At 44.8% G+C, this 55484-nt stretch carries 66 protein-coding genes, 1 tRNA gene, 1 pseudogene and 1 riboswitch (1 of these 69 running past the window's edge); of the genes and pseudogenes, 27 read left to right on the plus strand and 41 right to left on the minus strand.

Features of this window, described 5'->3' with window-relative positions; translation table 11 throughout:
- From BLT91_RS04595 to BLT91_RS04610, 4 genes are all read right to left on the minus strand, one after another.
- The coding region (locus BLT91_RS04595; protein WP_141224930.1) for a helix-turn-helix domain-containing protein at window positions 1-441 on the minus strand (441 nt) is incomplete at its 3' end.
- A 187-nt stretch (window positions 442-628) separates the two neighbouring features.
- Window positions 629-1369: a YebC/PmpR family DNA-binding transcriptional regulator gene (locus tag BLT91_RS04600; protein WP_090817333.1), complete on the minus strand. Its 741-nt coding sequence runs from the start codon at window positions 1367-1369 to the stop codon at window positions 629-631.
- A 163-nt stretch (window positions 1370-1532) separates the two neighbouring features.
- Window positions 1533-1730: a cold shock domain-containing protein gene (locus BLT91_RS04605; protein ID WP_028556542.1), complete on the minus strand. Its 198-nt coding sequence runs from the start codon at window positions 1728-1730 to the stop codon at window positions 1533-1535.
- Between the two features lie 127 nt (window positions 1731-1857).
- Window positions 1858-2574, minus strand: a complete 717-nt coding sequence (locus tag BLT91_RS04610) for a class I SAM-dependent methyltransferase (protein WP_090817336.1) — start codon at window positions 2572-2574, stop codon at window positions 1858-1860.
- Window positions 2575-2828: 254 nt separating this feature from the next.
- Between BLT91_RS04610 and BLT91_RS04615 the strand changes: the two genes are divergently transcribed.
- The 5 genes from BLT91_RS04615 to BLT91_RS04635 all read left to right on the plus strand — a co-directional run bounded on the left by BLT91_RS04615 (window position 2829) and on the right by BLT91_RS04635 (window position 6824).
- The gene (locus tag BLT91_RS04615) at window positions 2829-3020 is read left to right on the plus strand and encodes a hypothetical protein (protein WP_090819676.1); all 192 of its coding nucleotides are present in this window, start codon (window positions 2829-2831) and stop codon (window positions 3018-3020) included.
- 274 nt (window positions 3021-3294) lie between these two features.
- Window positions 3295-4131, plus strand: coding sequence for a TerC family protein (locus BLT91_RS04620; RefSeq protein ID WP_090817339.1), 837 nt, complete (start codon window positions 3295-3297; stop codon window positions 4129-4131).
- Window positions 4132-4219: 88 nt separating this feature from the next.
- Window positions 4220-4402 carry a hypothetical protein gene (locus tag BLT91_RS04625; protein ID WP_090817342.1) on the plus strand — a complete coding sequence of 61 codons (183 nt, stop codon included), beginning with the start codon at window positions 4220-4222 and terminating at the stop codon, window positions 4400-4402.
- Between the two features lie 248 nt (window positions 4403-4650).
- Window positions 4651-6441: an oligoendopeptidase F gene (gene pepF, locus BLT91_RS04630; RefSeq protein WP_254776838.1), complete on the plus strand. Its 1791-nt coding sequence runs from the start codon at window positions 4651-4653 to the stop codon at window positions 6439-6441.
- Between the two features lie 65 nt (window positions 6442-6506).
- Complete coding sequence (locus tag BLT91_RS04635; RefSeq protein WP_090817345.1) at window positions 6507-6824, plus strand: LapA family protein; 318 nt, start codon at window positions 6507-6509, stop codon at window positions 6822-6824.
- A gap of 47 nt (window positions 6825-6871) precedes the next feature.
- Here BLT91_RS04635 and BLT91_RS04640 read toward each other — a convergent pair whose 3' ends face one another.
- From BLT91_RS04640 to BLT91_RS04650, 3 genes are all read right to left on the minus strand, one after another.
- Window positions 6872-7681: a DUF92 domain-containing protein gene (locus BLT91_RS04640; RefSeq protein WP_090817348.1), complete on the minus strand. Its 810-nt coding sequence runs from the start codon at window positions 7679-7681 to the stop codon at window positions 6872-6874.
- Window positions 7682-7950: 269 nt separating this feature from the next.
- Window positions 7951-8577 carry a fumarylacetoacetate hydrolase family protein gene (locus BLT91_RS04645; protein WP_090817352.1) on the minus strand — a complete coding sequence of 209 codons (627 nt, stop codon included), beginning with the start codon at window positions 8575-8577 and terminating at the stop codon, window positions 7951-7953.
- A 17-nt stretch (window positions 8578-8594) separates the two neighbouring features.
- A complete protein-coding gene (locus BLT91_RS04650; RefSeq protein ID WP_254776794.1) occupies window positions 8595-9860 on the minus strand; it encodes a CapA family protein in 1266 nt (421 codons plus the stop codon).
- A gap of 153 nt (window positions 9861-10013) precedes the next feature.
- On the opposite strand from BLT91_RS04650, the gene BLT91_RS04655 reads away from it, so the two are divergent.
- Both BLT91_RS04655 and BLT91_RS04660 read left to right on the plus strand, forming a co-directional pair.
- On the plus strand, window positions 10014-10787 hold the full coding sequence (locus BLT91_RS04655) for a metallophosphoesterase family protein (RefSeq protein ID WP_090819685.1): 774 nt from the start codon (window positions 10014-10016) through the stop codon (window positions 10785-10787).
- Window positions 10788-10872: 85 nt separating this feature from the next.
- Window positions 10873-11091, plus strand: a complete 219-nt coding sequence (locus BLT91_RS04660; RefSeq protein WP_090817355.1) for a hypothetical protein — start codon at window positions 10873-10875, stop codon at window positions 11089-11091.
- A 122-nt stretch (window positions 11092-11213) separates the two neighbouring features.
- Here BLT91_RS04660 and BLT91_RS04665 read toward each other — a convergent pair whose 3' ends face one another.
- Window positions 11214-11849, minus strand: a complete 636-nt coding sequence (locus BLT91_RS04665; protein ID WP_090817358.1) for an O-methyltransferase — start codon at window positions 11847-11849, stop codon at window positions 11214-11216.
- Between the two features lie 175 nt (window positions 11850-12024).
- On the opposite strand from BLT91_RS04665, the gene BLT91_RS04670 reads away from it, so the two are divergent.
- Entirely contained in the window at window positions 12025-13179 is a 1155-nt protein-coding gene (locus BLT91_RS04670) for a THUMP domain-containing class I SAM-dependent RNA methyltransferase (protein ID WP_090817361.1), read from the plus strand.
- A 199-nt stretch (window positions 13180-13378) separates the two neighbouring features.
- On the opposite strand, the gene BLT91_RS04675 is transcribed toward BLT91_RS04670, so the two are convergent.
- From BLT91_RS04675 to BLT91_RS04690, 5 genes are all read right to left on the minus strand, one after another.
- Window positions 13379-13738, minus strand: a complete 360-nt coding sequence (locus BLT91_RS04675; protein WP_090817364.1) for an SMU1112c/YaeR family gloxylase I-like metalloprotein — start codon at window positions 13736-13738, stop codon at window positions 13379-13381.
- 22 nt (window positions 13739-13760) lie between these two features.
- Window positions 13761-13892 (minus strand): hypothetical protein, encoded by a 132-nt coding sequence (locus BLT91_RS33440; protein WP_302847456.1) that lies wholly within the window; start codon window positions 13890-13892, stop codon window positions 13761-13763.
- Window positions 13893-13925: 33 nt separating this feature from the next.
- Complete coding sequence (locus BLT91_RS04680; RefSeq protein ID WP_090817366.1) at window positions 13926-14225, minus strand: hypothetical protein; 300 nt, start codon at window positions 14223-14225, stop codon at window positions 13926-13928.
- Window positions 14226-14332: 107 nt separating this feature from the next.
- Window positions 14333-14425, minus strand: a riboswitch (cyclic di-GMP riboswitch).
- Between the two features lie 110 nt (window positions 14426-14535).
- On the minus strand, window positions 14536-15759 hold the full coding sequence (locus BLT91_RS04685; protein WP_090817369.1) for an MDR family MFS transporter: 1224 nt from the start codon (window positions 15757-15759) through the stop codon (window positions 14536-14538).
- A 597-nt stretch (window positions 15760-16356) separates the two neighbouring features.
- Window positions 16357-17349 carry a glycine-rich domain-containing protein gene (locus BLT91_RS04690; RefSeq protein ID WP_090817372.1) on the minus strand — a complete coding sequence of 331 codons (993 nt, stop codon included), beginning with the start codon at window positions 17347-17349 and terminating at the stop codon, window positions 16357-16359.
- Window positions 17350-17457: 108 nt separating this feature from the next.
- Here BLT91_RS04690 and BLT91_RS04695 point away from each other — a divergent pair, with 108 nt between their 5' ends.
- Window positions 17458-18342: a TIGR01777 family oxidoreductase gene (locus tag BLT91_RS04695; protein WP_368086775.1), complete on the plus strand. Its 885-nt coding sequence runs from the start codon at window positions 17458-17460 to the stop codon at window positions 18340-18342.
- 239 nt (window positions 18343-18581) lie between these two features.
- Window positions 18582-19076, plus strand: coding sequence for a glutathione peroxidase (locus BLT91_RS04700; RefSeq protein ID WP_090817374.1), 495 nt, complete (start codon window positions 18582-18584; stop codon window positions 19074-19076).
- 54 nt (window positions 19077-19130) lie between these two features.
- On the opposite strand, the gene BLT91_RS04705 is transcribed toward BLT91_RS04700, so the two are convergent.
- Window positions 19131-19352, minus strand: a complete 222-nt coding sequence (locus tag BLT91_RS04705) for a YuzB family protein (protein WP_090817377.1) — start codon at window positions 19350-19352, stop codon at window positions 19131-19133.
- On the minus strand, window positions 19352-19654 hold the full coding sequence (locus BLT91_RS04710; RefSeq protein WP_090817379.1) for a heme biosynthesis protein HemY: 303 nt from the start codon (window positions 19652-19654) through the stop codon (window positions 19352-19354). Before BLT91_RS04710 ends, BLT91_RS04705 begins: the two co-directional genes overlap by 1 nt.
- A 249-nt stretch (window positions 19655-19903) precedes the next feature.
- On the opposite strand from BLT91_RS04710, the gene BLT91_RS04715 reads away from it, so the two are divergent.
- From BLT91_RS04715 to BLT91_RS04735, 5 genes are all read left to right on the plus strand, one after another.
- Window positions 19904-20263, plus strand: a complete 360-nt coding sequence (locus BLT91_RS04715; protein WP_090817382.1) for a winged helix-turn-helix transcriptional regulator — start codon at window positions 19904-19906, stop codon at window positions 20261-20263.
- 32 nt (window positions 20264-20295) lie between these two features.
- On the plus strand, window positions 20296-21042 hold the full coding sequence (gene map / locus BLT91_RS04720; RefSeq protein ID WP_090817385.1) for a type I methionyl aminopeptidase: 747 nt from the start codon (window positions 20296-20298) through the stop codon (window positions 21040-21042).
- 19 nt (window positions 21043-21061) lie between these two features.
- A complete protein-coding gene (gene ytvI, locus BLT91_RS04725; RefSeq protein WP_090817388.1) occupies window positions 21062-22174 on the plus strand; it encodes a sporulation integral membrane protein YtvI in 1113 nt (370 codons plus the stop codon).
- Between the two features lie 314 nt (window positions 22175-22488).
- The gene (locus tag BLT91_RS04730) at window positions 22489-22668 is read left to right on the plus strand and encodes a hypothetical protein (protein ID WP_090817391.1); all 180 of its coding nucleotides are present in this window, start codon (window positions 22489-22491) and stop codon (window positions 22666-22668) included.
- Window positions 22669-22928: 260 nt separating this feature from the next.
- The gene (locus BLT91_RS04735) at window positions 22929-23105 is read left to right on the plus strand and encodes a DUF2524 domain-containing protein (RefSeq protein ID WP_090817394.1); all 177 of its coding nucleotides are present in this window, start codon (window positions 22929-22931) and stop codon (window positions 23103-23105) included.
- 46 nt (window positions 23106-23151) lie between these two features.
- Here BLT91_RS04735 and BLT91_RS04740 read toward each other — a convergent pair whose 3' ends face one another.
- From BLT91_RS04740 to BLT91_RS04770, 7 genes are all read right to left on the minus strand, one after another.
- On the minus strand, window positions 23152-23361 hold the full coding sequence (locus BLT91_RS04740; protein WP_090817397.1) for a hypothetical protein: 210 nt from the start codon (window positions 23359-23361) through the stop codon (window positions 23152-23154).
- A gap of 90 nt (window positions 23362-23451) precedes the next feature.
- On the minus strand, window positions 23452-24342 hold the full coding sequence (locus BLT91_RS04745; RefSeq protein WP_090817405.1) for a M14 family metallopeptidase: 891 nt from the start codon (window positions 24340-24342) through the stop codon (window positions 23452-23454).
- Between the two features lie 131 nt (window positions 24343-24473).
- Window positions 24474-25283, minus strand: a complete 810-nt coding sequence (racE, locus tag BLT91_RS04750) for a glutamate racemase (RefSeq protein ID WP_090817408.1) — start codon at window positions 25281-25283, stop codon at window positions 24474-24476.
- A 110-nt stretch (window positions 25284-25393) separates the two neighbouring features.
- On the minus strand, window positions 25394-26434 hold the full coding sequence (locus tag BLT91_RS33445) for a polysaccharide deacetylase family protein (RefSeq protein WP_302847457.1): 1041 nt from the start codon (window positions 26432-26434) through the stop codon (window positions 25394-25396).
- 29 nt (window positions 26435-26463) lie between these two features.
- On the minus strand, window positions 26464-26883 hold the full coding sequence (locus BLT91_RS04760) for a disulfide oxidoreductase (RefSeq protein WP_090817414.1): 420 nt from the start codon (window positions 26881-26883) through the stop codon (window positions 26464-26466).
- 239 nt (window positions 26884-27122) lie between these two features.
- Entirely contained in the window at window positions 27123-28283 is a 1161-nt protein-coding gene (locus BLT91_RS04765) for a glucose 1-dehydrogenase (protein WP_090817417.1), read from the minus strand.
- An 18-nt stretch (window positions 28284-28301) separates the two neighbouring features.
- A complete protein-coding gene (locus BLT91_RS04770) occupies window positions 28302-30338 on the minus strand; it encodes a glycoside hydrolase family 15 protein (RefSeq protein ID WP_090817420.1) in 2037 nt (678 codons plus the stop codon).
- Between the two features lie 171 nt (window positions 30339-30509).
- Here BLT91_RS04770 and BLT91_RS04775 point away from each other — a divergent pair, with 171 nt between their 5' ends.
- Window positions 30510-31169 (plus strand): helix-turn-helix domain-containing protein, encoded by a 660-nt coding sequence (locus BLT91_RS04775; protein ID WP_090817422.1) that lies wholly within the window; start codon window positions 30510-30512, stop codon window positions 31167-31169.
- Between the two features lie 121 nt (window positions 31170-31290).
- A complete protein-coding gene (locus BLT91_RS04780) occupies window positions 31291-32403 on the plus strand; it encodes a phosphodiester glycosidase family protein (RefSeq protein ID WP_254776795.1) in 1113 nt (370 codons plus the stop codon).
- 46 nt (window positions 32404-32449) lie between these two features.
- On the opposite strand, the gene BLT91_RS04785 is transcribed toward BLT91_RS04780, so the two are convergent.
- Window positions 32450-32818: a YtxH domain-containing protein gene (locus BLT91_RS04785; protein ID WP_090817424.1), complete on the minus strand. Its 369-nt coding sequence runs from the start codon at window positions 32816-32818 to the stop codon at window positions 32450-32452.
- A gap of 14 nt (window positions 32819-32832) precedes the next feature.
- A complete protein-coding gene (locus tag BLT91_RS04790; RefSeq protein ID WP_090817426.1) occupies window positions 32833-33279 on the minus strand; it encodes a DUF948 domain-containing protein in 447 nt (148 codons plus the stop codon).
- 175 nt (window positions 33280-33454) lie between these two features.
- Here BLT91_RS04790 and BLT91_RS04795 point away from each other — a divergent pair, with 175 nt between their 5' ends.
- Window positions 33455-34087, plus strand: coding sequence for a bifunctional 4-hydroxy-2-oxoglutarate aldolase/2-dehydro-3-deoxy-phosphogluconate aldolase (locus BLT91_RS04795; protein ID WP_090817429.1), 633 nt, complete (start codon window positions 33455-33457; stop codon window positions 34085-34087).
- A 44-nt stretch (window positions 34088-34131) separates the two neighbouring features.
- On the opposite strand, the gene BLT91_RS04800 is transcribed toward BLT91_RS04795, so the two are convergent.
- Both BLT91_RS04800 and BLT91_RS04805 read right to left on the minus strand, forming a co-directional pair.
- On the minus strand, window positions 34132-34764 hold the full coding sequence (locus BLT91_RS04800) for a helix-turn-helix transcriptional regulator (protein WP_090817432.1): 633 nt from the start codon (window positions 34762-34764) through the stop codon (window positions 34132-34134).
- A gap of 84 nt (window positions 34765-34848) precedes the next feature.
- Window positions 34849-35280: a DUF86 domain-containing protein gene (locus tag BLT91_RS04805; protein ID WP_090817434.1), complete on the minus strand. Its 432-nt coding sequence runs from the start codon at window positions 35278-35280 to the stop codon at window positions 34849-34851.
- A 280-nt stretch (window positions 35281-35560) separates the two neighbouring features.
- Here BLT91_RS04805 and BLT91_RS04810 point away from each other — a divergent pair, with 280 nt between their 5' ends.
- Window positions 35561-36613, plus strand: a complete 1053-nt coding sequence (locus BLT91_RS04810) for an acyltransferase (protein ID WP_090817438.1) — start codon at window positions 35561-35563, stop codon at window positions 36611-36613.
- Window positions 36614-36627: 14 nt separating this feature from the next.
- Here the strand turns inward: BLT91_RS04810 and BLT91_RS04815 are convergent, their stop codons facing one another.
- Complete coding sequence (locus BLT91_RS04815; RefSeq protein WP_090817441.1) at window positions 36628-37293, minus strand: tetratricopeptide repeat protein; 666 nt, start codon at window positions 37291-37293, stop codon at window positions 36628-36630.
- 178 nt (window positions 37294-37471) lie between these two features.
- On the opposite strand from BLT91_RS04815, the gene BLT91_RS04820 reads away from it, so the two are divergent.
- On the plus strand, window positions 37472-37732 hold the full coding sequence (locus tag BLT91_RS04820; protein WP_090817448.1) for a hypothetical protein: 261 nt from the start codon (window positions 37472-37474) through the stop codon (window positions 37730-37732).
- A 17-nt stretch (window positions 37733-37749) separates the two neighbouring features.
- Here BLT91_RS04820 and BLT91_RS04825 read toward each other — a convergent pair whose 3' ends face one another.
- Both BLT91_RS04825 and BLT91_RS04830 read right to left on the minus strand, forming a co-directional pair.
- Complete coding sequence (locus BLT91_RS04825) at window positions 37750-38151, minus strand: hypothetical protein (protein ID WP_175532088.1); 402 nt, start codon at window positions 38149-38151, stop codon at window positions 37750-37752.
- A 60-nt stretch (window positions 38152-38211) separates the two neighbouring features.
- Entirely contained in the window at window positions 38212-40038 is a 1827-nt protein-coding gene (locus BLT91_RS04830; RefSeq protein WP_175532089.1) for an ABC transporter substrate-binding protein, read from the minus strand.
- A gap of 117 nt (window positions 40039-40155) precedes the next feature.
- Here BLT91_RS04830 and BLT91_RS31275 point away from each other — a divergent pair, with 117 nt between their 5' ends.
- Window positions 40156-40305: a hypothetical protein gene (locus BLT91_RS31275; RefSeq protein ID WP_217635180.1), complete on the plus strand. Its 150-nt coding sequence runs from the start codon at window positions 40156-40158 to the stop codon at window positions 40303-40305.
- Here BLT91_RS31275 and BLT91_RS04835 read toward each other — a convergent pair.
- Together BLT91_RS04835 and BLT91_RS04840 are read right to left on the minus strand one after the other, a co-directional pair.
- Window positions 40283-40798, minus strand: coding sequence for a VanZ family protein (locus tag BLT91_RS04835; protein ID WP_090817454.1), 516 nt, complete (start codon window positions 40796-40798; stop codon window positions 40283-40285). The two genes, BLT91_RS31275 and BLT91_RS04835, sit on opposite strands and share 23 nt — an antisense overlap.
- Before the next feature lie 16 nt (window positions 40799-40814).
- Complete coding sequence (locus BLT91_RS04840) at window positions 40815-41102, minus strand: hypothetical protein (protein WP_090817457.1); 288 nt, start codon at window positions 41100-41102, stop codon at window positions 40815-40817.
- A gap of 210 nt (window positions 41103-41312) precedes the next feature.
- Between BLT91_RS04840 and BLT91_RS04845 the strand changes: the two genes are divergently transcribed.
- Both BLT91_RS04845 and BLT91_RS04850 read left to right on the plus strand, forming a co-directional pair.
- A tRNA-Ala gene (locus tag BLT91_RS04845) sits at window positions 41313-41385 on the plus strand.
- Window positions 41386-42038: 653 nt separating this feature from the next.
- Window positions 42039-42215 (plus strand): YjfB family protein, encoded by a 177-nt coding sequence (locus BLT91_RS04850; protein WP_090817460.1) that lies wholly within the window; start codon window positions 42039-42041, stop codon window positions 42213-42215.
- Between the two features lie 89 nt (window positions 42216-42304).
- Here BLT91_RS04850 and BLT91_RS31280 read toward each other — a convergent pair whose 3' ends face one another.
- The gene (locus BLT91_RS31280) at window positions 42305-42451 is read right to left on the minus strand and encodes a hypothetical protein (protein ID WP_175532091.1); all 147 of its coding nucleotides are present in this window, start codon (window positions 42449-42451) and stop codon (window positions 42305-42307) included.
- A 418-nt stretch (window positions 42452-42869) separates the two neighbouring features.
- Complete coding sequence (locus BLT91_RS31285) at window positions 42870-43040, minus strand: hypothetical protein (RefSeq protein ID WP_175532092.1); 171 nt, start codon at window positions 43038-43040, stop codon at window positions 42870-42872.
- Between the two features lie 117 nt (window positions 43041-43157).
- Here BLT91_RS31285 and BLT91_RS04855 point away from each other — a divergent pair, with 117 nt between their 5' ends.
- Window positions 43158-43640: a hypothetical protein gene (locus BLT91_RS04855; protein ID WP_254776796.1), complete on the plus strand. Its 483-nt coding sequence runs from the start codon at window positions 43158-43160 to the stop codon at window positions 43638-43640.
- Between the two features lie 295 nt (window positions 43641-43935).
- Here BLT91_RS04855 and BLT91_RS04860 read toward each other — a convergent pair whose 3' ends face one another.
- Window positions 43936-44454 (minus strand): hypothetical protein, encoded by a 519-nt coding sequence (locus tag BLT91_RS04860; RefSeq protein WP_090817463.1) that lies wholly within the window; start codon window positions 44452-44454, stop codon window positions 43936-43938.
- Window positions 44455-44739: 285 nt separating this feature from the next.
- On the opposite strand from BLT91_RS04860, the gene BLT91_RS04865 reads away from it, so the two are divergent.
- Entirely contained in the window at window positions 44740-45153 is a 414-nt protein-coding gene (locus BLT91_RS04865; RefSeq protein WP_090817466.1) for a VOC family protein, read from the plus strand.
- 75 nt (window positions 45154-45228) lie between these two features.
- Here the strand turns inward: BLT91_RS04865 and BLT91_RS33805 are convergent, their stop codons facing one another.
- The 6 genes from BLT91_RS33805 to BLT91_RS04890 form a co-directional block, all read right to left on the minus strand.
- On the minus strand, window positions 45229-45429 hold the full coding sequence (locus BLT91_RS33805; protein WP_368086784.1) for a CLC_0170 family protein: 201 nt from the start codon (window positions 45427-45429) through the stop codon (window positions 45229-45231).
- A gap of 50 nt (window positions 45430-45479) precedes the next feature.
- Window positions 45480-46697, minus strand: a complete 1218-nt coding sequence (locus BLT91_RS04870; RefSeq protein ID WP_141224931.1) for a Ger(x)C family spore germination protein — start codon at window positions 46695-46697, stop codon at window positions 45480-45482.
- Window positions 46678-47799, minus strand: a complete 1122-nt coding sequence (locus BLT91_RS04875) for a GerAB/ArcD/ProY family transporter (RefSeq protein ID WP_090817474.1) — start codon at window positions 47797-47799, stop codon at window positions 46678-46680. The genes BLT91_RS04870 and BLT91_RS04875 overlap by 20 nt, the downstream gene beginning before the upstream one ends.
- A complete protein-coding gene (locus tag BLT91_RS04880) occupies window positions 47747-49405 on the minus strand; it encodes a spore germination protein (RefSeq protein ID WP_090819697.1) in 1659 nt (552 codons plus the stop codon). The genes BLT91_RS04875 and BLT91_RS04880 overlap by 53 nt, the downstream gene beginning before the upstream one ends.
- A gap of 272 nt (window positions 49406-49677) precedes the next feature.
- Window positions 49678-51399, minus strand: coding sequence for an assimilatory sulfite reductase (NADPH) hemoprotein subunit (gene cysI / locus BLT91_RS04885; RefSeq protein ID WP_090817477.1), 1722 nt, complete (start codon window positions 51397-51399; stop codon window positions 49678-49680).
- A gap of 38 nt (window positions 51400-51437) precedes the next feature.
- Window positions 51438-53261, minus strand: coding sequence for an assimilatory sulfite reductase (NADPH) flavoprotein subunit (locus BLT91_RS04890; protein WP_090819700.1), 1824 nt, complete (start codon window positions 53259-53261; stop codon window positions 51438-51440).
- A 242-nt stretch (window positions 53262-53503) separates the two neighbouring features.
- On the opposite strand from BLT91_RS04890, the gene BLT91_RS04895 reads away from it, so the two are divergent.
- Together BLT91_RS04895 and BLT91_RS04900 are read left to right on the plus strand one after the other, a co-directional pair.
- Complete coding sequence (locus tag BLT91_RS04895) at window positions 53504-53953, plus strand: MarR family winged helix-turn-helix transcriptional regulator (protein ID WP_090817480.1); 450 nt, start codon at window positions 53504-53506, stop codon at window positions 53951-53953.
- Window positions 53923-55143: an MFS transporter gene (locus BLT91_RS04900; RefSeq protein WP_090817484.1), complete on the plus strand. Its 1221-nt coding sequence runs from the start codon at window positions 53923-53925 to the stop codon at window positions 55141-55143. The genes BLT91_RS04895 and BLT91_RS04900 overlap by 31 nt, the downstream gene beginning before the upstream one ends.
- Before the next feature lie 145 nt (window positions 55144-55288).
- Here the strand turns inward: BLT91_RS04900 and BLT91_RS04905 are convergent.
- Window positions 55289-55484 (minus strand): annotated as a pseudogene (locus BLT91_RS04905) (reverse transcriptase domain-containing protein) (its annotated part continues 160 nt past the right edge of the window); the annotation flags it as partial.

A 55484-nucleotide genomic window follows, 5' to 3' on the forward strand; every position in this document is an offset into this window, starting at 1 on the left:
AGCATTCTCCATGCGTAAACGTTCTACTTCTGCCTGTAAAGCCTCGGATGAGCCTTCAACTGGAGTTGGTTTCTTTGTATCTTCTTTCATGGATGGACGCCCCTTTTTCTTTGATATGAGGGCGTCTATTCCACCTGCTTCGAATTGCCTCTTCCACTTAAGTACTGTGTAATCTGAAGACAAATTAAATCGAGCGGCGGTCTCATTGATAGATGCCCCAAATTCGTTCATGTAATTGAGTACATCTATTTTAAATTGAATCTCGTGATTTGTATACGAAGAGGTAATTCCTTCCTCTCCATGTTTTTGATAACGTAATACCCATCTTTTTAGTGGCGCAGTGCTCATATTTCGTTCTTCTGCAATTGTTTTATACGACGCTTTACCTTCTAGATAAGCCAGGACTGCCTCTAATTTCTCCTCGGTTGAATATTTAGCCAAAAAAACTGCACCTCCAATTGTTAGACTGTGTCTAACAATTGGGGTGCAGTTCACATTGCGGCAGCTCCTTTCGCTTATGCACGTTTATTTCAAGATAACGCCGATTCCGCAGATGACACCGTAAAAATAATAAAAGCCTATACACTTCCCCGAGAGGACTTGTATAGGCTTCATTATTTTATAACCATTAACCAATCCGCTGCATTTCTTCTTCACTAATCTCGAAATTAGCAAAAACGTCCTGCACATCGTCATTATCATCAAAAGCATCCATCATTTTAAGCAATTTTTCCGCATTTTCACCTTCCACATTAACCGTATTCTGTGGAAGCCAACGAACAGCTGCGGAGCTGAAACGGAAGCCTTCCTTCTCCAGCGAACCTTTGACGCTTTCGATTTCATGCGGATGTGTAATAATCTCAAAGCTCTCATCCGAAGTAGTCAAATCTTCAGCGCCGGCGTCAAGAACTTGCAGCATCAGCTCGTCCTCTTTCACTTCGAACTCCTCGCGATTCAGTACAAGAACGCCCTTCTCATCAAACATATACGCTACGCAGCCTGATTCACCCATATTTCCGCCGCGTTTATTAAATACAGCACGAACATCCGCAGCAGACCGATTTCGGTTATCTGTCAGACACTTTACCATGATGGCAACCCCGCCCGGACCATATCCCTCATAGAAAATTTCTTCGTATTCCACGTTATCGCCATCGCCTGTAGCTTTCTTGATGGCACGTTCGATATTATCATTTGGCATTTGAACCTGGCGTGCATTCATAATAGCCGTTTTCAATGCATAGTTAGCATCCGGATTTGATCCGCCTTTGCGGGCAGCAACATAAATCTCGCGCCCCAATTTAACAAATTGATTATTTTTGGCCTGATCGGCTTTTCCTTTACGGTCTTTAAACAATTTGAATTTCATTGGTTTAAACGCTCCCCTTATCATTTTGCCACTCTAGTTTACCATCCAGTCCCATTTCGGTCAAAGGAGAATCGCAAAAAAAGACAGCCCCGGTTGAACCCGGGAACTGTCTTTTTTTGTTTGTGCTATGACACTCTATTTATAAGTGGGAAATCCCAATTTCTTATAATTTGGTGACGTTAGCTGCTTGAGGACCACGGTTGCCTTGAGTAATATCAAACTCAACGGATTGGCCTTCTTCTAATGTTTTGAATCCTTCGCCCTGAATTGCGGAGAAGTGAACGAATACATCGTCGCCTCCATCAACAGAAATGAAACCGTAGCCTTTTTCTGCGTTAAACCATTTAACTGTACCTTTCAAATGAACAACCTCCTAAAAATATCGCCATCTGTGACGAATAAGGAAATTATACCATCTTAAGGGGGATAAATCAACGAAAAAAAAGGGACGGATAAGCTAATATTTGTTGATGTACCAACGTTTTCCTCTATGCAGAGGGGTGTTTAATTATGCATAAAAATTCATGAGAATTTGGCAAAAAAGGCAATCTCGCTACCCTTTTTTGAGCCGAAAACCCTTCCATTGCGAGCCCACTTATTAATTCTGAAAGTCTGCTATATTCGACTGTGCCAAAATTCAAAAGCGGATAAATACGCACTTCCCCGCCAGGCTTACAAACTCGAACCAGTTCATGAACCGCTGCTTGGTGAAACGCAAAGTCAAACTGTTCTTCATATAGAAAGAGAAAGTGACTGCATAAGACGAGATCGAAGCTTGCATCCTCAAATGGAAGCGAAGGGAGAAAAGACACATGATACCTCGATGCTGCATCATAACTGGAGTAATCCTTTACAAATCGCCTAAGACTCTCGACACGCCCTTTTCTGTGTTTCTCAATGGAACCATAATAACTCCAGTCATATACATCTTGGAGCTTCTCCATTTTGGCAGCAACAAGGTCGATCTCATGCAAACCATGCGCAGCAATAGCCTCAGCTGATTTCTCATACAGAGGATCAACCGCCTCTGAGAAAATACCTAACTGCCTCGCTTCTGTTGTAAATGAAGACGCGCCACCAGCTACGTCTAAGACGCGTTTTCCGATTAAATCTTCCGACCGCAAAATAAACATCTTCTCGTATTCCGCGTACGATCTTGAGGTCATGGCGACCCCAACCTGCTCATAAACACGCTTTTGCTCCATGCTCATCTCTCCTCTTCTCGGCTCATGTCTTCATTAAAACTGGCTCATCACCCATTCCCTCTGGAAAGGATTAGGAGGATTTTATCATGGGATCACCTAACCAAGCAACAGGAAAATCACGACTGCCTGTTTGGAAATAGCCTCTATTTGTGGTACGATTGCAAATATCTTTGAGTTCAATGTAGAAACGAGGAAAAACTGTGTCAAATCAACCTTTTAAGAAACATACCATCTACAAAAAAGACAAATGGAACATGCTGAATGTCGAGGTACAAGGCACTAAAATCGTACTGACAGAAATCACCGATCAATGGGGCGAAGAGTGTCACACCTTCATTGGACGACCAGCTATGATGCATTGGGCAAACGAGCGTTTTGCTAAGGATAAATTCCAAGGTACTGAAGAAGAATGGCAAGCCATTATGGATGCTTTCAAAGAAGTATAATCCTATGGTCAGAATGCCTTGACTTTCACATCCTGCCTTCTTATAATTAACGTATAAGTTCATAGTTTTTACTCCAAAGGGGAGTAGCTGATACAGTAAAGTCGTCAATTCGGATCCTCATCAGATCCCGGCTTTATTGGCAACGACAAACGTTGTTAGCAAGACCTTTGCCATGTTTATTGGTGAAGGTCTTTTTTGATGAATTAGAGCCTTCACCGGTCATCGGTGCTAGGCTCTATTTTTTTCAAAAATATGCTAAAGGGAGTGTTGGCTTATGGATTGGTTATCAACTGGCTTCTTCATCTCGTTACTCAGCATTATTCTCATTGACTTGGTACTTGCTGGGGATAACGCGATCGTCATCGGTATGGCTGCTCGCAATTTGAAAAAGGATACACAAAAGCAAGTCATTCTCTGGGGTATGCTAGGCGCCATCATCATTCGAGCACTGGCAACATTAGTCGTCGTTACGCTTTTGAAAATTCCTGGCCTTCTTTTAGCAGGGGGTATCCTGCTCCTCTGGATTTCGTATAAGCTTCTTAGTGAAAAGAAAAATCACGAACAGGTTCAGGCCAAAGAGAGCATGTGGGCGGCCATTCGGACGATTGTTATTGCTGATGCGGTTATGGGTCTCGATAATGTTATCGCTGTAGCCGGCGCTGCCCATGGTGATTTCCTACTTGTCATTATTGGCCTGCTGGTAAGTGTACCTATTGTTGTCTGGGGCAGTACGCTGTTCATCAAATGGATTGAGACATATCCGTGGATCATTTACATCGGTGCAGGTGTGCTCGTATTGACCGCAGGAAAAATGATTACCGGTGAGAGGTTCCTTGCCCCTTATTTCGATTCTAACCCGCTTGGCAAATGGTTGTTTATAGGTTTACTTATCGTCGTTGTGCTTGCAGCTGGAAAATGGTCGAAAATGGTTGGCTACCTGGTGGAAGTCGGGGATCGCGGTCAGCTTACACTTCCTAAGGAATTAAGTGACGAAGCACACATAGTTCCTGAAGATCGCTTTACGGTCAAAATGGATTCCCGTGGCAAACTAATTCTAGTCAAGGCTGAGGAGGATGAAAACCCGGGCGAAACTATGCAGCATGCCGGCTGAAAAAGGAGTTTCCCTTTACACAGCGAAAGTTACTATCATGCGTTAATGAGCAAGTGTCATATTCTATAGGGATAAGGATGATTCTACAATGACCGATTCCGGATCTATACTCACATTTATACTTGTATCCTTCTGCCTATCCATCATTTTGATTATGAAAAAAGACAGTCTTCCGGCACAAATGAAACGATACCTAGCCTTGTTGGCGATTGTAATGGTCTCGTTATCCTTTGTACTTATCTTAATCAGCTTCTTTGGAGCCGGAAAGTAAATTTACTTTCTTCCAGCTTTTTCATATAATCATAAATGAATGAGTTAACGGTCATACTAGGTGAAAACCATGTTATGGGATTTTATCAAGCTCTCTCCACATGGGTAAATGCCGGGAGCGTGACCGTAATGCGCTGGATCTATGTGACTGCGGCAATGGGACTTCTTCTGAGCTCGATCCCAGCAGCCGATTTACATGCAAAAGAAAATAGGTTACCCCAATCTCAAAACAAGGACAGGAGGGCTTCGATGACTCAACTATTGGAACGTAAGCAAGTACCGGCCGAGCACCGCTGGAATCTGGAGGATTTATTTCCCGATCAGAAGGCTTGGGAAAAGGAATTTCAGAATGTGAAGAACTCGCTTGGCAAGATTAGCGCCTTCCAAGGAAAACTTAGCGATCCCGCTACGGTTAAGCAATGTTTCCAGTTAGAAGATGAGGTCTCTGTGAAAACAGAAAGACTGTATGTTTATGCCAATATGAAACACCATGAAGATACCGCAGAACCCACCTACCAGGCCTTATCGGATAAAGCAAAAAAAATTAGCGTCGAAGTGGGAGAAGCGCTCTCCTTTGTTTCGCCTGAAATTCTAAGTTTATCGGATGAAAAACTGCAGCAGCTGGTGAATGATCCTTCTTTATCTTTCTATAAAGACACACTCGAAGAAATGATTCGTCAGAAGCCGCATACGCTATCGAAGGATCAGGAAGCTTTGCTTGCCCAAGCTGGTAATATGGCTGGTGCGCCTAGCACGATCTTCGGTATGCTGAATAATGCCGATTTGAAATTTCCGAAGATTAAGAACGAAAAAGGCGAGGAAGTCGAACTCACACACGGAAGTTACATACAATTCCTAGAGAGCCGTGATCCTGAAATACGGAAAAATGCGTTCCATGCTGTCTACGAAACTTACCGCAGTCATAAGAATACAATTGGCGCTACACTCAGCGCGAATATAAATAAAAATATTTTTTATGCCAAGGCTCGTCACTATCCCTCCGTTCTGGAATCCACTCTCTTTGGGGATAACATCAAGAAGGAAGTGTACACGAACTTAATTTCCACTATTCACGACTCTCTGCCGCAGTTGCAGCGTTATTTGAAGCTTCGCAAGAAGCTGCTTAAAGTCGATGAATTACATATGTATGACCTGTTCGCGCCGCTGGTTGAAGAGTTCAAAATGGATATCACCTACCAGCAGGCCAAAGAAGAAATCAAGAAAAGCTTAGCTCCACTGGGCGAAAACTACTTGAAAATTCTTCAAGAAGGCTTCGATAACCACTGGATCGATGTGTACGAGAACAAGAACAAGCGTAACGGCGCGTACAGCTGGGGTGCCTATGGCACGCATCCTTACGTGCTGCTAAATCATAAAGACAACTTGAACAGTATGTTCACATTGACACATGAAATGGGTCATGCCATTCATTCGTATTTGTCCGACGAGAACCAGGAGTACCGCTATGCGCAGTATACGATCTTCCTTGCGGAAGTCGCTTCTACGCTTAATGAGGCACTGCTCATGGACTATTTATTGAAACGTGTAACCGATCCGAAAGAGAAGCTCTATCTGCTTACATACTACGCCGATCAGTTCCGGACCACGGTATTCCGTCAGACAATGTTTGCCGAATTCGAAATGATTACACACGAGAAATCCGAAAAAGGGGACTCCCTGACACCGCAAGAGTTCAGCGAAATCTACTACGGCTTGAATAAGCTGTACCATGGGAATGACATGGTCGTGGATCAGGATATCGAGATGGAATGGGCTCGTATTCCTCACTTCTATAACAGCTTCTATGTGTACAAATATGCGACGGGCTTCTCAGCGGCAACCAGCTTTGCAAAGCAAATCCTAGATGAAGGCCAGCCTGCGGTTGATCGTTACCTGGGCTTCCTGAAGAGCGGCGGCAGCGACTACTCGCTGAACATCCTGAAGAAGGCCGGCGTAGATATGTCCACACCGGAGCCTATCAAGCAAGCAATGAGTGTCTTCAGCTCATTACTTGATCAGATGGAAGAGCTAACAAAGTAATTATTCAGAGGAAGGTTGAAGGCGTAAGCTTTCAACCTTTTTCCTTATGAAAGGATGAATGATGGATGAAAATGCAATGGATTCTTATTTCAGCTTTAGTATTCGCTCTCATAACGGCTGTTTTTGCGGTCGTCAATGTCGAACCGGTCCAAGTCAACTTCATGTTCGGACAGACGTCCACACCGTTGATCCTTGTCATTTTAACATCCACCTTATTAGGCGGCCTGATTGTCGGACTTTTCGGAATGGTCCGTCAGTATAAACTGCAGCGTAAAGTTCGGCAGCTTGAGAAACAGCTGCAGGATGCCTTATTCCCCCCTGCGCCCCCACATGCGGCACAGGACTCAGAACATACCGAACCAAACACTTCAACGGTTCATTAAGCATGCCAAACAACCTTGTTGCACATTTTGGCAGCAGGGTTGTTATTTTACACATAAGCGCTTAATAATAGGCATACAGTTCCTCCGACTAGCGAGGAGACCGCATTTACCACATCATTGGTCATCATTCCCATACCGCGAATTTGAACGGCTCTTTGCTTACAATGGACCTGCTTTTCGATTGTTTTCCCGCAAACCTTGCAGCGAAACATGACCTGCCACGTTGCCCCGAGCCAAGAATCGGCTAAAGAACCTATCAAGCCTGAAACAGCACAAAGTGTGACTAACACTAAAAGTGTCCCCGCCTCATTTCCCGGTTCTCCCATCTGATTAAACCATCCACCAATCAAACCAATGAAGGCTCCTCCCAGCAAGGAGGCCAGCAGCCCTAATCCAGTTACGCCACCTGAAGTACCCGTAGGGACACGCTTTCCGTTTATAATCGAACGCGGTGTAGACAAGCTCATCCCACCGATTTCGGTAGCCCAAGTATCTGCATTAACAGTTGCCATAACCCCAACAAATAACATCCACCAAGCTGGATCTGGCCATACCGCATTCGCTATACATAGCACTAAACCAAGACCGCCATTCGCAGCAACTTGGCCGGCATCTCGTCTTCCACCTTTGGCATATCCGCTTTCCGCTGCGGTTTTACGTTGATGCTTGAGTTTAGATAATAATGTGGAAGAAACGAAAAAAGCGATAAGTGTCCCAAACCAAGCTAAACTGCCCAGTGCAAACATCGCCGTTCCGAGCACTACTGCAGAAACAAATCCAGATAAGGCTAGGGATCTCTTCCAGTATGCTGCGCCCGCGATAAGCAAGCTTCCCGCTAAACCCCAAATCCACGCCATATGCAGTCCTCCTCTTTTTCCATATATTACATAATACATTTCATTGACGCTTCATAAATATTTCAACAATCACTATTATTGTATCATAGTCCTTTTCGAGTCTTCAGGCATATAATCTTCACATTAATTTTCGACAAAATCATTTGCCGGCCATCCTCCGTGTTCGTGATCAATATTCCGATGCTGCATTAGATCCAACCGAAGTTTAACCTAATCAAAAAGGGCACTTCTCTCAGGTCATAATGACTTTAAGAGACTGCCCTTTGTTGTTATACGTGAATTGTAACCGCTCCGAATACTTCTTCTCCCCATAACAGCTCCAAGCGATCACCGTCACGCACAGGACCTACCCCTTCAGGAGTACCTGTGTAAATGATATCGCCAGCGCCTAAACCATAATGTTTTGCAATGTAATCAATGATCGTTTGCAGATCGAAGATCATATTGCTAATGTTGCCGTTCTGAACAACGTTTCCATTCTGGCGCAGCTGGAAGTTGGCTTCTGTAAGTTTTGAAGTTCCTGGAAATGGACGGAATGTACTGATTGGCGCAGACTTCAGAAAGCCTTTGGCAGGCAGCCAAGGCTGACCCTTCTTCTTGATTACGTTCTGAACGTCTCTGAGTGTGAAGTCTATGCCTAGCGCATACTTGTCAACAATCTCATCTACTTGGATGCCTTCTGAATAAGGTTTAGCGATATGTAGGACCAACTCGGTTTCAAAGTGAATCTCACCTTGATCACCGGGAAGAGTTAACTCTCCCCCATTTATTTGGGCAAGCGCATGAGTCGGTTTGGTGAAAATCATCGGTTGATCAGGAACATCATTCCCCAGTTCGGCGGCATGTGCCCGGTAGTTGCGTCCTACGCAGTAAATATTGCGAATAGCTTCTGTCATGTTGTTTACTCCTCATCTTATTTCTTACTAACATTTCCTTGCGTATCCACTTGAGCACCATGGGAGATTTGACTCAATCGCTGAAACAGCTTGGCGCCATCCTCTATACTCATCGGTGTAGGCAGTGCTGATTTGGTCAAAATCGGAACAAGATGGATGCTGCATGACGTGTCCTTCGAGCATGCAGCCTCTAAAATAACCGTCTCCCAAGTCTTAGGGTTATCATTCGTCGTAAAAATGAAGTTGCCTAAACTATATGCAATCCATTTGCCTTTGTATTGCTCAAAACCTTGTAATACATGCGGGTGACCGCCAACGACCAAATCAGCGCCGGCATCGATATAACGATGGGCCAAATCGGTCTGATTCTTATCAGGCTGATCGCTTCTTTCTATGCCCCAGTGGGTAACGACAACGACGAGATCAGCTTCGGCTTTTGCTTTCTGAATCGCTTCGACGGGCAGCTTGTAGTTATAAGTTTCTGCTACGCCGAGATGGCCAGGACCCGCTTTCCAGGAAGCCTCAGGAACAACACGGCTGAAGCCGAAGAAGGCGATCTTCACGCCATCCTTTTCCACGATGACCGGCTTGTATGCTTCTTCCAAATCTTTGCCAGCTCCCATTCGCTTGACACCCTCTTGATCTAGAGCGTCCATCGTATCCAGCAAACCTTCCGGACCATAATCCATCACATGGTTATTTGCTAAATTAACGAGATCAATGCCTGAAGCCTTCAGTGCAGGTAATGCGAGAGGTGAAGAACGATAGACGTAATCCTTATTTTGAACTGTACCTTTAGTCGTTATAGGTGTTTCTAAATTTGCAATGGTATAATCCGGCTTGCTCAGAAAGTCTTTCACATTGGTATAAGGATAATCATAGCCATTTTGTTTCAAAATATCTTCCACTTTGGAAGCCAGCAGCACATCACCCACAAAAGATAACTTCACTTGCCCCCCACTGCCTGCAGGTTTATCCGATGCGGCAGGCGTTGGCGTTGCGATTACGGCGTTAGCCGGAGACTCTGGGCTAGGCTTCGCGCTTGGCTGTGTACTCGGTGAACTCGTCGGTTTGGCCGGTTGAGGCGAATCAATAGGTATAGGTGATGATGCTGACTCTGTCTTTTCAGCTGTTTTGCTGTTCGATGTCCAATAGGAAGCGCCAATGCCGATGGCTAAGCAAGCGGCAGCGGCAAGTGTGAGTCCCCCCATCACTTTGAGCGGAGTCTTGTTCTGAAAACGCTCTTTTTTCGGTTTACGGTGACGATCTTGTCTGGATTCCATTCAAAAAATTCCCCTTTCCCCCTACAAATTATAGCAGAAGAATCACCCATTGGGTAATAGTAAGACACTCTCATTTTCAGATTCAAATCCATGTGGTATAACAGAAGCATTAACATGACCAACCGAGGTTATTAAAGAAAGGGAACGAAAATGTTGGAGAAAATCGCAATCATTTCGGATATTCACGGGAATTTACCTGCACTGGAAGCCGTCCTAGTAGATATCAAACGCCGTGGCATTGAGCGCATCATTTGTTTGGGCGACCTTGTCGGCAAAGGTCCTGATTCAGCTGCTGTCGTTGACCGTGTTAAAGTAGTATGTGAATCCGTTGTTCAGGGAAACTGGGACTTGGGTATTACCCTTCCGCAGGATCAGTCTGCCGGCTTGTGGCATCAGCAGCAGCTTGGTATCGATAGGCTGGCTTATTTGGAACAGCTGCCTTTTTCCGTTGATTTGTATCTAAGCGGCAAATTGTTCCGACTTTTCCACGCTTCTGCGCAAAGCGTCTATCATCGATTGAAACGTAAAGCCTCCAAGGAGGAGCGTCTCGCGATGTTTCAAAATACGGAGATGACAGGTAAGGCAGCTAATGGAAAGCAGCCCGATATTGTTGGTTACGGGGACATTCATATTCCTTATCTAATAACGATCAAGAACCCATCGGAGAAGAGCTCTCAGAATCACGTAAGCAGCGGTCTGATGCTTTTTAATGTAGGAAGCGTGGGAACACCTTATGACGGCATTCCTCAAGCCTGTTACTGCATTCTGGAGGGGGAAACTGCAGGCATTGAACAAGCTGGTTTTGCGATTCAATTCGTACGTGTACCATATGACATTGAACGCGCTGTTGGCTTGGCTTACGCCGCTCAAATGCCGGAAAGCCAGAGGTATGAACATGAGATTACGACGGGGTTGGTTTATAAATAAAATGATTTTCGCCAGAAGTAAACATGGGAAATACTTCCACTATATGATAATATAGGTGTATTGCTTAAAAGTGAGGATGCCATCCATGAAGTTGAACTGGCGCAAAATTGTGATGATCGTCGTATGTGCAGAGTTATTGTTTATCTATTGGAACAGCATCAGCGCTCTTCCTTTCAAAAAGCAACAAACCACTCATCCTATTTCCACACCACAACCTGTGCCGCCTCTAACACAGCTAAAACCAGTCACTCCAGGAAAATTAAGCGAAGTTGACTTACATATCATAGAGCAAAAAGCATCTTAAGCAGGCAAATGAAAAAAGCGCTATAAGCAATCGTTAGCTTACAGCGCTTTTTAGCCTGCATAGAAAAAAAGTCCCAAGTACTGCCATTTTCCAATCAACAACCAAATGGCTTAATAGCTGTGTTACTTCACACGTGCTAATGCTAAGCCATCATAGGCAGGAAGGATCGTGCTTTCCAATCGCGGATCGGCAGCGATTCGTTGGTTGAATGTACGCATCGCTTGGATTGAATCTTTGGTTTGGTTCGCGTCGACGACTTTCCCCCGCATCAGCGTATTATCTCCAGCTATAACGGCGCCTGGGTTTGCAAGCTTGATTGCGAGCTCCAAATAGTTCGGGTAATTAACTTTGTCCGCGTCGATAAAAAAGAAATCAAATCGCTCCCCCTGCTCAAGAAGCTCGTTAAGGTGCACTAGCGCTTCGCCAATTCGATACTCAACCAGCTCGCCGAGTCCCGCATCTGTAACATTTTGCTTAGCCACATCGGCAAAATCTTGTTTTAACTCTAGTGAAATGAGCTTACCGCCCTCTTTCAAGCCTCTTGCCAAACAAATCCCGCTATAGCCGCCTAAAGCACCAATTTCCAACACCTTCGTAGCGCCAGTTATCGTGACCAGCATAGTAAGCAGTCTGCCGTATCCAGGTGCGATAGATATCTCGGGCATATTATGGGTACGTATGACTTCCTTAACTCGCTCTAGAACTGCATCTTCCTCGTATAAACCTTCCAAATAGCTTTCGGCTGTTATCGTTTCCATGTAGTGTTCCTCCTTTGGGTTTTCGTAAGAAAACTAGCATCGTAAGCATACGCAGAAAAGAAATCTAAGCTTGCACTTTGCAGGTCTCGTTTGTAAGTGTAACCTATTTGTCCTATACTTGTTAATTGTATGAGTTTTATGAGCGATGCACAACCCGGATGGAAGGAATCTAAACATGCCACAACAAATTGAATTAATCGCAACTTGCCCGATGGGACTTGAGGCTATCGTTGCTCGCGAAATCCGTGATCTTGGCTACAATGAGGTAACCGTCGAGAATGGACGTGTCCGCTTTCTTGGAGACGAACTGGCCATTTCCCGTACCAACCTCTGGTTGAGGACCGCTGATCGCATCCTGGTTCTCATGGGCCAATTTAAAGCCCTGACTTTCGACGAGCTGTTCGAAGGCACGAAGGCGCTCGACTGGCCAGACTGGATTCCGAACGATGCTGAATTCCCTGTAGAAGGGCGTTCCCATAAGTCACAATTATCCAGCGTTCCTGCTTGCCAAGGAATCGTGAAAAAAGCTGTCGTGGAGAAGTTAAAGCTCCGCTGCGGTACGGAGTGGTTCCCCGAGAACGGAGCACGTTACGTTATCGAAGTCGCGCTCCTGAACGATATTGCGACGCTGACAATCGACACAACCGGCGCCAGTTTACACAAGCGCGGCTATCGCAAGCTCGTGACCGAAGCGCCACTAAAGGAGACCATGGCGGCTGCGATGATCCTACTGAGCCGCTGGAAGGTCGACCGGCCGCTCTACGACCCGTTCTGCGGGTCAGGAACCATCCCAATCGAGGCTGCGATGATCGGATGGAACATCGCTCCAGGCCTGCGGCGCAGCTTCCCAAGCGAGGCGTGGGGCAATATTCCCCGCAAGCTGTGGGACAAGGCTCGCGACGAAGCCTTCGATGCTGTCCGTGACGATGTTCCGCTGAACATCATCGGCAGTGACATTGACCCCTCTGCCATCGAAGTGGCAGAGGCCGCCGCGAAGGCCGCCGGCTTGACCAAGCAGTTCCAGCTTCGCGTGGAACCTGTGGCCAAGGCCCGCCCGCGCGGCGACTATGGCTGCTTGATCACCAACCCTCCCTATGGGGAGCGGCTTGGTGAAGCGCAAGATGTTGAGCTGGCGCTGCGCCAGCTCGGTGCACTTACCGCTCCAATGCCCTCCTGGAGCATGTTCATCTTAAGCCCGAGCACACAGCTCGAGCACTACATGAACCGCCGCGCAGATAAGAAGCGCAAGCTATTTAACGGACGGATCGAGTGTAACCTGTTCCAGTACCTTGGTCCACTTCCTCCGCGCAAACCAACGGATAACAAGTAATAGACAAAAAATCCCTCAATCGCTTATCCGACCTGACTGCGTATCGGCAGTGGCAATGGTCAGACCAAGTTATTGAGGGATTTATTTTATAAACAAGAACCAAATCAATATCGCCCAGAAGGGAATGGACACAAGAATACTCCATAGGCAGCCTTTGGCAAACTGTAGCTTCGGCTCCTGCTCTGTCCTTTCTTGGAGATCATTTCGCATGTTCCACCAACTCCAAAGGCAGCCCATCGGGATCTGCAAAAAACGTGTAGCGGTCACCGGTAATTGGATCGATTCTCACCGACTCTACTGCAATTCCCTTACCCTCTAGTTCTTTTACACTTTGCTCCATATTCAGAACAACAAAAGCCAAATGCCTAAGACCGCGTGCCTCAGGCTGGTTAACTCTTAGCGGAGGATTCGGAAAAGAAAACAACTCGATCTGCTGCTCCGTCTCCCCTATGCGCAAATCCAGCTTATAGGAGTCTCGTTCTGCACGATAAGTTTCATGTAAAACAGTTAACCCAAGTAAATCGACATAGAAATGTTTCGCATTCCGGGAACTCCCCATCCTGCGGCTCGTTTTACTTATTTTATCCGTCTGCTCTCATCGTTTCAACAATTTTATTCATTACTTCCCCTGCGTGCTCATAATCCACTTGGCAAGTACCAGCTGCATGGTGACCGCCTCCACCGTTTTGGAGCTCAAGTCGTATAATTCCCATACAGCAAATGAACAAAAAAAAAGACCGGCTAGCCTAGACAGGCTGTACCGTTCTTAATTTGGAAGACAAGCATTGGAAAAGTCGATTCAAAAATGCTTCAATTTGTGACATCGGCGGCATTTTTACAGATAGCTTTACTTCGCCCTTCCAATAGAAAATTAATATGCTGTTGCTTCTTCCGTGAAACATTTCAACATCCCAACAAGCTTCGTTTAACGCGTATTCTTCTCGATTAATCATAAGCTTTGGTCCATCCGAGGATGGCACCAAACGGGCAACATGATTACCACATAGCGAAGTCACTTTTTGTTCTTCATGTAGTTCAAACTGCATGCTGCTTGGTCCTCCTTTTATTCTTACATAATTTTTGTTGTTATGACAGAGAAAAACCCCACCATAATGAACCGATCGGAGGGGTTCTAATGTTGAATTCCCAATCGTTCGGCAGCTGGCTGGCAGCGTGTCCTGCTCAGGACAAGGAAGCCCCTTTAGCTTTGCGTCACTGACTTTCGTCAGCTTTGCCTTTGTCGAGATGTAAAGCAAGATGTATCGAAAGCGTGAGTAAGAAATATCTATACTCTCAAGGATAAGTGAAGTTGTTTTGAATTCGAATAGTGCTGAAGAACTAATTTTGCAATTTTTTTCAAAAATTTTCATTTTTCGACGTATTTTTTACCAACCTTTGGCGATTCGTGCCTTTCCAATAGAAAAAGGAGCCCGTTATAGTCAAAATGGCCATTAAAATATACAGCGTATTTCCACCATAAGAAACGAGCAAAAACCCACCCACCCATGGTCCCATAAAGTGACCTACGTTCGTTAATGTTTGAGCGCCAAAATAAGTACCGCGCATTTGCTCGGGAGCTAATTTATCAATCAGCATGTTAGCGGCGGGGTAATTTAAGATTTCGCCAAGTGTAAAAATCCCCATTGAAAGGATGAGCCATACCAGCGAATGGGAAAATGCAAAGCCAATATCCCCTAATGCGAACATCACGTTACCAAATATGATGGCAGCAATGGGCGTGTGCTTTTCGGCAATACGCGTAAGAGGAATCTGCATGGCAATGACGACGATCGCATTTACACTCATCAGGACAGCAAACATTTTCACTCCATCTGCAAAACTCTGTTCCAAATACTGTGAAAGTGTTACCATCACCTGCGAGTAACCGATAGCTCCGATAATACCGCCAAAGATATAGAAGCGAAAGGTCATATCACTGCGAATTACCCGCAAAGCCGAGCCAAAGGTAACCGATGATTTCTTCTCACCCTCAATTTTTTTAATCCCAAAAGCAATGAGAAGTGCATACAGCGTAACCGCATAAATAAAATAAACGATTCCTGTAAGTATAAAAGGCAGTGCACCGTTCCATGTTGCAAAAAAAGCACCTAATAAGGGCCCGACGGCAACACCGACATTTATGGCCATATAACGCATCGAAAATACTTTTAGTCTCTTAGCCGGTTCAGTCAAATCCGCCATCAAGGCCTGCGACACAGGCTCGTAAAAGGAGCGGCACAAGCCGTTCAGCATATTGAGCAGCATGAACAGGATCGGTAATTTGACAACGCCGAAACCTAAGAACACGAAAGACCAGCCGAAAAGAGCTGCCAGCATGATGATGCGTCTTCCGAATCGATCCGATAAGGTACCGCCAATAAAACCGCCCATTGTTCCAGCCAAGGCTCCCATTCCAATGACGATCCCGATCATAACCGCGCTCATCGACGTATGTCTGGCTAAATAAATCGCAAGGAAAGGTAAACTCATGGAAGACGCCGCCCTAGCCATAACGGTTCCAAGGATTAACGTATGTACAATGGGATGATAAGAACCAAGAAAACCACGTAACCGATTCATGAGAAAGGACTCCTCTCGCTGCTTAATTTACCGAAGGTCAATGAAACGAGCATCGAAATCCAATTATACACGAAAAATGACGATACGTGTCTCACTTTTCTACATTTTTCGATTTTATGGGAGTTCGGAAGTTCGAGCAGAATCTGGTTCGGGTCTTTGACAGTGTATGGGGGGGCAGGTACGGATGCGGATGGGGAAGTTTCTCGGTAAGAGTTGATGTAAAAAGTGCATCTGAATTCGTAAAAGTGACTCATTTTGCTTGTAATCCTGCATTTTGTGCATCAAATTCAGTTCAGATCTGGCTTTTGAGCCAGAAACAGCTAATATTGATGTAGTTTTTGCAGGTTCTGCCTACCGATTGGGAGCTCGAGCACAAAAAACCTGCACTCTTTACAGTAAGGTTACCTGCAATGAAGGCTCGGCAAGTTACCCGCATAAGAACCCTCGGCATTGTTACAATCAAAGGAAGGCTCGGCCTCCTCATTTTGTTCAAACAAAAACACTCTCCGCTGGAAAGTGTTCATTCAATGTCTCCTAGCTCCCGTTACTTCGTCAAGCTGGGGAAATTCGGCTGGATTTCCACATCCTCAGCTTGCCTTAGCTGCTGCAACCAGAGCCGCAGCTCGATCCCGATGAGCATGAAGAGCCTGAGCTGCAGTTGCTGCCTCCGCCTCCGCTATTATCGCCAAAGCTTTCGCCGCTATTTCCAGAGCTGCCGCAACTTGATGAAGAACAACTGCTTTGCTTGTCTTTTTGAGCATCCATATCATTCTCTGGCCAATACGAGTTCATGCCGCCTGTAAAGTCACTTGGATCATGGATGGAGAAGAACATCATTGCTCCCGCCATATACACCAAAATGTTCGGGCCTGCTAACGAATTCTTCCAGCCTGTATCCTCAAAGCTGCGGCTGTTCGCTGAATGTCTAGCTTCATTAATGGCTTGGGCAATTAGCATACGGACTGTCTCTGCGACCTCTGGATACCGTTTCGCCTGCTCCAAATCGAACCAGCGCTCGGCGATTTCTTCCTCATTGCCTCCACAAAGCAGATCTGTTCGTTCCCTATCCAGCGGGTTACGAAAAAAACCGTTCCAGCAGCGAGCACTAGTTGGAGCGAATTCGAACAAATGTGCGTATATCCAGTCAAACCAAGCACGTTCACCCGGCATTTGCTTCAGTTCACGTTCAGGAGAATGATGAATAACGCCACCTGCGAATTGCTCCCCAAACCGCTGATATTCTCTTGTAAACATCAACATCTCATGCCATATCTCATCGATTGCGGTGCTAAACATCGGTGTTTGTTTCAAAATGAGATTCATTAAGAAAAATCGTTTTAACTCAAACCATTTACAGGCAAATTCGTCATCCGACATGTTCGGATTCCCTGCTTTTACACGGTATTGGAGTCTTTCTACATAATCAAGTGGAAGTGCGCTATTCAGCTTAGCAATGATTCGTTCTAACGGAATACCTTCTAGCAAACCAAGCCCTTGAGGAAGCTCCGAAGCACGATAGTTCGGTTTGAATTTCCCGACAAGGCTTCGCTTGGACGGTTTGGGTGATTTTCGAAATAAAAAACGAAACATAGGGCATCCCTCCTTATTTCCAATATAACACATTCATGTAAACGGCAGAATAACGCCTGTTGGAAAAGATTGTATTTTACACCTATAATGGAGGAAAGGAGGTGCCTAATGATGAAAATTGCAGTTACGGGCGGCAGCGGCTTTATTGGTAAACGATTGATTTCTCATTTGCATCAGCAAGGTCATGAAGTTATCAATATCTCACGTTCTCCCAAAGCTGTCGTTCATGATGTTCGCACCGTAACTTGGGATCAACTGCAGTCTAATTGGGCTGAATTTGCAGGTCTTGATGCCATCGTAAATTTGGCTGGCGAGTCGATTAATCAGCGTTGGACAGCTGCGGCCAAAGAACGTATTGTTGAGTCTCGTCTAAAGGCAGCAAAGCGAGTGGCCCACCTCGTAGAACGCATGGAAATTAAGCCCGTTGTCATTAATGCTTCAGGAATGTCCGTATACGGTACTTCAGAGACGGCAACCTTCGACGAACGAAGTCCGCAACGATCTGTAGATTTCTTGTCGAGTGTAGTTGAAAAGTGGGAACACGCGGCTGATCAGATACAAGGATCACGGATTGTGAAAGTCCGTATAGGACTTGTACTAGACGGCAAGGAAGGTGCATTCCCAAAGATGGCATTCCCTTATAAACTTGGTGTTGGCGGCCCCATAGGCAGCGGTAATCAATGGCTCTCATGGATTCACATCGATGATATGGTGAGGCTCATTGATTTCTGTATCCAAAACGAAGCGATTATCGGTCCTGTAAATGCCACAGCGCCGAATCCGGTCACGAATAGGGAGTTCGGACAGGCATTAGCCAAAGCAATGAGGAGACCGAATCTATTCCCGCTTCCTGCTTTTTTCATGAAGCTGATTTTCGGCGAGTTATCTACGCTTCTCTTGAAAGTTCAAAAAGTACTCCCGAGGGTACTGCTTGAGCAAGGCTTTACGTTTAAATATTCATCCGTTAATAAAGCACTCGCTGATATTGTATGAGTTCAAAAATAAAACCCAAATCCTCGAGAGCAACTCGAAGATCTGGGTTTTCGTTTACTCTTTATTTTGTAGATAAGTCATCCTGTTATGCGCCATAAACGGCAAATAGGGCTGCAAGTACGTTCGTGCAGTATTAGAGGGGAATATAAAATTTGTAAAATCCCAAAAAAAAGCTTTTCAAACCAATTAAAATTGTATACAATTAATTTGTATGAAATAATTATAAGAAGGTGACCCTCTTGAACGTTCATCAATTTACTGTGCAGACGATCCGCGGGGAAGAAAAATCTCTCGCCGACTACAAAGGTCAAGTGCTGCTGATTGTAAATACCGCAACAAAATGTGGATTCGCGCCTCAATTCAAAGGACTTCAAGAGCTCCATGACACATATAAGGAACAAGGCTTTAGCGTTCTAGGATTTCCATGCAATCAATTCAAGGATCAGGAGCCCGGCGATGACGCTCAAGTAGAGCAAGCTTGCCAAATTAATTTTGGAGTCAACTTCCCGTTGTTCTCCAAAATCAATGTAAACGGTGCAGACGCCCATCCGCTGTACCGCCACCTTAAACAACAGGCTTCCGGTCTATTCGGCTCAAGCATCAAATGGAATTTCACGAAATTCTTAGTTGATCAGCAAGGCAATGTGATTAAACGCTTCCCGCCTACTACTACACCAAGTAAAATAGAGAGCCAAATTCGAAAGCTCATAGAGAAATCTGCCGTTCATGCTTAATTTCGTGTGAATGAATAAAAGCATCCGACCCACGAAGTGGACGGATGCTTTTTGCTATTTCACATATTTCTTTGCTTTTTCAATTGCTTCGTCTTCTGTTGCTGCTGTCACATAGCGGCCATTTATGAAAATAAAAGCAAACCTGGAACAAGGACCGCAATAGGATTTGCAGGCTACTTTGACTTCAGCGTCAGGTGCAATGACACTTAGTTTAGAAAGGGCGGACTTCACTTTCATGTGTTTGCATTTATCACAAATGCGAATATCATTACGCATTAGTGATCCCCGAGATTCCCCTTGCTTGGGTTCGTAATCATGAAGCCTTCTTCCGGTGTATAGAAGTAATCAATACGTATGCCATCCAGCAATGGTTCGTTTTTATCTAACAAAACATCAATTCCCTTATCCGTGTTTACAAGGATGTCATCTGCTGATTTATCGTCAAGACCCAAACCATAGTGAGCATGGTCACCGTGCTTATGAGTCACTTGAACGCGAACCATTAATCCTTTGTTTTCTTCTTTATCAAGCTCCAATTGAAGTACTTTTGCTGCATTACGAGAAATTTTGACTTTCATATGTACACATCTCCTGAAACTATAATTTTATTTCTTATTGTAAAGAATCTAAGGCACGAAATCAACCTTTGTCCAAGGATACATCGTTTAGCTGTTTACAAAGTCTACAACGATCCTCACTATTGCTAATTCAGTAAACGAACTTTAAAATACATAGTAGTGACAACAAATAGCACTAATTACATGTTGGTAACTTACTTACTTAGAGGTTAGTGCACATGGATATCTAAATTGAAAGGAAGCGATCTTATGTCAACCCTTGAGAATGAAAAAGTCGCTCCACTCAGTAACTATGTTCCTAAAGTGCCCAAAGAAATTGAATGCTCCATTGAAAGAACACTTGAAGTGATTGGTGGAAAATGGGCCTTTCTAGTGCTTCGCGAATTATTTTGCGGAACGAGGCGTTTCGGCGAGCTGCAGCGTCAGGTAACGGGGATCAGCCCTAAGTCATTAACCGATATCCTTCGTCATCTCGAAGAGCATGGCGTCTTAGAACGTATGGCTTACCCTACCGTTCCTGTAACTGTCGAGTATACACTGACACCGAAAGGCCAGGATTTGCATCAAATATTAAAAGAAATGAAGCTATGGTCAGCAAAGTGGACATAATGAATGAATATCACCAGAGGAGTGGGACCCCAATGATCACCATCAAATCGAAAGAACAAATTGAAAAAATGGGCAGAGCCGGACGCATACTTGCTGACTGCCATAAAGAGATTGCCAAACTGATTCGCCCCGGTATAACGTCATGGGAAATCGACCAGTTTGTGGAGGGCTTTCTGGCTAAGCACGGAGCTACACCTGAGCAAAAGGGATATCACGGTTATCCCTACGCCACTTGCGCATCCGTCAACGATGTAATCTGTCACGGTTTTCCGAAGAAGGAGCCACTCCATGACGGCGATATCGTGACCATTGACATGGTCGTACGAATTGATGGTTGGTTGGCGGACTCTGCCTGGTCATATGCTGTTGGCAGCATCTCCCCCATTGCTGAGAAATTGCTGAAAGTAACGAAGGAATCGCTGTACAAAGGGATTGAACAAGCGATTCCCGGCAACCGTATCGGAGATGTGTCTCATGCCATCCAAGTATACGCGGAATCACAAGGCTTTTCCGTTGTGAGAGATTTTATCGGACATGGGATTGGCTCAGAAATGCATGAAGAACCGCAAGTGCCTCATTATGGACCTGCCGGTAAAGGACCGCGTATTAAAGAAGGCATGGTGTTCACAATTGAACCGATGCTAAATGTCGGTAAATACCATTCCAAAGTAGATCAAGATGGTTGGACAGCAAGAACCTATGACGGCAGTCTATCTGCTCAATATGAGCACACGATTGCCATTACGAGCCAAGGACCGATAATTTTGACGGAACAATAATGATCCCGGAGGAACATGCATGATTTCTTTTTACAAGAAATATTGGAGAACAGCCTTTGACATTGCTCTCATTGTTCTAACCGTCTATTTATTCATGCTGTTATTCAGCTATCTGTATCGCATCGCCACACCTATCTTTCTGGCTCTGATCATTTTCATGATGATCGAGCCATTTGCTAGGTTTCTGAATCGCAAAGGGATGCGTAAGTCGATCGCCTCGGCGATTTCAACCTTGGTATTCGTCCTTATCATCCTAGGCGCACTAACCGGTGCTGCTGTCATTTTCACAAGCCAGATTATGAGCCTTGTCGATAAAGTGGACGAGTATCAATCCGTATTCAATGATCAAATCGTACATAAAATCAGTGAATTGAATGATCGTTTCCAAACGCTGCCTCCTGATGTGATAGTGAAAGCCAAAGATTATGCGGGGCAATTCGCTGGAAATGCCTCCAAATTCATCATAGCTTTCTTATCAGGATTAGTCGCCTCTCTGACTTCCTTCTCAACCTTCATGTTCAACTTCATAGTCGGTATTATATTGGCCTACTTCCTAAGCATTGAAATCGATTCTTGGAAACGCCATGCCAGTGAAAAGACACCAAAAACCTTTAAATCCGTCTTCTTTTTCCTCAAGGAGAATGTCGTGAAGGGTATCGTATCATACATAAAAGCGCAAGCAAAACTGATCACATTGACGTTCATTGTTGTATTTTTTGCCTTGCTCCTGCTCGGCGTTAATAACGCCTTCTCGATCTCGCTGTTATCAGCCATATTCGATGTGCTGCCACTACTCGGCGTTTCGACTTTGTTCATTCCATGGATTATTTACTTGTTTATTGTTGGTCAAACTACACTCGCGATTTGGCTTAGCGCCTTACTCCTTGTCGTTATTCTTGTCAGACAAATCATGGAGCCTAAGATTACCGGGGAGTCGCTCGGGGTATCTGCATTCACAACGTTAGCTTTCATGATTATATCCCTTTCTTTATTTGGATTTGCGGGGGTTATCCTTTCACCTGTACTGATCATTCTGATCAAAGCCCTTTATACGCAAGGCTACATTCAGCGTTGGATTCGTAAGCCGGAAGACGAATATGTCCAAGGAAAAATCCCGTATAACGGACCGTAATAAAAAGATCTGCCATCCACATTTCACACTTGGATGGCAGATCTTTTTATTTTACACGCGATATATACTTCTGGGGTGATTTACGAATCGGATTTACCTACCTATTGTGTGTTCGAAGGGGAAAAAGCACTCCGAATGGCAGAATATTTTCTGCAATTTTGAGTGCTTTTTCTTTGCCAAGCAGCTAAGTCTCCGACAATCTTTTCTAATAAATAGGTCTTAATAACCCTTGTTTAACCTTACATGATATGTTATATTAAAAGTGCGACAAATCAAGGTTTTCTCTCCAAAAAGTTGACATAGGAGTGATGAAAATGAACCACAATACCGTGCAAATTCCCCAAGGTGAAGAAATTATTCGTGTAGAAATGACAGTTAAGGAAGCGCTTGCATTAACAGGTGCTAAGTTTAACCAAAACCACAAATTAGAAACCGATGCGATCAAGAAGGTTAAACAAACACTTGAAAATAAATTGCTGACGTCTCAACGTTAATCCTTTCAACCATCAGAGCTCAAAACCCTTCAAACGATTTCTAATCGTTCGTGGGGCTTTTTATTTTTTATCGTATCAAATTCAGGCGAATGCTTATAATAAACTCGGACCGCAAAAAAACCTGATTCCAAGGAGTGAACAACATGTCAGAAGGCCATAAGCAGCAAGGACACGCCAAACAGAATACAACTAAACGCACCCATGATCGGAGCAGCAAAAAGGGTAAGAAATAACCACATGATAAATTAGGAGGCCGAAATATGCTCGATAATTTAGAAAGCAATTACGACTGTGCGAATGCAGGCTCTGATCTCCACAAATTAATACAAGAACTTGAACAGTTCCAAGGGCCAGAAGAGCAACGGAACCGGCTTGAGAACCAGATCCATTTTATTCAGAATAAGTGCTCTATCCCACATGAACATACTCCTAAGTAAAGAAAGTCCATGCCCTAGAAATCGGGGCGTGGACTTTTCACTTCAATTAATTGATTTTTCTTCTTGTCAAAATACAGGGAACCCCTTTACCCACGGCTCCCGGCTGTGACATCAAGGCCAAATATCGAAGTCCTCTTGCGCATTGCGTTTTACAAACCGCGCAAGTGGAAGATTCTACAAGTCTCATCGTGTACTGCTCTCTGGATGAAAGTACTTTCTTCTTCTTGATTACCTTGCCCTTCCCTTTAGGTGCCATATCCACGCCTCCCAACAGTCTCCTAACTTCAGTATATGAAGTCTGGGCGGAACGGTTCATTGAGGGCATGGTCTAGTTCATGTTACTTGTCTAACGGTTAACGACTTGTAAATCCATGGCCGTCAGTAGAATCGGAACCATCTCTTCATAGAGCGTTGCGAAAGATTCAACAGGCAAGGGATTAACACCAACTCCCACTTCAATGGTAAATCCAGGTTTACGAAATTGCTGGATGAACCAGTCCTTGTACCCGGCGTCACTGTCAACCAGTTTAACTGCCTGGTAGCCGCTGGCCAGAGCTAAACGCTCAGCAAAAGCCTCCGACTCTGAAGGTTCATAATCGCGATAATTCCAATAAATCTCCCTACCTTGTGTATGCAGTGCGACAACGAGTTCAAATGGATGACATTCTGTAAAATGGGCTAAGGCTATTGCTTCTGGCTCTGTCAGCGGCGCAACTCCACCATAATCACGCTCACCTGGCCCGGGCTGCCCTCTTCGTGCAGCCTCTTCTTCCCAGTGAGCAGGAAATTGGTCATTGAGGTCAACACCACGGATATTCGCCTTCCAATTACTGAAATCCGGTGATCCTCCGTTCCAGTCCAGCAGCGTCTCTCGAAATGGATGTTCGTCATTAACGCCGTGCAGCACAAGCTCCACACCATCCGGATTCACCATGGGTACAACCCATAGCGAATACTCCGATAAGAGGCGTCTAATGTTGCTTCCCTGCCATGCGGTCCCTCTTGCATAGGAGCAGGCGAGATCTTCCACGAATTGCATTAAAAGCGGTGTCGTGATCCACTCATTCGCATGGAACGATGCGTTAATATGAAGCTCTTTCGCACCTTGACCGATTCGCAGAGCAGGTATGCTTTTTCCCATGACACTCTCGCCTATGACTTCGAAGTGAAGAAAAGGATATATCTTGCCTAGCCGGTTCAGTTCTTCACAAAGTGTCCAATACCCGTATCCTAACATGCGACCACCTCACAGCTCTTTTACTTACTTCGTAGGATATGAATATGCCCGCAGTCTTAGAATCATGCGGCCATACGTAACGCCGCGGCTGGACATAAAAAAATAGACCCATCCGGGTCTATTCGCACCACTCATAGAATATTGGGTACCTGCCAGACGACTGGTGTGATCGATATTTGCTCTTTGAGCCAGTTCTGAGCAATTGTCATGAATAATTCGGGCTCACCGCTGCAGAAGAATTGATGGATGGGAAGCAGCCCCGATGTTGCCAGCATGTCGTGGTGGTACAGGATCGTACTGATCTCTCTGGCCGTTTCGTCTGCCGAAGAAATCAAACGTACATCCGGTCCCATGACACTGGAAATGGTCTCCATCAGGAACGGATAATGGGTGCAGCCCAGAATTAAGCAATCTATCGGCTTGCCAATAAGCGGGCTCAACGATTGTTCAACAATCGCTTGAGCACTTTCCGCACCGAAAAGCCCTTTTTCTACGAAAGGCGCTAGCAGCGGGCAAGCTTCGCTAAACACCTGAATGTTCGGAGAAATCAATCTTAACTCTTGTTCATATGCTTTGCTGCGTATCGTTCCTTCCGTACCGATAACCCCAATAATGCCGCTTCGTGTATTTTTGATCGCTGCTCTCGCCCCTGGCGAAATAACACCAAGAACGGGAATCGATACCCGTTCACGAATATCTTCTATGGCAACAGCGGTTGCCGTATTACAAGCAATAACAATCATTTTAGGATTAAATTGAATTAAGTAATCAACGATTTGCCGAGTGAATGTGCGGACTTCTCCAGCAGATCGGGGACCATACGGACTTCGTGCTGTATCTCCGAAATAAATCACTTTTTCTTGCGGCAGCTGTCTCATGACTTCTTTTACTACAGTTAATCCTCCGACTCCGGAGTCCAGTACGGCTATCGCTTGCTGCACACCTATCCGCTTCCTTTGCCGGTTAATGAATTACGGAACCATATGGATAGAATATGAACGTCCAAGCTCAAAGGTACCTAGATTAACGTATCAGATTTCTGGTCTGTCACCTAATTTTTAGACTGGAGTTCACTCACAATTCCGAATTCGTAGCCTTTCTTCTTGATCTCTTTACAGATACGAGCCAGCGCCTGCATATTTTCTAAAGATCCCTGATGCATCAGAATCACATTACCATCATGCAAATTATTCATAATGTCATTGTAAGGATCCTCGGCTCCGTTCGCTCTCGGTTCCCAATCTCGCATAGCCGTCGACCAGAACACAGATGTATAGCCCATACTGGATACTAAGTTCAAATTATGTAGATTGAAATGCCCATAAGGAAAGCGGAAATATTTCTCGACCTCTTTACCCGTAAGTTGTTTATATAACGCTTCGAAATCCGTAATTTCTTTGCGAATCTGATCATCGGACATGTCATTAAAGTCGTTATGCGTCATTGTATGGTTGGCAACAAAATGGCCATCAGCAACGACCTTTTTCAAATAATCCGGATTTTTCTTAATGTTATTACCTGAAATAAAAAAGTTAGCTTTCACGCCGTTTTCTTTCAGTGATTTAAGCATCAGATCGACTTCAATCAGCGGGCCTCCGGCATCGATGGTTAAGTAAACCTTCTTACCTGTCCCAACCCAGACGGCTTTCTGATCCGCGGTGAAGGATTTCGTTTCTTTTGGAAAATCGGGAACTTGCCCCGTTTTCTTTTTCATGTAATACCACGAATAAGGTACCCGATCGCCTGTTACTGACTTCGTTTTTGCATAGTCGCCTATGACGGCCGGCTTCTGTGATGCGGTTGGCGCAGGGGCTGTCGTTGGCTGAGAGGCCGCCCTTGGGGCTGGTGTAGGATCAGGCTTCGGTATTGGAGTAATTATAGGTTTAGGAGTTGCCATTGCCGCTTTTTGGGTTGCTTGCAGCGCAGTGGTTTGGGCTTGATTGGTGGCTGGGGATAGCAGGCTTTTGTCTGCACAACCGATCAATGATGCGCTAAGCAGGATCAGTAGTGCAGCACTTTTGGTAATTGGCGTCATCATAGCACCTCGTTTGGGATGAATACTTTCGGTATTCATTTCGACAGCGCTAGACAAATTACCTGCCTATTTCGGAGAGGTGGTGGTCATTTCGTAGCTCGGTATGTCAAATATTGAAGAATCGTAATGAGGATAAAGGCCGTTCCTGCCAGCATAGGAATAGTGATAAAACCTAACCAGTTCAAGTAATCCACATCACATGGAATAGGACCGCAAGCCGCCCCTGATTCATGAAAAACACCCGATTGGAGTAGAACATGGTAGACGGAAATGCAAGCTCCCCAAATCGTCAAAGGCAAAACATAGATCGTTAGTTTGTAATCTCTGCGGACGGCTGCTATACCCAGGATAACCACCAATGGATACATCAGAATGCGTTGATACCAGCATAATTTACAAGGTAAAAAGTTCATAATCTCTGAGAAATAAAGGCTTCCTAATGTAGCTATTAACGCTAGAAGCCAAGATAGGTGCATGCCATTATCTCGTAACCATTTTTTTGACATTAGTGCTCGTCCTCCCCTTCCCCACTATTATAGAAAAATATAGAAAGGAAGTCTAACAAGACGTAATACTTTTCTTTTCTGTTCATCGAAAACTGCTGCGATCTACAAGGGGGAACATTCTGAGGAACCTGGGTCCCTTTTTGGCCAAAAAATGTGTGACGGCAAGAAGAATTCTTCACGCTTATCCGTGAACCAAAAAAGTGGCCAAGCAGGCATCAATCACGCTGCTTGGCCACTCCTTAAACGGAGAAGCTATATACCACTTCATTCGTTTGTTTCACCAGCTCACGCCACTGCTCCACGGGAACAATATCCACAACGGCTTTAATCGGTATGCTGGCAAAATCAAGTTTCGGCACGGCATCCAGACTCATCCGGTTGGTCACCAAACGGTTGAGCCAACCCGGGTACTGCTTCTCCATTTGCTGCAAGCGGTAGATGGCCGTTTCAAAGTCTTTGCGCGCTGCGTTCACCGAGCCGATCACGCATTTATTTTCCAGTACCATGCTATGATTGAGCTTGTCGGAAGGGATCTCCAGCTTTCGATCCGCTGGAGTAACCCCCAACAGCGCCAGCACTCCGTTCGGCGCTAGAACAGACATGGCCTCGAAGGCAAGCGGGCTGTAGCCCGTGCATTCGAGGATCAGATCTAACGGCTTGCCGAGACCCTCGGCATAAGCCGTCAAAGTCGTTGTGCCGCCTGCTGTGCCTGCCTGCTGGTACACGCCTCCGCTGTCCTTCACAAGCTGCGCTTGCAGACTGTCCTGCGGTGACATAGACCAAACAAACACGTCCAGCCCCAGCAGCCGGCAGGTCGCCGCAGCTAGCAAGCCAAGCGGGCCTGAGCCGAGAATGAGCGCTGTCCTTGGTTCCCAGATCAGCCGCTGCTGGACGCGCAGCACCTGATCCCATACTTTCTCGACGATGCTTTGGGGCTCGACCAGCATCCCATGCCCCAACAGCTCCGTCGGCACCTGAACCAAGTACCGCCCTTCCTCCTTGTAATACTCGGAGAGGAAGCCATGCGCGCCTTTTATGCCGCGTTCCACAAACTCCCCGGTCTGACAAAAGTCAGAATGACCGTTGCGACAATTCACGCAGCTTTTCTTTTTGCAAGGTCGTCTTACAATCGCAGTCACGAGATCCCCTATCTGGAATCCACTTTCCGCCCCAGCCTCAGCTACAACACCAAGCGACTCATGCCCCGTGGTCAAATCATCTTCCCCCTGAGGAGGAACGCCGTATTTTTCCTTTAGAATCTCTTTATCCGTGCCATCCAGTCCCACGGCTAGAACCTTTACGATGACTTCCTGAGGATGAGAAATCACGGGATCCTCCACCATTTCTAGTTCAATAGATGGGTTCCCCTGTCGAAGTTGCTTAACTCGAATCGCCTTCATCTCTTCATCTCCTCCCAGCTAATGAACAACCGGTTCTAATACCTTGTCCTCGCTCGCATCAAAAGCTTGCTTTGTTCCCTTCGAAGTCAACTGTTTTAACTTCGACAAATATTCTTGCGTCACTTTAATGAAGGATGCATGTGACCATGTGAGCGGTGAAACCGACATTGGCTCTCCTGTGAAAGGATGCACTTGCTCGGCCATCGCGCCGGAAGGCAAAGCATGCCTAATCGCCCAACGCATCAACTTTTCAGCCTCCAGTAAGTCCTGAACGGTTTTGGCTGATGCCACAAGCCATTCCGCATACCAAAGCGTACATATAAACCAAGGGTTTCCTGGAACCTTAGCTACATCATTCGTCACTTGATGGTAATAGTCGTTCTCATAACGAGCGATACCGCCGATATCTGTATGTACCCACAATTTCTCTTTCAGAATCTGCATCGTTGCCACAATCCGCGGATCTTCCAATTCAAACAATCCGAAGTCAAACAAGCCATACATACTCATATCCAGGGTGTAATCCGGCACATACCTATTTTCCTCATAACTCCAATATAAGGCACGCAAAAAGCGATTCTGATCGGTCGCATACAGCTGCTGTTCAGCCGCTTTCTTCACTTGTCCTGCGATATCTGCATAATAGATGGAACGCACTTTATCTTGATGATATTCGGCAAATCGAGCTGCTGCTACGAGACCAGCGTATACCGAAGATACTGTGAAAGCTAGTACACCAAAGCGCTCTTCCCAGAGATCATAAGAGGGCAAAGGCAGTCCGGAAGCATCCCTGTATTGTACGAGGAAATCCGCTGCAGGCTTCACAAATTTCTCATAATCCTCACGCGAATTCGCTATGGTCCCCGCCAGCTTATGGTGATGCCATAATGTATATAACACGAGAGCTGTCTCATCCTCTTGAATCGCCAGCTGCTTTTTCCCCTCCTTATCCACCCAAGGATGCCAGCTTGAGCCAACCGAACTGTCGGGGTTATATTTGTGCATTAGATAGCCTTCAGGTGTAAGCACTTTCTTACAAAAATCGAAAAACTTTCGAGATAATTCATAATACCCAGCGCGGTCAAGTGCGTGCGACACCAAAGCGCCATCACGCGGCCACATATACGAGTAGGTATCCTTGGCAAATTTCAAAATATCCGAATCATTCGCCGCTATAATAGCGCCTCGATTGTCGACGTTCGTTCTTGTAATAAGTAAGCATCTCTTATAAAACGATTCCAAATCCGGCTTCAGCAGCGAAAGCTGATGTGCATCCTGATTCACCCATTTTACCCAATGATCATGCGTTCGTTGCAATAAAGCTTGGGGTGTCGCCGTACGAAGCAAACGCTCCATACGCTCTACCTCCTGTTTCGTTTTGCCAAAACAAATCCAAAACCAAGCATCTTTCGCGCCTTTGGGAGGCAAAATCATGGTCAATTCAATAACACCATCAACTGAACCTTGCGCAATCGGATTTCCGCCTAGATGACCATCCTCCGCATCACGCCATGTTCCTTCCAAGCCATGAATTCCTTTTTGTCCCGTTGCATAACCGCTTGGCATTGGCTTTTCGGCATCCGGGGACAAACAAGATAATGACATGTAGCGATGCCCTTTATAGAACAAAAGTGAATTCAGTTCAGGATCATAATAAATCGTATCTCCGATACCATTCCCATAGATTTGCAGATCCAAATGAAAATAAAGCTTAATCTCCCTTTCCACATCAAAGTGGTTTTCTACCTTCACCTTGCGCAAAAATACATTTTGCTGAACATCGACGCCATCTCGAATAACGAAGCTCAGACCTAACCTTTCATGAGCACATTCAGCGTTAGTGACGAGCGAATCCTCTAAATAATTGAGTTTTTTTGAAACCTCTGGATGGTCAATCCAGAAGAATCCTTCCTTACACCAAATACCAAAATGTGAAAGATGATCGCTAGATTGATTCTCTTGACCTACTAAAGGGTAATATATGTCACGAATATTATAAGCAGCGTCGAAATTAATAAGTACATTCCCATTGCCTATGGGTAAATCTCTTGCCATGCCATCAGCCTCTTTCCAAGATGTTGCTACTAATTTTCCAATCGGAGAGCATAAATATGCATGCAGCGCCAAATGGCTGGAATTTGAGGTAATTGGAACCAATTCGGGCCTAAACATTTTCATTTCATTCAAATTCATTTACAATATGAAACATATGGAGGGATACGTATTATGAAGCAATTAGAAGGATTCGGTAAATTTTTGGAAAGCTTGCGAGGCAAAATGTCCTTGCGCGAAGCAGCCAATAAAAGCGGACTTTCGCATGCCTATATTCGAGACCTTGAATTAGAGCGGAACCGTTCGACAAATGAGAAAATCAACCCTTCTCCCGTAACGTTGAAAAAGTTGTCGGATGCCTACAACATCGCATACACAGACCTAATGGAGAAAGCCGGTTACCTCGATAAAGAAAACATTAACGTGGCAGACGAGCAGGAGCAAGTCTCCATATCGGATACACTGTTTATTGAAGTCAGTACGAAAGAAATTACTTACCATACACGACTTAACAAACTAAGCAGAAGTATACATTCTTTACTGGATTTCAGTCATTTTCTGGATAAGCTTGAAGAGCAAGGTTTTAAGAAAATGGATACAGACTTATTCGTCAACCTGAACCATGTACAGAAATATATCGAAAAAGAAGGTAAGCTTTATTTCGATACACTAGGCGTCGGCAAATTTGTTGTAATCGCTGCGATTCGTCAAAAAAAGTACCATGAATGGATTGTCCGCAGTGTAGCCCGTAACACGGGAATGGGACTTACGTTTCATTACGACCGTAATGCAACAACAGACTCACTAATTTCCCCTTTAAATCAACCTATCTAATACCATTTTACAAAAAAAGGAGAAAAGTTCAGTCAAACCTGAAACTTATGCTCCTTTCTTTACGTTTATAATATGGGTTGGATAGATTGATTACTGGGTAGAGAGAGTAGGTAAAGAATACATGGCTGTACAACAAACCACCTCTCCGCAGCCTCGTCAACCGAGATTTAAGCGTAATAGGTCTGCGGGAATAAGCTTTATCGTGTATGCGGTTCTTGGTTTTACCTTTCTTACTGTATTGTCCTTATGTTGGTTTTTCCTTACTTCTTCCGGTTCGAAAGTAAGATTAATGATGGCTGATACTTTAATTACAACTCAGCATCGGGATTGGGCCAAATATTTGATAGGTTCAACGGAGTTACAGAAGCGCGTAGAAGCCTATTGGAAGCAATTCGACGAAATGGGTGATGAGAAAGACAAAGGGATTGTTGAAATTGAGCATAACACCTCCCTTACCCCTGTCGTTGCCAAGAAGGACTTGGTCACAATTGAACCAATCTCGGGCACAAATTTCAAAGGACAGCTCGTTACTATTTCAGACCCGAAAAAGCTTCGGATTGCTGTACCTGAGAAAGTAGGTAAAGGGGAGAAGGTTTCCTCCATGGTCAAAAGAACCGGCGCCATTCTGGGCGTCAACGGCGGAGGGTTCATCGACCCCAATTGGGAAGGCAATGGCTTTCAGCCAGAAGGAGTTGTCATTTCCGGCGGCAAAATTTTTTATAATGACAAAGGCATGAATGGGACGGTGCAAGTCGTCGGAATTGATAAAGAAGGCCGCATGATTGCCGGCAAATACAAGGTTTCCGAACTTGTTGACATGGGCGTTCAGGAAGCTGTTTCGTTCAGCCCACGATTCATTGTGAATGGGGTTGGGCAGATCAAAAGCCAAGCCGATGGCTGGGGAATTGCTCCGCGAACCAGCATGGCGCAAACGAAGGACGGCTCCATTCTATTCGCCATCATAGATGGAAGGCAGAAGCATAGCATTGGCGCGACGCTGTATGATGTCCAGCAGATTTTCCTAGAGCATGGCGCTGTAACTGCCGCGAATTTAGACGGCGGAGCCTCAACTGTTCTCGTTCATAACAATATGATCATCAACAAACCATCAAGTGAATATGGAGAACGTTACCTCCCTACGGCATGGCTTCTCTTCGATCAACCGGAAATAGCTCCAATCAGAAACGTTTGGGAAGGCCTTGATATTCGTAAAATTGATCCGTCCAAGTGGTAAATTTAAAAAGGCAGAAAGCTCAATTCTCTGAGCTTTCTGCTTTTTTTTAACGATTTCCGAGGATTACCAGATCTTCTGCTGCTTCGGATGCTTCAACCTCATCTGAAAGCTCATCGTCAATCTTGGACTCTTTCCAGGAGCGAACAGTCTCCACTACGCTTGTAGCTGTGTCTTTTGCTTTTCCAACCAATTCAGATGCCGTATTGCTTACGGTTTTCGCGACATCTTGTGTTTTTTGGCTTACCGTACTTGCAATTTGTACGGTTTTGTCACTAACCACTTGAGCTGACTCGGCAATGTCGCTTCTTAACTCACGACCGGATTTCGGTGCGAATAAAAGTGCTGTTGCCGCTCCGAGTAAGCCGCCAACAACGGCTCCGATGAGGAGATCTTTACCTTTTCTTTCATTGGACATGTGAAATCCACTCCTTAATTGTCTGATTTGGCATTCCGATGCGCTTGCCATCTTTGCCACAGCTCGAAGCCCGTCGTTGCCCACTTCATGACGTCTTGGATTCGCTTCTGGTGGGTATGTACAACCTTTTCCGCACCATGAATTGATTCGTTCATCACACGTGAGGCCTTCCGAAGTGCAGAAGCGACATCCCCTACAGCGGCTCCTGCCTTCTCGATGGATTGGATGGTTGGCTCTAGCGCCAGCACTTGCAAGTGCACCTCTTCGGTGAGCTGACCCGCTTGCTTCAGCAGTTGTTCGGCTTGCTCTGCTGTCTTAGCTATGTTCATCTTGGCTTGCACAACAGCATCGCTCAACTGACCCAGTGTCTGAGTAGCTGCTATCAGCATGCGAACAGCAAAGCCGATGAGCACGATAAAAGCAACGGCTAAGCTGATTATACTTATCTCTATCCATGTCATGACGGGCACCTCCTGGGAGCAAAGCTGTGCGATGGATGAAGGCTTCTAGACGAATGCCTATGAATTACTACAGTATAGGTAGCAGCAGCTTGTTTTGACACAAAAAAGCTGGAAAAATTTCAGGGACCTGTCATAATGAAAAACAAATCGACTTTTGAATATCTGGAGGAGAAAGATGAACCTAGAGCAAGGACTTAAAGAAATCGAACGCACCCGGATTATTGCTATCGTCCGAGGTGTGCACGAATCCCACATTCTCTCTGTTGCAGACGCACTACTTAAAGGCGGGGTCACCGTAATGGAGGTTACGCTCAACACACCAGGTGCACTGCGAATGATCGGCGAGCTGCAGAATAAGCGGGGAGAGCACATGTATATTGGGGCAGGCACTGTACTTGATCTTGAAGATGCTAAGAAAGCGGTCCAAGCCGGAGCTTCCTTCCTAGTCACGCCGAATTTGGATGAGGAAGTCATTCGTTGGTCCAGTCATGTGGGGATTCCGATTTTCCCAGGTGCAATGACACCAACAGAGATCGTAAAAGCGTGGAAAGCGGGCGCAACAGCTGTTAAAATATTTCCGAGCGCAAGCTTAGGTCTCTCTTATATCAAAGAATTGATGGGTCCTCTAGACCACATTCCGATGATGGCCGTCGGGGGTGTTACCGAAGAGAATATCAAACAATTTTTGACATTGGGTTGCTACGGTTTAGGTATCGGCGGCTCTCTGATTAACTTAAAAGAAATCGAAGCCGGACGCTTCGAATGGCTTACAGATAAAGCTGCTCGTCTACTTGCTGCTTCGCACTAGTGGACACAAAAATAACCATCTTCCTCTGCACAAGAGGTCGATGGTTATTTATTTTGGCTAATGATATAGATACATTTGTTTGCGCCCTTCGCTAAACACTCTGTTCGCTCTACATTGGCGTTCAGCAGATTCCGAAACAAGGCAAGCTCGCACTGACAAGCTTGTTGGAACGTATTTGCCACCTGCGCGATTGGACAGTTATGTTCACTAAACATGTACGCGTCTTCTCCAAGCTGTGACCAATCCACCATGTACCCGTTCTCGTTCTGAATAAGCGCTAACTCTGCTACTCGTTCTTCCAAGCTCTTCTCGTGCATGCGCGATTGATAGCGAGCTTCGAGCTTATTTTGTCTGCCTTCAAAAAGACGTTCGATCTTGTCATGACCTTCGTCCTCTAGTAACTCAACCAGTAAATCGAGCGTCAGCTGCATGTATTTCTTTGGAAATAATTCGTCTGCCTGTGGAGCTAATGTGTATACGTTGGTGGGTCTTCCCATTGCTTGCCGGACAAGCTTCGTTTGGAGCAGATCGTCCTTCTCCAAGGAATGAATATGACGCCTGACGGCCATTTCCGTAATTCCAAGCTGTTTGGCCATATCATGGACACTTAAAGGTCCCTGAGTTTTGAGCATGGAAAGAATCACTTTACGCGTGGATGTCTCAACTGCATGATTCATTAGCTCACCTACCCTCGGAACTGTCATTATGTCTCATTTTACCGCATCACATACAATAAGTAAATTAAGAAACAACTATGTATGTTATTCCAGTTCGCTCTTAATAAAGGCCCGAACGCTCGCTGCAAACTCCTCAAAAGCCGCTGGCATTTTCGGGATTAAAGGATTTAGTTCCTGACGATTCCAGGTTACATAATCCTGAACAAGCGGCTTTCTAAGCTTCACTAGCTGAAGCAGCGTCTCTGTCAATGCTTCCGAATACGCGCCTTCCCCATGTACGATCTCCACGATATCCTCATAGCTGCTGGCATCTCTTAGTATAAAAGCATCAATCAGCAGACTCCCAATATCGGTCACCGTTTCAATGGCTAAGTGCAGCACACGTTCTTGCGCCAGCTGCCACACGAGATCATTTGTGCCTTGCTCCCACTGTACTTCTAATTGTTTACCCGCGTCAGCTAAAGCGGTCAGAAACTGAATTCTTTGATCGATCTGTTCATGGTTAATAAAATACATGGGGCTATCTCCGTCCTCTTTTACGCCATTTCGTCCAAATCATCATTGCAAAAAAAGTAATAATGACCAAAAATACTAACAATACAGCCTGCATGACATATTCATAGCTCACGTTCATTCACCCTCTTGACTCTCTCTTGGTTCCATGCTCCTCTCAGTGTATCGCGGGGGGCTAGGGAGCGTCAAGCAAGCCGCATAGCTGCCCCCCTTGAAGAAGTATTGTTCTCTTATTTCTTTCATGTTAAAGTGAAAAAAGTGAAAAAAGGAGACTATCATACCTATGTTATCTAGGCCCAAACTTCTAGAAATCGACATCGTACGCGCTATCGCAATTATCGCCGTTCTTGTTATTCACGGAACCTCTGGTGCAACTCAGCTTCCGCTGGGAACAAGCTCACAAGCCGTATTTTTCATTCTCAATAAGGCCAATTTGTTTACCGTTCCATTATTCATTTGGATAAGTGGAGTTGTCTTATTCTATACCTATTACGATCGCTGGGAGCCGGGGATGTCGCGCCTTTTTTGGACAAAAAGGTTGCGTAGAATTTTAATTCCCTATGTACTCTGGTCCATTTTCTATTACCTATACAATCAATTCATGTTTCATGGAAAAATCAGTTTTGACGCCATGTACGTCATCAAATTGCTTTTATCGGGGAATGCCAGCTATCATCTGTATTATATGGTCATTATTGTTCAGTTTTATCTCTTATTCCCTTTGCTGATCACTGCAGCTCGGAAATCTCCTTGGGTTCGTCAAGGGCTGATTCCTTTAGGTATCGGCATGCAGGCAGCTGCCTACAGCATACATCATTGGGTGCATCCCCTTCCTGAATACGCCTCTTTGTTTCTAAGCTATTCAGCCCTATTTGCGTTTGGGGCATTCGTGGGCATTCATTATGCCGCTATTGTCGCTTGGTCTAACCGGCATAAAAGTTGGATTTGGAGCATCATGTGCCTTGCAGGTATCACTTTTGTAGGTATGCTATTACTCCATCAATACGGACTTGCTTTTATCGAAAATACATGGTTCGAGCTGTCACTCCTCGTATATTGTATAACGATTCCGCTTTGCTGCATCCAATGGGCACGTCAAAGGTTAGCAAGCGGCTCCCAGTTAGGCACCGCTTTGTCCGCCTTAGGCGCGGCATCCTTCGGTATCTACCTCGTACATCCTGCGATTCTGACGCTTTGGGATCTTATCGCGCCAGCACAGGAACAGCTCTGGCTTTACGATCTACACACGGTCGCGTCGATTCTCATCGGGCTGCTCGGGTCTTGGCTGCTTGTGAGGCTTTATGCGAGCGCGCAAAGAAAAGGTTCCGCCAACTAGGCGGAACCTTCTTTTCATTTAAAGCGGGCTAACAGCGCCCAGCGCCGCTGCTGTCTGCGGCTATAACGCGGTAAGCCGCGGTGAATATCCAGCGCTTCGCGGAAAGCGCGCTTCGCGTCTTCTGTTCGGCCGAGCTGCTGATACAGCTGGCCAAGGCGGTAGTAAGCTTCAACCGACGAAGAATGCAGATCACGAAATTGCTCGATGAATTGGGCGGCTCTTTCTGGTGCAACAGGCGCCAAAGCTTCACCTAGCCGTAAATAGGCTTCACCATATTTAACCCGCGGGTTCAATTCTACTGCCTTAAGCATGAAGCTTTCACCTTTAACGAGATTCCCTAGTTTTAGGTAACAAAGGCCAATCTCATAGTGTACGTCTGCTGAGTCCTCCATAATATGCAGGGTTTGTTCCAAGTAAGGAAGAGCTTCGCTGTACTTTTTGCGTTCAAGTAAAATCCTTGCTAGCTCCAACTTCGCTGAGGTATTATGCGGATTAGCGTGCAAGTCACTTCGCAACCTGGATGCTCTGCGGCTTAATTGAAACGGCTTAAATATATTTGGCGTTAATCCGATAAATCTTCTATCTAACACATATAGAATGACTAATAGAATAAGAAGTGCAAGAAACGGATTGCCTACAAGACGCCATAATAAACCAAATACAAGTATTTTGATAAGCACGTTAAACCCTCCTTCAACTTCCTTATACTACCATATTATGTTGACGCTGGTCATCTTCTACAAAGAAAAAAGCACCCAGCTTTTAGCTAGCTAGAGGCTTCCATCATTTGCTTGTGGATCACTCATTCGTGATTTATTTCAAGCAATGCTATAATGAAAAGAAAAAGGGAGTTTCCACATGAACGATCCGCGCAAAGATATCTGGCACAAAAGAAAACAACTGGGAAGATCCAAATACTTAATTCTGTTCGGCCTACTCCCTTGGGGCATCGGGCTCACCTTATTGTTTAGCGTCATCGAATTTCTTAGGCTTCAAGAGATCAACTGGGTTTGGGTGCCTATTCGCTTACTCGTTTTCGTTTTCATTGGCTTCTTCGTCGCTAATGCACGCTGGCACGCCATGGAAAGCCGCTATGAGCCTTATATTAGACGACCTTAACGGTCGTTTATTTTTTATTAATGTAAAAAGGTCTGATTTTCCACATCGTCTGTATGAAACAGCGAAGCCGTATGAGCACGACGAAAATGCTCTTCGAGCTCTTTTCGAATTGAACCAAACATCAAGATCCCTTCCTTGAATTCCTCGCGCTCACCCCACTTCGTTTCTAGCCCTTCGTTGTCGAACAATTCCTCCGAGACATCTTTAAACGCCTTATGCAAATTGTTATCATACCAGTCGATTTCACTCGATTCGTCTTTGCGATACACATGTCTCATATCAAAGTCGTTATCCTGCGAAGCCGTGAATTCAGCTAGTAAAATCCCTTTAATTCCATCGGCCTTTATCTCGACATCAGCGCACCGAACATCATTACGCTCCGTAAAGCGTACAATGTTCGCCTGTTTAATTCTCCTCATGTCATACCCTCCTAAAGTTACCTATCATAAAGAAAAGTATTTCCAGTTTTACAGGATTTATCAAACGTTAGGGGTGAACCATATTTTCCGAAAATCAACCCAACCCAAATCGTTAATACACACACCCTTGATCGAATCATGATATGTGGTTTGCTGAGAACGATGGAGCACGAAGAGAAACGATTTCTCCTCCTGCAGCACTTCAATCATATCGTTTAACCTACAAATGCGCGCTTCCCGACTTGGAATTCCGAGAATCTGGTCGATTTCCGCATCAACCCAAGCCATTCGTTCGTGGTTTAAATGGGCACGGACATAGCTGTTGCTTTGCTTAAGTGTCTGAATAATATGAAGGTCATACTCGCTTTCCAAACAAATGTGATAAAAAATAAGATCAGCTTCCAGAATCGTATCCAGCCGCATCATATCCGACTTACTCCGTGTCGTCAGTTCAATGCTGATTCCCACTTTGGCACACTGCTCGCAGATCCACACCGCATCTTCGTTGATGTTACTATAAATATACATGCTCAGCGGCTCACCGCTATATCCCATCTCTGCAAGCAGGCGCTTAGCCTCCTCGAAATCTGTACGATAAACAAAAGCATTTCCCTTACGATCCATGGTTGGTAAAAAACTGCTGGCTGGTGCCTCTCTAAAGCCTCCAAGTTCCTCAATCATCCGCTCACGACCGATGATCAGGTCAACCGCTTTGCGGAAATGCGGATGCTGCTGAGGTCCTTTTTTATTCCGATTAAAAGTAAGCAGGCTGCAGCCCAGGATCGACTGTTCAATCTGATGCCATTCCGAATCTTTCCCTACCGCGCCGACAGGTTTACGGGAATTCGTATGGTCGCAAAGCACTTGCACCATATCCCAGCTTGGACCAACCTCCGACAAGTCCTGCGGCAAAAGCCAGATTTCCACTTGATCCAGATGCGGTCTAACCCCAAAATAACTGTCAAAAGCACGAAGCTTACAGATATAATCATCATTACGTTCAAGCCTGAACGGTCCTGTCCCAATAGGCATACGCCCGAAGATCCCCTCATTATCCCGACAAATATCCTCCGGCAGGATGGCCATCGAGGAATGCGATAATTGCTGCAAAAAGAGCTCATTGGGCTGCTTCAACTCGATGGCAATCGCACTTCGGTTCAATACCGTCATATTCTCAATACTTTCGGTCATCCAACCTTGACACGCCGAAAGGCCAAGCTCCTTCAACCTGGAAATCGAGTAATAAACATCGTGCGCCGTCATCTCTCTGCCATGATGGAACAGCACGCCTTTTCGCAAATAAAACGTGTAGTGCAAACCGTCCTCGCTAATTTCCCAGTAATGCGCTAAATGCGGTTCTACTACCATGGTTTGATGATTGTACACAATTAGGGTGTCGAAGATTTGATTAATAAGATGGCAATCGAATGCAAAAAAAGAGTGCGCCGGATCCAATGTTACCAGCCATTTGTAGACTGGAAACCGCAGTGTATCCTTATAACGCTCCTCATGTTCGACGGCACGATACCCAAAAAAACTGAACAACCAATCGATAAAAGAGTCCTGCAGCGCCTCTCCCCTGCCCAATTGGTGAATCAGCTCTATCGTCCCTTTATAATCACCTCGACCCGCCAATGCCATTGCCTGCTTGGAAATCATATCCTCCGCAGTAACAAGAAACGTTAGCTCAGAGACATTGCCTCTGCCTCTTCCGGGCTTCCAAGAAATCCAGTCTAGCTCACTCATTTTTTTGAGTAAAATCTTTACATTACGCGTTGAACAATACATTCTATCCGCTAATTCATCTAACGTTATAGGCTGCGGTTCATGCTCCACGCCATGTTCAAAGCCAGCCCGAAGCTCAAGAAAATGGGTCAAAAGCTGCATGATCAACTTCCTTTCCATAAAAGGGGAAATAGTTAAAGTGAATTATACTCTTTTTGTTCCCCTTATTCTAGATGTAAACTAAATCTAACAGGAAAAGAAAGGAAGGTGATGAAACTTATGCAACTTACAGACTTATATGTATCCGAGAAATTAATGCAATGGCAGCAGCAGGATCTGGAAATCGAAGCTCGCGAGCTGTGGAAATTTAAATCCATCAAAAAACGAAAAGTTTACATGCTGCTAACTAACTTATTCTTCTTCGTTTAATCCTAGTCCTGATCCAAAGAACCATAAGGACCAAGAGAACTGCTAGTAGCACACCTATGGTATCAACAACTACATCAATCCCATGACCCGTTCGACCAACAATAAACGTTTGATGCCATTCATCGGTAGCCGCATAAAGAACCGAGATGATTGAGGAGGTGAGCAGTGCTATGACGACTTTTACAGATTTCTCCAGCAGCGCTAAGGACCAGAGCAGGGCTAGGATAGCGAACTCGCTAACATGCCCTGCTTTTCTTATGAAGAACTCAATGACGCCAATGGGGTCCTGCCACGAGATCTTTTGGTGGTCGTAGGAAAACTCCCAATGCGGGAATTTATTCATCAGTTGAAGGCCTGAAAGCTTCGTTTCTAGAAGCGGACGCAAACTTTGCTGCTGATACGATTCTCCCGACTTTATAAAAATAAATGCCATCCAGAGGACGGCAGCGATTAAGAACAAATAGTAATATCGTTTTGAAGAAGACTGCGGCATGAATGGGTCATCCCCTTTATGAATTAAATTTCTTACGAATGCTGAATAAAGCAAAAAATTCAATAACCATTAAATTTACCGCAGATACACCATAGAAGGCCATTCCAAACATCATGTGATAGGAATCATCTGTCACCGATTTCCACCAAAACGCAGCAGCCAGCGTCAATACGATATTCATGGCTGTCGTAATCCAGAATGAGAATCCAAGCCGATTCGTTTTCCGCATTAACCATACACCAATGACAAACGGCAATACAAAAGCTATTCCCAAGAAAACCCAATACAACACTGCATTCGACACTTTCTGTCACTCCCACACGATCAACTAGTTTATTCTACTAGGTTAGCATGAATAAGCCGCAGAAAACAACGTTTGGTACCCTTTGCAACAGAAACGCCAAATGGCCATACTTGGAAGAAATGCTTTAGGAGAATTCTCCGACATAGGGCTTGCTTGAGTTGAATAATTCATGTATAATACGAAAAGTCGACGCAATTCAGGCGACATTGAGGGGTCATAGCTCAGCTGGGAGAGCGCTTCGCTGGCAGCGAAGAGGTCAGGGGTTCGATCCCCCTTGATTCCATACTAGAAAACCCTTGTATATCAAGGGTTTTTCTTATTTTCACTCACACTTTTTAAATATCTCTTTATCTACGAAAGCTCTTCTACCGGCCTGATCAACATGGAACTTTCCAGACTTCAGAAGGTTGTATGATTGATCACGACCAATCCCCAGCTTTTATAATTACAGTTCTTTATTCGCTTCCTTCTCAACCTCAATATCCAAAGCCAGAGCAATCTTCAATTCACTGTTCACTCCTTTGATGGAGCTATTCTCCGTTATATTTACTTGCGGATTCGATAATTTCCGTTACCTTATGGGCAGACCGAGAACCTCGATTACTTAAGAGTTACTTAGTATTAAATGACAAAAACAGTGTTTTTTCATCAAAGGATTTTACAAGTCTTAAATTGAATCAATATTTAAATATTTTTTTGAAAGGTAGTGGTTTCTGTGTACTCACGCGAAGATTTAATTTCAATTGGGTTCGTTATCCTGCTTTTTGTGGTTCCAATATTGGCAGTCGCATCGCTTCATTTCTTTAGGTAGATTACTCAGTTTTACCTCTAATACTATTGAAATATTGAAATTTAAATTAAAGCTAAGAATTACATGGACATTTTCCGATAGATAAAGTGTTAGATAAAGTAATAGCCATAAAAAGGAGGAATCTCGTGGACATTCCATTGCTCTCAACGTCCATAGCGCAAAGCAATTTATCTCAAGCTGTTGGAATAAGTGTTCTTAAAATGGCTAATGATCAATCGGCTCAACAAGGACAGGAATTTATTCAAATGATGGAACGCAGCGTACAACCTAATTTAGGCGGTAAACTTGACATCAGAGGCTAGTCTAAAACATGAGGATAAGGAGATTTCTTTCTCCTTCCTCCCTTACTCTAAATTCTGCCCATGTCCATTTACTCATCACATGATTCAACTCAAGCTTCAACCACGATTTCATATGGTTGATCTGCAACCTTAGATTTACCCAGTTCGGCCATAATCTTGATGCGACCAAAGACACTACCGCTGCCTTCATCCATTTCTTTTGCGATTTGAAGGATGGATTTCCCAGCTTTCATCATCGATTCCCCTCCTCTCTCCACCTTTTAACCATCCTCTCTGAATCCAAAGCCATGTAGCCACTCTTTCAATCCGATCTCAATCTTGAACCTCACGCCAGCCGCGACCCTTATGTTGGTAATTCTTATTACAAAAATCGTTATTTTTTTAGCAAATACAACATTTTTGTGTGTTTTCAGACAGAAATTTTCACAGATTCTTGTTAAACTTGACTCAATATGGAAAAAAAGCGAGGATATTATGGTTCAAGTGATATGGTTGCTGATTTTAGTTCTGTTCTTAATCGTTGCTTCTACCCGTAAAGGCTAAAAAGAGATGGGTAGCTCTCTCTTATTTATTTCCTTCTGCTGATACTGTTTTCATCTTCACTAAAAAAGGCTGCTCTCCCATCATATAGCGATGAGAAGAACAGCCAGTTACTTAAACTTGATTTTTGGGGATACCATTTAAACTTGGAACAGAATCAGCGGCATTGATGCTTGATAGCGTTTGTGCTTCTTCGGTGAAATTAGCGTGATTTTGCTGACTCTTTTTTTTATCTGCTTTGTTATCTTCGCGGTCATACTTGGGATCTGCGTCATTTTTGGGCATAGCGTTCACCTCCATCGTTTCATAGTTAGTATGAGAAGGTGGCTTGCATTTTATCCCATTTGTCCTGGATCAAAACTTTCTCTGCGCTGCATTCAGCTTTGTACACCACCTATTCATGTGTTCCATCAAGTTTTATACAACAAAAAAAGAGGTCTCGCCTTGCATATTTGTCCAAACCTTTCCTATGAATCAATCATAGAATATATCATTCCAAAAGAAAGGGTGATAGAATTGGCAAACACAGATGTAAGGCTCCAACTTTTCTCTGGCAATAATTTTACAAATCGGCGGATTGTTTTTAGACGTGGAGGTGTAGCAGTACGAGATTTAGGAGCATTTCGTTTTGATAACGTCCTTTCCAGTTTCCGTCTAAGAAATATTTCAACCACAGATTCTGTGACACTAGTTTTGTTTTCACGAATTAACTTCCAGGGATCCATTCGTATATTTCGTGGACAACAAAACGTGTCGAATTTAGGTAATTTCAATAATTTAACTTCTTCTTTAATTTTAGTAGGACGAAACCTTACCAATTCCCAGATTCAACAGATCCAAAGTACCGGTATCGCTCCTCGTGATATTTTAGTTGTCAGACAATAACAGATAGGTGAAAAGGGCACAGGCATGTGCCTTTTTTTTCATTGAACCCAAATGAACACCTTCGCCATTGATTCTAGGTTATTAGCAAGAATCTCATATGTCTTCCGAAATTTCATCTTCTATGACCGTTTACAACCCGTTGATGGTATGTCCAGCATGAATTGATTCGTAGTCAATATCCTTTCGATTGGCAATAAAAAAAGCACCTCGATAGTGCTTAATTTCTAATTTGTTTTTCGAGCAATATTGCATTATCCGTCCCTATTTCCCTCATTTCAGCTGCGATCAGGGGTCTTTAATATCGAAAAGGGCCATAATCGATAAAGATGATCAAATTGTCTTTCTCGCGGTAACGGATATTTTTCCATTTAGGTTCTTTACTCGATGAACTGATTATGTCACTTGCTCTCATCCCTCTTCTTAAGAACTTTTTACGCAATTTTAATACTTTCTCCCTATTTTCATCATTTTGTGAAACCTTTTGATCAACTTTCTCCATGATGATCCATCCATAACCATGATCAATCACTTTTGCAAGATGTGATCTTAGGGAAGATTTAAACTTTTTGTATATTTCCGCTTCATTTTTATTATTTTTTATTCCAGTTTTCGAAACAGCTACTTTTAATACAAAACCATTTTTCAAGTCAAATACGATTCGGTACAACCCTGCTCCAATTTCTTCGTAAGGCAGTTTTAATTCGGATCTCGCAATATTTCTTTTATTTTTCGAATTATAATACTTTTCTTTTAATTTTTTCATCCATTTGTTAATTACTTTCAGATCATTTGATGTTAAAAGTTTATCTTCCATGGTTACCATCCTCTCTTTCAATCTATTAAATTATTATATGTTAGAGAGAAAGAATGGTATGGTTTAATGTTCTGTTAGCGGCGTGTTTTTTTATATACGTTTACATCTTCTGAACAGTATCCTACCCGAAAGGGAAATGTACATGAGACAGAATGAACATGAATTGACGAACAGTTACTTTTGCCCTGCTTTCGAGCAGCCTTCATTGAATCTCAACTCATTTTTTATGCTAATATGAAGATAAAGACGTAGATATAACTTTGCTAATGAAAAGGAGAAATGACTATGACGAAAGAATTTTGGATAAATCTGCCGGTAAAAGACCTTAATAAGTCAAAAGAGTTTTTCACCAAACTTGGATTTTCTTTTCATCCGCGACACAGCAATAGTGATGATGCAGCAGGCTTGCTTATCGGAGATAGCAATGTTATTGTGATGCTTTTTCTAGAGTCTACTTTCAAAAGATTTACGAGAAATGAACTTGCTGATACAAAGTTAGGCAACGAAGTATTGCTTTCCTTTGATGCCCAGAGCAAAAAAGAAGTAGACGAAATGATTGAGAAAGCAGTAAAGGCAGGCGGGACAATCTACGGTGAACCCCTTGATCAGGGGTGGATGTATGGAGCCGGTTTTACTGATTTGGATGGTCATCGGTGGAATGTGTTATACATGGATATGAGTATGACGCCGAAGGAGTAAGAATGTCTAAAGCATGATGTCAATAGAAAAAATGGACGCTGCAATAGCGTCCTTTCCATTCGAGGTGCCGTTTATTTATTTCCAGAACCATTTCTCATAAATCAAGTAACTGAAAAACGAAACGACCCCGAGGGATATGTTGAACCAACCTGCAAAAAGGGCTCCTTTTTTTTCTTTGTTCATATTAGCCTTCTTATAGAGTTTAACATCGAAATATAAAACAAGGATCCCAGAAACTAGTAATAACAAAATAGTGTAATTGTTAAAGGTAATGATTGTCGAATCCCTCCTTCACCGTCATACCTTATCCACGGCACTACTATGATTTATTTGGTTTTCGTGCCAATTCGTCGAATCTTCACATGTAATTTTACATCGACGGATATTTCTTTATACATTTCCTCCCACTGTTTCTTACTCTTAATTTCCCGATTCCAGTATGCAGGTTGGTAAGCACGCACGTATTCTCCGAAACCGAAGATGTCGCAGCCGTCCTTTTGGGTCTGTTGAATAAGTTTTTCAAAACCGATCGTCGCGTCCTTTTCTATTTTATCCTCTAATTTTTTTATATTTTCCTTCGTAATAGACACTTTTTCATCAGACTTCTCCCGAAAATCCCCTTCAATTTGGCTCATTACAGTGACATGAACCTTACCGTTTTTGATCTCCGTTATAATTTTAGCCTTACGATGGGTTGATTGAAATATGACAGCAGTTTCCGATCCGGGCATCTGCTGGAGGACGCTATACCCTCCAGGATTGATTTGTTTCATTGCCATAAAATGGCCGATTTGCAGTGCATTTGTGGCTCCTTCCATTTTATCGCCTTTAAAATAAGCCAGTCCGGCGATTTCAATGTTAGATTCTTTCTTCAATTCCAGATAGGGAACAGCCCCTTCCTGTCCTTTTGCAGAACTGGCGCTAAAAAAAACACCGAGGAAATAATTTGGAAGTTTACCCATTTCCCTGGCATGATCCAAGGTTGCCACCAAATATAAAGTTGGAACCCGTTCTAATTGGGGAGTGGCTTTAATTATCTCTGAAGCTTTCCCTTTGGACACGACCATCCAAACCGTTCTTCTTACCTGAGGCTGACGACGAAAGAAATCATTCTCATTTTGGATCCCCTTTCTTGCCACCGCTTCCGACACAACAATTATCCGCAAATGGCCGAAAAACAAGCGATCCGCCAACTGCTGCTGCAGATTCATCAATGAATCGTCGATGGTTTCCCCAACGCTACTCAGCACCCAGACTGGTTTTTGCCCAGCTGGAACGCCTCCAGTTCCTCCAGTACCCAAGGGAATACGTCCCGGAACGGCAATTTGCACAGTGGTACGTATTAAACCTCTTTTCTGCACAGGAGTACTATTAATGATATGAGTTGCATTGCTACTTTCTTTCTCTTCTCCTGGTTTTGCCTCGTCAATGGCAATGGCTAAAACAACGGCTCTATCTTCGATTTCTAGCCGATCCCAGCATCCTGTAAGCATGGGTAAGAGCAGCAGGAAAACAAGAATCCGTTTAATCCGATTTTGCCACACGTTGATCACCCCGACTCTTCTTTTTATTCTTGCGAATAAGGGCTACGACCAGTAAAACAAAAGGATAGCCGATCGTGATCATCAGACCCCAGCGACCGACAATTTGAATGACTCCATACATCTCCAGTAGGTTTTGTGGAATCATGGCAATTACATAGATGAAAGGAAGGAGAAAAAATGAAAACAGCTTGTGATCGCGCAAACGTAACAGCTGGCTTAAAAAGTGAATGGCCAAGTAATAGGTCGACAACAACGTCGTAAACACCGCTGTGACCCACACGGCAAGAAAGGCGCCATCCAAGCGCTCCAGGATGTTGGCGGGCAGCGACGTGGTTTTTGCTAATTCCAAGGTAGGCCAAACTAAATTTTTTATTTCCTCTGCCCCAAATACGGCAACCGTAGCAACTACAATGAGTAAGTAAAGTCCACCTGAAATCAACATTCCGACATAGCTTGCGATCATCGCTCTTTCCGGCCGACGCATAGCAGGAATCACGATGGTCATGACGAAAGATCCCTGAAACAAGGCAGCCATAGTAAGCATTCCCGCTAACATCCCACTCGGTTCATTTCCCCATACTGGCAATAAATTGACCAACTGCGCATTTTTTAGCGAAAGAACGACGATCAATACAAGAGGAAACACAATGACCGGAAAATAAAAATGATGGAAATAGGTAAAAGTGGTCATGTCAGCACGCGAGGAAAGCGCAGCTAACAACAACATCACAATAACAGTCACCTCCAGCGGCGTTTTCGTTAAAACGGAAGTGACGACGACCTCCCCGAATTCTCTCGAAGCCAGTGCTGTAAGCTGTGAGAAGAAAGCGATGATCAGGACACTGAACACCCTAGCAGTCCATTTGCCGATCAAATCCTCGCTATATTCAATAATCGATTTAGTAGGAAAGCGCATGCCGAGTACGGTAATTATCCAAAGTCCTACTAGACCGATTAAGATGCCCAACACGGTTACGAGCGTAGCCCCCGAATCGGCAGCTCTGACTGCAAAAAGCGATAGTGCTAAAACACCTACCCCGATAATCGTGCTAATTAGAACTATCGCTGCTTGAATCACCGTTACTTGGCGAGGATACTCCATCGGTTATGTCCCTCCTTATATTCCCTACTTTCAATGGATCTAAGGTATTATTTGGCGCGTGATGCGTCATTTCTTGGGTTATCTTACCCAGACGGGTATCATTCGGCGTATGCAAGAGTGCCGGTCTCTTCGGCATGGACCAGAGCGGCATCCGGGCCAGTGTATCCTTCATTCCCTGGAAATTTCCAGGGACAATCGGACTCAAGTAAGGCACCCCAAACGATTTTAAGGACAACATATGGTTGGCGATCAGGATTAACCCGATCATCACCCCGTAAAGGCCAAAGATAGAAGATAAGATCACAAGCGGAAAGCGCAGCAACCTCAGCGCCAGTGCTGCGTTGTAAGCCGGTGTGGCAAAAGAGCCGATCGTTGTTAAGGCGATGATTACGACCGTTATCGGACTGATGAATCCTGCCGCAACCGCAGCCTGTCCGATGACTAGCACACCAACAATTGAAAGGGCTCCCCCAACCTGCTGCGGCAGACGCAGTGTCGCTTCCCTCAGTACCTCCATGGAAACCTCCATGATCAGTACTTCAATTACAGAGGGGAAAGGCACCCCCGCTCTCCCGCCCGCTACAGCCACCGCGAACTCTGTCGGTATGAGCTCCGGATTGAACGAAATCAGCGCAACATATAATGAGGGGAAAATCAAGGAGAATACAAGAGCAACCAGGCGCGCTAGCCGAATAAAACTAACCAATAGATATCGTTCCGAGTAATCTTCGACCGTCTGGTAAAACTGGCTGAATACGGTCGGCAATATGAGGGCAAAGGGGGAACCGTCAACCAGCAGGATAACCCTACCCTCCAGCAAATTGGCGACCGCCTTATCCGGTCGTTCCGTATTTTGGATCTGAGGGAACGGAGATAGATGGTTATCTTCGATAAACTGCTCCAGGTATCCAATATCAAGTATTCCATCAATATCTATCATCGATAATCGTCTGAACACTTCTTCAACAAGTTGGGGATTCACAATGCCATCCAAGTAACAGAGCGCCACTTTGGATTTGGTTACACGCCCTATACGAATCGTTTTTACGCGGAGATCCGGTGTCGGGAGACGATAGCGCAGTAGGGAGAGGTTCGTATCTAACATTTCGATAAATCCTTCTCGTGCTCCGCGGATAACCTGTTCCGTTTCGGGTTGTGTAATCGATCGCTTGTCAACATGGCGTGTACTGAAAAGGAATGCTTCCTCCAGCCCTTCCACTACGAGAACCGTTTCTCCTTGCACAAGGGCTTGGACAACCTCAGTTAATAGTCCTTCTGTTCTCCCTTCGCAGGCATACAGCGTATCGCTCATTAAAATATCCTTCAAAGGCCGGTTATCTTTTACTTTTCCCTGCTCGTTAATCGATGTTAACATCAGGGGTTTTAAGATATGATCGTTCAAATATTGCTTCTCAACCAAGTCGGAGAAATACATAAGTACAGCCGGGTACTCGTCAAACACGCGAAACTGGCGTATGACGAAATCGTCATTTTCACCAAGTATCTTTTGAACAAATGAAATAGTCGCTTCGATACGATGGCTAATTTTCGTATCATCATATTGATCCAAAATCTGATGGGCGGGCTGGTTCTTTGGTGGAATCATTCGAGGTTGCTGGCTTTGGGAAACTTTTTTAGACCTTAGTTTATACCATTGCCAAATGGTCACGTTGCCACCGCCTCCTGAACATATTCACAAGATGTTCTCTAATCTTCCTGATTCCCATTCATTTCCTTCCCCGTATTTTTATCTAATTTCCCGATTATATACATGAATAATGAACCGAAAACACAGAATGAACAAAAAAACGAAGTGCATCCCGTAGACGCAATTCGTTTTTTGCCCGATAATTTCAGGGAAGTTTATTTAATTGGTGTTTACGAATGAAAGTCCTGTCCAGAACGAACTTCTTTGACATAGCCGACGCGAATAACAAAATCGCCGAAGTGTTCGCCTTCTTGCCGTTCCTTCGCATAGTGAGTAACAATCGGTTGCAGCGACTCCAGAATCTCCGCTTCTCCGATGTTTTCCTTATACAGCTTGTTCAGTCGGTTTCCGGAATGCCCACCGCCCAAATACATGTTGTATTTGCCGGGAGCCTTGCCAATAAACGCGATTTCCGCCAGCATCGGACGGGCGCATCCATTCGGACAACCTGTCATGCGAATGACGATTTCTTTGTCACCCAAACCAGCTTCTTCCAACATCGGCTCGATTTTATCCATTAAGTCGGGAAGGTAGCGCTCGGCTTCGGCCATCGCCATTCCGCAAGTCGGCAGAGACACGCATGCCATAGAGCTTCTGCGCAACGCGGAGTACTGAAGCCCATCCGTAAGACCATATTCTTTGATAAGCTCTTCGATCTTTTTCTTCTTCTGAGTACTCACATTACCGATCACCAGATTCTGGTTCGCCGTGAGTCTGAAGTCCCCGTTATGCACTTTGGCAATTTCACGAAGTCCGGTCATCAGCTGGTAGCTATCCTCGTCTTTAACACGACCATTTTGTATAAACAGGTTGAAATGCCATTTCCCGTTACTTCCCTTAACCCAGCCATAGCGATCCCCGTTATGATCAAAATGGTATGGACGCGCCGCTTCGAGCTTCCAACCTAAACGAGCGGTTAGTTCACCAACGAACCAATCAATGCCGCGGTCATCTATCGTATATTTAAAACGTGCGTGTTTCCGCACAGAGCGATCGCCATAATCCCGTTGAATCGTAACTGTCTTCTCTGCCAAATCAATTATTTGATCCGGTGTGATGAATCCGATCACTTGGGCTACTTGCGGGTAAGTCAACGGATCCCCATGGCTCATCCCCATGCCGCCGCCTACGGATACATTGAATCCTTTCAGACGTCCATCTTCGACAATTGCAATGAAACCAAGGTCCTGCGAGAAGACATCCACATCATTGGAAGGCGGTACTGCAATACCGATCTTAAACTTACGCGGCAAATACACCCGTCCATAGATCGGCTCTTGCTCTACGCCATCTTGGCTGTCCACTACCTTTTCGCCGTCAAGCCAGATCTCGTGATAGGCTTTGGTCTGTGGATCAAGATGGTTGCTAACGAGGCAGGCCCATTCGTATACTTCGGCATGAACATCCGACTGGTAAGGATTCGGATTACACATGACGTTTCGGTTAACGTCACCGCACGCGGCTAGCGTACTTAACAACGAATCATTCACTTCACGGATCGTCTTCTTCAAATTCCACTTCAGCACGCCGTGAAGTTGGAAAGATTGACGAGTCGTCAAACGGATCGTTCCGTTTGCATATTTCTGTGCGACCTGGTCCATCATCAACCATTGGTCTGGGGTAACGACTCCGCCAGCAGCACGCACACGCAGCATGAACTGATAGGCCGGCTCCAGCTTTTGCTTTTGCCGCTCGTTGCGCAGATCCCTGTCATCTTGCATATAGCTTCCGTGAAACTTCATCAAACGGTTATCATCCTCGGGGATGGACCCCGTAATTGCGTCTTTCAGCGTCTCTTCAAGACTCCCCCGCAAGTAATTGGTTCTAATTTTTATGTGTTCTACTTCGCTGTGCGGCGCACTGTTCTTTGATAGTAAATTATTATCTGACATTTTGGCCTTTCTCCTCTCGCGATCTTTGGGACTTGAACTTAGTAAACATCCCTCTGATAACGTTTCTGCTGTTGCATACGCGTCAAATATTCGGCAGCTTCCTCTGCGCTGAAACCGCCCTCTTGTTCAATGATCGTTGCCAGGGCTGCATGAACGTCGTGTGCCATTTTCTTCTCATCGCCACAAACGTAAACGCAGGCCCCTTCCTGCAGCCATTGGTAGAGCTCCCGGCTCTTTTCAAGCATTCGATGCTGTACATACACTTTCTTGTCAGTATCGCGGGAGAACGCAACATCCATGCGTGTCAACACGCCCTCCTTGAGCCAGCGCTGCCATTCAATCTGATAAAGAAAGTCTGTGGAGAAGTGCTGATCACCATAGAACAACCACGTTTTCCCTTCAGCCCCAGTCTCTTCTCGCTCTCCTAGAAAGGCCCTGAATGGCGCGACGCCCGTGCCGGGTCCAATCATAATGATCGGCGTTTCTGGGCTATCAGGAAGCTTGAAATTCGGATTGTGTTGGATATAAACCGGCAATGTTTCGCCCGCCTGCACTCGCTCCGCGAGTTGAACGGAGCAGACGCCGTAACGGTCTCGTCCCTGAGCCTCGTAACGCACCGTGCGGACCGTAACGTGTACCTCATCCGGGAATGCTTTCGAACTGCTTGCGATCGAGTACAGTCTAGCAGGCATCTTCCGCAGGATCGCTACGAATTCGTTTGCAGGCACACCCTTAAGGGAGTAATCCTGTACTAAATCCAATAGATCCCGCTCGTTGAGATACGTTTTAAGCTGTTGCTCATGTCCCACCATCAACAGTTCTTTTAAGTCATTATTGGAAGTAAGTTTTGCCACTTGCTCTAACAATGGCTTTGTCAGTACGGTGATCTCATAATTACGAAGTAATGTCTCTCGCAATGACCGTTTTTCGCCATTCTTATTTATGGTAATAAGGTCATCGGCTTTCCAGCCCATCTCTTCAATCAATTTATCCACGAGTCGAGGATTGTTCTCCGGATAGATGCCTAAGCAGTCACCCGGTTCATACTGAAGATTCGATCCCTCAAGGGATATCTCGACATGGCGAGTTTCTCGATCCGATCCGCGGCCATTCAGATTCAAATTCTCAAGAACCTCGGCCTTGAACGGATTCGTTCTTGAATATTCCGATTCCGTCCCGCTCTCGATCGTCACGCCGGCTCCACTTGCAATTGCCGGAACCACCGAGGCTTCACTTAAGGAACTTATAACATCATTCATCCACTCCGCAGCAGGCTCATCAAAATCTACGTCACAATCGACGCGCGGGGTAAGGCGCTTACCGCCTAGCTCTTCTAGTCGCTTGTCGAAATCCTTACCCGTTTGGCAGAAAAACTCGTAAGACGTATCTCCCAGAGCGAGCACGGAAAACCGCAAATCCTCCAACTGAGGCGCTCTTTTACTATTAAGGAACTCATAGAAAGAAATCGCGTTATCCGGCGGATCTCCTTCCCCATGGGTACTCACAAGAATAAGCAGGTTTTGGACCTTCTTTAAGGCATTCAGCTTGAAGTCTCCCATCGAGGATAGCGTTACCTGAAAGCCTCGCTCTTCTAGCTTTTTGGAAACCTTCTTCGCCAATCCTTGGGACTTGCCGGTCTGCGATCCGAAGAGAACGGTTACCTCCTTGGAAGTAACTACTGCATTCGCGGCCAAAGTCACTAATGGCGCAGTGTTTGATGTTACCGGAGCTGCAGCGCTATTAAGAGCAGTAAGATACCCGGTCAGCCAGATCCGTTGTGCTTCCGTTAGCGTAGGAAGTAGACGGTTAAGCAATTCTACTTGTTCCTGATTAAAAGGACTGTTTGTTACTTGTAGTTCCAACAAAATCCACCTCTCATAACATGAAATAATAAATTCCCAGTATACATATCTCATTAATTTTCTCTCTCCTGAACCTATCACAGCTGGCGGAACAGGTCAATTACAATGAATTTATAAGATCTATCAGTTATATTGATAAACGAATAAAACCTTAGAGGAATCTACTCATCTATTCATTGACGATTTTAATTACTAAGAATATAATTGCTATAGCAAACAAAATGTAAAGTGGTGAATTTACTATGCAACTGGATAACTCATTTGGGTTTATATTGAACCATGCTGGAAGACGATTGACTCAGTTGTTGAACTACCATTTTCAGCCCTTTGATATGACTACGGAGCAGTGGACTGTACTTAACCGTTTGGCCGAGGAAGATGGCATTACGCAGAAACTGTTGGCTGTCCGAGCTGAAAAGGATCAGACCAATATTACACGAATTCTCGATCAATTGGAGCGCAAAGGCTTGGTCGAACGTAAAGCTAATAAGATGGATCGAAGATCGTTTCTTACTTATATTACGGAGCAAGGCAGAGCTTTGAATGAAATCCTGACACCGATTGAGCAGAAGGTGATTGCCTCAGTGCTTAGCGGTTTTACGGAGAAAGAAGCATTGAATTTGCAAGTTCTACTTATCCTAATGACCAACAAGGCCAATGCATGCATCAAGGAGGTGGAGGAGTCACAGTGAATACCGAAAGAAAATTGTGGAATCGCGATTTTGTTGCTGTCAGTCTCAGCAGCTTTTTTCTATTTATGACCTTTTATATCTTGGCTGTCACACTACCGATCTTCGTCACAGATACGCTGCATGGCGGACAGCAGCAGATTGGTCTCGTGATGACCGTCTTTATAATCTCAACTGTCATTTTACGGCCGTTAACTGGTAAATGGATGGATGAATGGAACCGGAAGAAGATTGTGCTATTCTCGCTTGCTCTCTTTATGATTTGCACCTTGATGTATCCGCTCATTCATCAATATGCTTTTTTGCTAGGCTTAAGGTTTCTTCATGGTATAGGTTTTGGGATGGCGACAACGGCTGCAGGTGCTGTTGCGATTGAGCTAGTCCCTGAGCGGCGAAAAGGTGAGGGGATTGGCTTCTTCAGCCTTTTCATGAGCTTGGCTATGGTTGTCGGTCCCTTTCTGGGCTTAACCATTATGCAGTCGCACAATAATAGTCTTCTGTTTGGCGTGTGTATTGTGTTCGCGCTTCTCGCCTTCTTATTTGGATTGTCCATTCGTGTTCCTCAAGCAATCTCTAGAGCGGCCGTGAAATCGGAGTCTGGTTGGAGAAAGTTCATCGAGCCGCGTGCTTTGCCGATATCCCTGACTGGCAGTGTATTGGCCTTTTCCTATGGAGCGATTACAACTTTTCTTTCCGTGTACGCCAAAGCGATCGGACTGGATAAGTATGCGAGTTACTTCTTCATGGTGTTTGCTTTGATGATTGTTATATCCAGACCTTTTACTGGCAAATGGTTCGATCGATCAGGCCCAAATGGGTTAGTTTACCCAGGGGTGGCACTTTTCACATTAGGAATGATCGCCCTAAGTCTGGCATCTTCCCCCATCCCATTTTTAGTTGCAGGCGGTATGCTGGGACTGGGTTTCGGTGCGCTGCTTCCGAGCTTCCAGACGATCGCCATTCAAGCCGCTCCGGCACACCGCAGGGGTCTTGCGACAGGAACGTATTTCTTGCTTTTCGACTCCGGTTACGGAATCGGCTCGTATGTGCTTGGCATAGTCGCATCGAGATCGAATTACCATACGATGTACTTCGTTGCAGGATTGGTTGTGGCATGCTCTGCCCTTCTATATTACGGACTTTATCATCGGAAAACGGCTTCTCCCGTTAAGCCAAGCTCTAATCCAATCTAACCTGCTCAAATTAGATAAAAACACCACTAAATTCATTTATTCTGGTCAGAATGAGGGAGTCAGAGGTTTAGTATAGTTACATACCTACTGGTAATCGAGTAGGAGGGAGTGATTAACTCCCGACCTCTCAGTCAAGTAGCCCGATCCGTACTGCATCATGTCCTCGTCTCTGAGGACGAAAGCCGTAGCTGCATTCAGAAAACTGCGGATCGAGCATTGGATTCAACACTTGGGCAATCGCTTGTTGGATGAATCGGTCTGTCACGGTTGGTATACCTAATAACCTCATACCGCCGTTAGGTTTCGGGATTTCGACCCTTCGGACAGGACTAGGTTCGTAG

Origin of the sequence: Paenibacillus sp. yr247 (genome assembly GCF_900103825.1) — a bacterium.
GTDB lineage: Bacteria > Bacillota > Bacilli > Paenibacillales > NBRC-103111 > Paenibacillus_E.

Coding starts and splice junctions, on each gene's coding strand:
- BLT91_RS04670 (WP_090817361.1), top strand. CDS start 12,025: ATGCCACAACAAATTGAATTAATCGCAACTTGCCCGATGGGACTTGAG.
- BLT91_RS04780 (WP_254776795.1), top strand. CDS start 31,291: ATGGCTGTACAACAAACCACCTCTCCGCAGCCTCGTCAACCGAGATTT.
- BLT91_RS04880 (WP_090819697.1), bottom strand. CDS start 49,405: ATGATTCCACCAAAGAACCAGCCCGCCCATCAGATTTTGGATCAATAT.
- BLT91_RS04865 (WP_090817466.1), top strand. CDS start 44,740: ATGACGAAAGAATTTTGGATAAATCTGCCGGTAAAAGACCTTAATAAG.
- BLT91_RS04740 (WP_090817397.1), bottom strand. CDS start 23,361: ATGGCACCTAAAGGGAAGGGCAAGGTAATCAAGAAGAAGAAAGTACTT.
- BLT91_RS04760 (WP_090817414.1), bottom strand. CDS start 26,883: ATGTCAAAAAAATGGTTACGAGATAATGGCATGCACCTATCTTGGCTT.
- BLT91_RS04640 (WP_090817348.1), bottom strand. CDS start 7,681: ATGGCGTGGATTTGGGGTTTAGCGGGAAGCTTGCTTATCGCGGGCGCA.
- BLT91_RS04615 (WP_090819676.1), top strand. CDS start 2,829: ATGCTGAATGTCGAGGTACAAGGCACTAAAATCGTACTGACAGAAATC.
- BLT91_RS04715 (WP_090817382.1), top strand. CDS start 19,904: ATGTCAACCCTTGAGAATGAAAAAGTCGCTCCACTCAGTAACTATGTT.
- BLT91_RS04645 (WP_090817352.1), bottom strand. CDS start 8,577: ATGACAGAAGCTATTCGCAATATTTACTGCGTAGGACGCAACTACCGG.
- BLT91_RS04730 (WP_090817391.1), top strand. CDS start 22,489: ATGAACCACAATACCGTGCAAATTCCCCAAGGTGAAGAAATTATTCGT.
- BLT91_RS04860 (WP_090817463.1), bottom strand. CDS start 44,454: ATGGAAGATAAACTTTTAACATCAAATGATCTGAAAGTAATTAACAAA.
- BLT91_RS04695 (WP_368086775.1), top strand. CDS start 17,458: ATGATGAAAATTGCAGTTACGGGCGGCAGCGGCTTTATTGGTAAACGA.
- BLT91_RS31275 (WP_217635180.1), top strand. CDS start 40,156: ATGCAACTTACAGACTTATATGTATCCGAGAAATTAATGCAATGGCAG.
- BLT91_RS04690 (WP_090817372.1), bottom strand. CDS start 17,349: ATGTTTCGTTTTTTATTTCGAAAATCACCCAAACCGTCCAAGCGAAGC.
- BLT91_RS04685 (WP_090817369.1), bottom strand. CDS start 15,759: ATGAATCGGTTACGTGGTTTTCTTGGTTCTTATCATCCCATTGTACAT.
- BLT91_RS04770 (WP_090817420.1), bottom strand. CDS start 30,338: ATGGCAAGAGATTTACCCATAGGCAATGGGAATGTACTTATTAATTTC.
- BLT91_RS04620 (WP_090817339.1), top strand. CDS start 3,295: ATGGATTGGTTATCAACTGGCTTCTTCATCTCGTTACTCAGCATTATT.
- map (WP_090817385.1), top strand. CDS start 20,296: ATGATCACCATCAAATCGAAAGAACAAATTGAAAAAATGGGCAGAGCC.
- BLT91_RS04705 (WP_090817377.1), bottom strand. CDS start 19,352: ATGCGTAATGATATTCGCATTTGTGATAAATGCAAACACATGAAAGTG.
- BLT91_RS04600 (WP_090817333.1), bottom strand. CDS start 1,369: ATGAAATTCAAATTGTTTAAAGACCGTAAAGGAAAAGCCGATCAGGCC.
- BLT91_RS04830 (WP_175532089.1), bottom strand. CDS start 40,038: ATGCAGCTTTTGACCCATTTTCTTGAGCTTCGGGCTGGCTTTGAACAT.
- BLT91_RS04735 (WP_090817394.1), top strand. CDS start 22,929: ATGCTCGATAATTTAGAAAGCAATTACGACTGTGCGAATGCAGGCTCT.
- BLT91_RS31280 (WP_175532091.1), bottom strand. CDS start 42,451: ATGATGAAAGCTGGGAAATCCATCCTTCAAATCGCAAAAGAAATGGAT.
- BLT91_RS33440 (WP_302847456.1), bottom strand. CDS start 13,892: ATGGGAATTATACGACTTGAGCTCCAAAACGGTGGAGGCGGTCACCAT.
- BLT91_RS31285 (WP_175532092.1), bottom strand. CDS start 43,040: ATGCCCAAAAATGACGCAGATCCCAAGTATGACCGCGAAGATAACAAA.
- BLT91_RS04680 (WP_090817366.1), bottom strand. CDS start 14,225: ATGCAGTTTGAACTACATGAAGAACAAAAAGTGACTTCGCTATGTGGT.
- BLT91_RS04650 (WP_254776794.1), bottom strand. CDS start 9,860: ATGGAATCCAGACAAGATCGTCACCGTAAACCGAAAAAAGAGCGTTTT.
- BLT91_RS04820 (WP_090817448.1), top strand. CDS start 37,472: ATGAACGATCCGCGCAAAGATATCTGGCACAAAAGAAAACAACTGGGA.
- BLT91_RS04775 (WP_090817422.1), top strand. CDS start 30,510: ATGAAGCAATTAGAAGGATTCGGTAAATTTTTGGAAAGCTTGCGAGGC.
- BLT91_RS04810 (WP_090817438.1), top strand. CDS start 35,561: ATGTTATCTAGGCCCAAACTTCTAGAAATCGACATCGTACGCGCTATC.
- pepF (WP_254776838.1), top strand. CDS start 4,651: ATGACTCAACTATTGGAACGTAAGCAAGTACCGGCCGAGCACCGCTGG.
- BLT91_RS04610 (WP_090817336.1), bottom strand. CDS start 2,574: ATGGAGCAAAAGCGTGTTTATGAGCAGGTTGGGGTCGCCATGACCTCA.
- BLT91_RS04710 (WP_090817379.1), bottom strand. CDS start 19,654: ATGAAAGTCAAAATTTCTCGTAATGCAGCAAAAGTACTTCAATTGGAG.
- BLT91_RS04635 (WP_090817345.1), top strand. CDS start 6,507: ATGAAAATGCAATGGATTCTTATTTCAGCTTTAGTATTCGCTCTCATA.
- BLT91_RS04895 (WP_090817480.1), top strand. CDS start 53,504: ATGCAACTGGATAACTCATTTGGGTTTATATTGAACCATGCTGGAAGA.
- BLT91_RS04800 (WP_090817432.1), bottom strand. CDS start 34,764: ATGAATCATGCAGTTGAGACATCCACGCGTAAAGTGATTCTTTCCATG.
- BLT91_RS04660 (WP_090817355.1), top strand. CDS start 10,873: ATGAAGTTGAACTGGCGCAAAATTGTGATGATCGTCGTATGTGCAGAG.
- BLT91_RS04825 (WP_175532088.1), bottom strand. CDS start 38,151: ATGAGGAGAATTAAACAGGCGAACATTGTACGCTTTACGGAGCGTAAT.
- BLT91_RS04665 (WP_090817358.1), bottom strand. CDS start 11,849: ATGGAAACGATAACAGCCGAAAGCTATTTGGAAGGTTTATACGAGGAA.
- BLT91_RS04805 (WP_090817434.1), bottom strand. CDS start 35,280: ATGTATTTTATTAACCATGAACAGATCGATCAAAGAATTCAGTTTCTG.
- BLT91_RS04625 (WP_090817342.1), top strand. CDS start 4,220: ATGACCGATTCCGGATCTATACTCACATTTATACTTGTATCCTTCTGC.
- BLT91_RS04875 (WP_090817474.1), bottom strand. CDS start 47,799: ATGGAGTATCCTCGCCAAGTAACGGTGATTCAAGCAGCGATAGTTCTA.
- BLT91_RS04785 (WP_090817424.1), bottom strand. CDS start 32,818: ATGTCCAATGAAAGAAAAGGTAAAGATCTCCTCATCGGAGCCGTTGTT.
- BLT91_RS04795 (WP_090817429.1), top strand. CDS start 33,455: ATGAACCTAGAGCAAGGACTTAAAGAAATCGAACGCACCCGGATTATT.
- BLT91_RS04900 (WP_090817484.1), top strand. CDS start 53,923: ATGCATCAAGGAGGTGGAGGAGTCACAGTGAATACCGAAAGAAAATTG.
- ytvI (WP_090817388.1), top strand. CDS start 21,062: ATGATTTCTTTTTACAAGAAATATTGGAGAACAGCCTTTGACATTGCT.
- BLT91_RS04675 (WP_090817364.1), bottom strand. CDS start 13,738: ATGGGGAGTTCCCGGAATGCGAAACATTTCTATGTCGATTTACTTGGG.
- BLT91_RS04835 (WP_090817454.1), bottom strand. CDS start 40,798: ATGCCGCAGTCTTCTTCAAAACGATATTACTATTTGTTCTTAATCGCT.
- BLT91_RS04765 (WP_090817417.1), bottom strand. CDS start 28,283: ATGAAGGCGATTCGAGTTAAGCAACTTCGACAGGGGAACCCATCTATT.
- BLT91_RS04790 (WP_090817426.1), bottom strand. CDS start 33,279: ATGACATGGATAGAGATAAGTATAATCAGCTTAGCCGTTGCTTTTATC.
- BLT91_RS04745 (WP_090817405.1), bottom strand. CDS start 24,342: ATGTTAGGATACGGGTATTGGACACTTTGTGAAGAACTGAACCGGCTA.
- cysI (WP_090817477.1), bottom strand. CDS start 51,399: ATGTCAGATAATAATTTACTATCAAAGAACAGTGCGCCGCACAGCGAA.